Annotated in this window: 45 protein-coding genes (2 of these 45 cut by a window edge); 26 read left to right on the plus strand and 19 right to left on the minus strand. The window is 65.8% G+C overall.

The genetic code is table 11. From position 1 onward, the window contains the following. The 6 genes in view from G570_RS00655 to pal are tightly spaced (at most 23 nt apart) and all read left to right on the plus strand, a layout consistent with a single transcriptional unit that may run on beyond the window. Positions 1-33, plus strand: partial view of a YbgC/FadM family acyl-CoA thioesterase gene (locus G570_RS00655; protein ID WP_156930265.1) — the final stretch only. 426 nt of this gene lie to the left of the window's left edge; the window shows 33 of its 459 coding nt (coding positions 427-459); its start codon lies off the left edge, out of view; it ends in the stop codon at positions 31-33. Beyond that, positions 33-716, plus strand: a complete 684-nt coding sequence (gene tolQ, locus G570_RS00660) for a protein TolQ (protein WP_037498070.1) — start codon at positions 33-35, stop codon at positions 714-716. The genes G570_RS00655 and tolQ overlap by 1 nt, the downstream gene beginning before the upstream one ends. Continuing rightward, positions 716-1,159, plus strand: a complete 444-nt coding sequence (locus G570_RS00665) for an ExbD/TolR family protein (RefSeq protein ID WP_037498073.1) — start codon at positions 716-718, stop codon at positions 1,157-1,159. Before tolQ ends, G570_RS00665 begins: the two co-directional genes overlap by 1 nt. Next, positions 1,156-1,941 (plus strand): hypothetical protein, encoded by a 786-nt coding sequence (locus tag G570_RS00670; protein ID WP_037498075.1) that lies wholly within the window; start codon positions 1,156-1,158, stop codon positions 1,939-1,941. Before G570_RS00665 ends, G570_RS00670 begins: the two co-directional genes overlap by 4 nt. Positions 1,942-1,952: 11 nt before the next feature. Then, on the plus strand, positions 1,953-3,248 hold the full coding sequence (gene tolB / locus G570_RS00675; protein WP_245600229.1) for a Tol-Pal system beta propeller repeat protein TolB: 1,296 nt from the start codon (positions 1,953-1,955) through the stop codon (positions 3,246-3,248). A 23-nt stretch (positions 3,249-3,271) separates the two neighbouring features. After that, the gene (gene pal, locus G570_RS00680; RefSeq protein ID WP_156930266.1) at positions 3,272-3,790 is read left to right on the plus strand and encodes a peptidoglycan-associated lipoprotein Pal; all 519 of its coding nucleotides are present in this window, start codon (positions 3,272-3,274) and stop codon (positions 3,788-3,790) included. A 55-nt stretch (positions 3,791-3,845) separates the two neighbouring features. Here pal and G570_RS00685 read toward each other — a convergent pair whose 3' ends face one another. Together G570_RS00685 and panC are read right to left on the minus strand one after the other, a co-directional pair. Beyond that, on the minus strand, positions 3,846-4,148 hold the full coding sequence (locus tag G570_RS00685; RefSeq protein WP_037498080.1) for an SEL1-like repeat protein: 303 nt from the start codon (positions 4,146-4,148) through the stop codon (positions 3,846-3,848). Between the two features lie 78 nt (positions 4,149-4,226). Further along, positions 4,227-5,084, minus strand: coding sequence for a pantoate--beta-alanine ligase (gene panC, locus G570_RS00690; RefSeq protein WP_037498083.1), 858 nt, complete (start codon positions 5,082-5,084; stop codon positions 4,227-4,229). A gap of 83 nt (positions 5,085-5,167) precedes the next feature. On the opposite strand from panC, the gene G570_RS00695 reads away from it, so the two are divergent. From G570_RS00695 to G570_RS14020, 3 genes are all read left to right on the plus strand, one after another. Next, on the plus strand, positions 5,168-5,965 hold the full coding sequence (locus tag G570_RS00695) for a division plane positioning ATPase MipZ (protein WP_037498086.1): 798 nt from the start codon (positions 5,168-5,170) through the stop codon (positions 5,963-5,965). Positions 5,966-5,986: 21 nt separating this feature from the next. Beyond that, the gene (gene pgmG / locus G570_RS00700) at positions 5,987-7,369 is read left to right on the plus strand and encodes a phosphoglucomutase/phosphomannomutase PgmG (protein WP_037498092.1); all 1,383 of its coding nucleotides are present in this window, start codon (positions 5,987-5,989) and stop codon (positions 7,367-7,369) included. Positions 7,370-7,457: 88 nt separating this feature from the next. Further along, entirely contained in the window at positions 7,458-7,592 is a 135-nt protein-coding gene (locus G570_RS14020; RefSeq protein ID WP_281169490.1) for a hypothetical protein, read from the plus strand. Here the strand turns inward: G570_RS14020 and G570_RS00705 are convergent. Then, positions 7,589-8,587, minus strand: a complete 999-nt coding sequence (locus G570_RS00705; RefSeq protein WP_037498095.1) for a ligase-associated DNA damage response exonuclease — start codon at positions 8,585-8,587, stop codon at positions 7,589-7,591. The genes G570_RS14020 and G570_RS00705 overlap by 4 nt on opposite strands. A 56-nt stretch (positions 8,588-8,643) precedes the next feature. On the opposite strand from G570_RS00705, the gene G570_RS00710 reads away from it, so the two are divergent. After that, positions 8,644-11,052 carry a ligase-associated DNA damage response DEXH box helicase gene (locus G570_RS00710; RefSeq protein WP_037498098.1) on the plus strand — a complete coding sequence of 803 codons (2,409 nt, stop codon included), beginning with the start codon at positions 8,644-8,646 and terminating at the stop codon, positions 11,050-11,052. Between the two features lie 11 nt (positions 11,053-11,063). Here G570_RS00710 and G570_RS00715 read toward each other — a convergent pair whose 3' ends face one another. Next, the gene (locus tag G570_RS00715) at positions 11,064-12,566 is read right to left on the minus strand and encodes a M20/M25/M40 family metallo-hydrolase (protein ID WP_037498101.1); all 1,503 of its coding nucleotides are present in this window, start codon (positions 12,564-12,566) and stop codon (positions 11,064-11,066) included. Between the two features lie 100 nt (positions 12,567-12,666). Here G570_RS00715 and G570_RS00720 point away from each other — a divergent pair, with 100 nt between their 5' ends. From G570_RS00720 to pdeM, 3 genes are read left to right on the plus strand one after another with little or no spacing between them, the layout of a single operon-like run. Then, positions 12,667-12,963 carry a hypothetical protein gene (locus G570_RS00720; RefSeq protein ID WP_051504468.1) on the plus strand — a complete coding sequence of 99 codons (297 nt, stop codon included), beginning with the start codon at positions 12,667-12,669 and terminating at the stop codon, positions 12,961-12,963. Beyond that, positions 12,963-13,418 carry a hypothetical protein gene (locus G570_RS00725; RefSeq protein ID WP_037498103.1) on the plus strand — a complete coding sequence of 152 codons (456 nt, stop codon included), beginning with the start codon at positions 12,963-12,965 and terminating at the stop codon, positions 13,416-13,418. The genes G570_RS00720 and G570_RS00725 overlap by 1 nt, the downstream gene beginning before the upstream one ends. A gap of 28 nt (positions 13,419-13,446) precedes the next feature. Next, complete coding sequence (pdeM, locus tag G570_RS00730) at positions 13,447-14,109, plus strand: ligase-associated DNA damage response endonuclease PdeM (RefSeq protein WP_037498106.1); 663 nt, start codon at positions 13,447-13,449, stop codon at positions 14,107-14,109. Between the two features lie 34 nt (positions 14,110-14,143). Here the strand turns inward: pdeM and pabB are convergent, their stop codons facing one another. Beyond that, complete coding sequence (gene pabB / locus G570_RS00735; RefSeq protein WP_037498109.1) at positions 14,144-15,883, minus strand: aminodeoxychorismate synthase component I; 1,740 nt, start codon at positions 15,881-15,883, stop codon at positions 14,144-14,146. 56 nt (positions 15,884-15,939) lie between these two features. Between pabB and G570_RS00740 the strand changes: the two genes are divergently transcribed. The 7 genes from G570_RS00740 (at position 15,940) to G570_RS00770 (ending at position 21,101) form a co-directional block, all read left to right on the plus strand. Then, on the plus strand, positions 15,940-17,193 hold the full coding sequence (locus tag G570_RS00740) for a dipeptidase (RefSeq protein WP_037498112.1): 1,254 nt from the start codon (positions 15,940-15,942) through the stop codon (positions 17,191-17,193). A 9-nt stretch (positions 17,194-17,202) separates the two neighbouring features. After that, entirely contained in the window at positions 17,203-17,868 is a 666-nt protein-coding gene (locus tag G570_RS00745; protein ID WP_037498114.1) for an MBL fold metallo-hydrolase, read from the plus strand. 150 nt (positions 17,869-18,018) lie between these two features. Then, on the plus strand, positions 18,019-18,198 hold the full coding sequence (rpmF, locus tag G570_RS00750; protein ID WP_037498117.1) for a 50S ribosomal protein L32: 180 nt from the start codon (positions 18,019-18,021) through the stop codon (positions 18,196-18,198). 30 nt (positions 18,199-18,228) lie between these two features. Beyond that, positions 18,229-19,290, plus strand: coding sequence for a phosphate acyltransferase PlsX (gene plsX / locus G570_RS00755; protein WP_037498121.1), 1,062 nt, complete (start codon positions 18,229-18,231; stop codon positions 19,288-19,290). Beyond that, positions 19,287-20,246 (plus strand): beta-ketoacyl-ACP synthase III, encoded by a 960-nt coding sequence (locus tag G570_RS00760; RefSeq protein WP_037498124.1) that lies wholly within the window; start codon positions 19,287-19,289, stop codon positions 20,244-20,246. The genes plsX and G570_RS00760 overlap by 4 nt, the downstream gene beginning before the upstream one ends. Positions 20,247-20,355: 109 nt before the next feature. Then, a complete protein-coding gene (locus G570_RS00765; protein ID WP_051503897.1) occupies positions 20,356-20,682 on the plus strand; it encodes an integration host factor subunit alpha in 327 nt (108 codons plus the stop codon). 2 nt (positions 20,683-20,684) lie between these two features. Continuing rightward, positions 20,685-21,101 carry a MerR family transcriptional regulator gene (locus tag G570_RS00770; protein ID WP_037498127.1) on the plus strand — a complete coding sequence of 139 codons (417 nt, stop codon included), beginning with the start codon at positions 20,685-20,687 and terminating at the stop codon, positions 21,099-21,101. Here the strand turns inward: G570_RS00770 and G570_RS00775 are convergent. Continuing rightward, positions 21,098-21,592, minus strand: coding sequence for a SixA phosphatase family protein (locus G570_RS00775; protein ID WP_037498130.1), 495 nt, complete (start codon positions 21,590-21,592; stop codon positions 21,098-21,100). The genes G570_RS00770 and G570_RS00775 overlap by 4 nt on opposite strands. After that, positions 21,589-24,288 (minus strand): ATP-dependent DNA helicase, encoded by a 2,700-nt coding sequence (locus G570_RS00780; RefSeq protein WP_037498133.1) that lies wholly within the window; start codon positions 24,286-24,288, stop codon positions 21,589-21,591. The genes G570_RS00775 and G570_RS00780 overlap by 4 nt, the downstream gene beginning before the upstream one ends. A gap of 42 nt (positions 24,289-24,330) precedes the next feature. Between G570_RS00780 and G570_RS00785 the strand changes: the two genes are divergently transcribed. Then, the gene (locus G570_RS00785; RefSeq protein WP_037498135.1) at positions 24,331-25,911 is read left to right on the plus strand and encodes a lysine--tRNA ligase; all 1,581 of its coding nucleotides are present in this window, start codon (positions 24,331-24,333) and stop codon (positions 25,909-25,911) included. 4 nt (positions 25,912-25,915) lie between these two features. On the opposite strand, the gene G570_RS00790 is transcribed toward G570_RS00785, so the two are convergent. Genes G570_RS00790 through G570_RS00800 form a run of 3 tightly spaced genes read right to left on the minus strand, consistent with a single transcriptional unit; the run spans position 25,916 to position 27,512 of the window. Further along, the gene (locus G570_RS00790) at positions 25,916-26,362 is read right to left on the minus strand and encodes a hypothetical protein (protein WP_037498137.1); all 447 of its coding nucleotides are present in this window, start codon (positions 26,360-26,362) and stop codon (positions 25,916-25,918) included. Then, on the minus strand, positions 26,359-27,255 hold the full coding sequence (locus G570_RS00795; RefSeq protein WP_037498138.1) for an MbnB/TglH/ChrH family RiPP precursor modification enzyme: 897 nt from the start codon (positions 27,253-27,255) through the stop codon (positions 26,359-26,361). The genes G570_RS00790 and G570_RS00795 overlap by 4 nt, the downstream gene beginning before the upstream one ends. Positions 27,256-27,269: 14 nt before the next feature. After that, positions 27,270-27,512 carry a hypothetical protein gene (locus G570_RS00800; RefSeq protein WP_037498140.1) on the minus strand — a complete coding sequence of 81 codons (243 nt, stop codon included), beginning with the start codon at positions 27,510-27,512 and terminating at the stop codon, positions 27,270-27,272. 247 nt (positions 27,513-27,759) lie between these two features. On the opposite strand from G570_RS00800, the gene G570_RS00805 reads away from it, so the two are divergent. Together G570_RS00805 and G570_RS00810 are read left to right on the plus strand one after the other, a co-directional pair. Then, a complete protein-coding gene (locus G570_RS00805; RefSeq protein ID WP_037498144.1) occupies positions 27,760-28,959 on the plus strand; it encodes a pyrophosphate--fructose-6-phosphate 1-phosphotransferase in 1,200 nt (399 codons plus the stop codon). A gap of 124 nt (positions 28,960-29,083) precedes the next feature. After that, the gene (locus tag G570_RS00810) at positions 29,084-30,199 is read left to right on the plus strand and encodes a hypothetical protein (RefSeq protein WP_037498147.1); all 1,116 of its coding nucleotides are present in this window, start codon (positions 29,084-29,086) and stop codon (positions 30,197-30,199) included. Between the two features lie 410 nt (positions 30,200-30,609). Here the strand turns inward: G570_RS00810 and G570_RS00815 are convergent, their stop codons facing one another. From G570_RS00815 to G570_RS00825, 3 genes are all read right to left on the minus strand, one after another. Continuing rightward, positions 30,610-32,457 (minus strand): DUF885 domain-containing protein, encoded by a 1,848-nt coding sequence (locus tag G570_RS00815; protein WP_037503243.1) that lies wholly within the window; start codon positions 32,455-32,457, stop codon positions 30,610-30,612. A gap of 112 nt (positions 32,458-32,569) precedes the next feature. Further along, positions 32,570-33,436 (minus strand): RcnB family protein, encoded by an 867-nt coding sequence (locus G570_RS00820; RefSeq protein WP_037498150.1) that lies wholly within the window; start codon positions 33,434-33,436, stop codon positions 32,570-32,572. Positions 33,437-33,464: 28 nt separating this feature from the next. Next, a complete protein-coding gene (locus tag G570_RS00825; protein WP_037498152.1) occupies positions 33,465-34,022 on the minus strand; it encodes a (2Fe-2S)-binding protein in 558 nt (185 codons plus the stop codon). 64 nt (positions 34,023-34,086) lie between these two features. Here G570_RS00825 and G570_RS12965 point away from each other — a divergent pair, with 64 nt between their 5' ends. Together G570_RS12965 and G570_RS12970 are read left to right on the plus strand one after the other, a co-directional pair. Then, positions 34,087-34,875 (plus strand): alpha/beta fold hydrolase, encoded by a 789-nt coding sequence (locus tag G570_RS12965; protein WP_051503898.1) that lies wholly within the window; start codon positions 34,087-34,089, stop codon positions 34,873-34,875. 65 nt (positions 34,876-34,940) lie between these two features. Further along, a complete protein-coding gene (locus G570_RS12970; RefSeq protein WP_051503899.1) occupies positions 34,941-35,909 on the plus strand; it encodes a transglutaminase-like cysteine peptidase in 969 nt (322 codons plus the stop codon). Positions 35,910-35,915: 6 nt separating this feature from the next. Here the strand turns inward: G570_RS12970 and G570_RS00840 are convergent, their stop codons facing one another. The 5 genes from G570_RS00840 to G570_RS00860 all read right to left on the minus strand — a co-directional run bounded on the left by G570_RS00840 (position 35,916) and on the right by G570_RS00860 (position 52,531). Further along, positions 35,916-37,151: an HlyD family type I secretion periplasmic adaptor subunit gene (locus tag G570_RS00840; protein WP_037503253.1), complete on the minus strand. Its 1,236-nt coding sequence runs from the start codon at positions 37,149-37,151 to the stop codon at positions 35,916-35,918. Positions 37,152-37,181: 30 nt separating this feature from the next. Next, positions 37,182-38,189, minus strand: a complete 1,008-nt coding sequence (locus G570_RS00845; RefSeq protein WP_051503900.1) for a cell wall hydrolase — start codon at positions 38,187-38,189, stop codon at positions 37,182-37,184. Continuing rightward, positions 38,186-40,336 (minus strand): type I secretion system permease/ATPase, encoded by a 2,151-nt coding sequence (locus G570_RS00850; protein WP_051503901.1) that lies wholly within the window; start codon positions 40,334-40,336, stop codon positions 38,186-38,188. Before G570_RS00850 ends, G570_RS00845 begins: the two co-directional genes overlap by 4 nt. A gap of 32 nt (positions 40,337-40,368) precedes the next feature. Beyond that, a complete protein-coding gene (locus G570_RS00855) occupies positions 40,369-41,784 on the minus strand; it encodes a TolC family outer membrane protein (protein WP_037498153.1) in 1,416 nt (471 codons plus the stop codon). A gap of 64 nt (positions 41,785-41,848) precedes the next feature. After that, on the minus strand, positions 41,849-52,531 hold the full coding sequence (locus tag G570_RS00860) for a DUF5801 repeats-in-toxin domain-containing protein (protein ID WP_084607407.1): 10,683 nt from the start codon (positions 52,529-52,531) through the stop codon (positions 41,849-41,851). 595 nt (positions 52,532-53,126) lie between these two features. On the opposite strand from G570_RS00860, the gene G570_RS00865 reads away from it, so the two are divergent. Then, positions 53,127-55,427, plus strand: a complete 2,301-nt coding sequence (locus tag G570_RS00865; RefSeq protein WP_037498157.1) for a bifunctional salicylyl-CoA 5-hydroxylase/oxidoreductase — start codon at positions 53,127-53,129, stop codon at positions 55,425-55,427. Here G570_RS00865 and G570_RS00870 read toward each other — a convergent pair. Beyond that, on the minus strand, positions 55,424-57,671 hold the 3' portion of the coding sequence (locus G570_RS00870) for a glycoside hydrolase family 3 protein (RefSeq protein WP_037498158.1). 233 nt of this gene lie beyond the right edge of the window; 2,248 of the gene's 2,481 nt are visible here — the last part of the coding sequence; the start codon falls outside the window, past its right edge; the stop codon is at positions 55,424-55,426. The two genes, G570_RS00865 and G570_RS00870, sit on opposite strands and share 4 nt — an antisense overlap.

Here is a 57,671-nt window from a genome sequence, read left to right on the forward strand (position 1 = left end):
ACTTTCAAGGCACTCGAACGACAAGAGGATTAATGCCGCTTACCGCTTCCCCCGACCTCATGAGTCCGCTCAACCTGTTCATGCAGGCGGACATCGTCGTGAAAATCGTCATGCTCGGCCTGCTTGCCGCGAGCGTCTGGACCTGGGCGATCATCTTCACCCATTCGATCCGCCTTCGCAGCATCAACCGGCAGACCGACAAGTTCGAACAGGACTTCTGGTCGGCGCAGGACATCGACGCCTTCCACCGCCAGCGTGAGAACGACAAGCTGCCGATCGCGGTCGTCATGTCGGCGGCGATGGACGAATGGCGCCGCTCGACCAAGACCGCGCAGATCGACCGCGCGGGCACCCGCGAACGCCTTGCCAGCCGGATGAACGCGGCGGTGGCGGCAGAACTCGATCGCCTCGGCGACCGCCTCAACATCCTCGCCACCGTCGGGTCGGTCGCGCCCTTCGTCGGGCTGTTCGGCACGGTGTGGGGCATCATGCGCAGCTTCACCGCCATCGCCGGATCGAACAACACCAGCCTCGCCGTGGTCGCTCCGGGCATCGCCGAGGCGCTGTTCGCCACCGCCATCGGCCTGTTCGCCGCCATCCCGGCAGTCATCGCCTATAACCGCCTGACCCACGGCCTCGATCGGCTGGAAGCCAAGCTCGGCCGCTTCGCCGACCGCTTCCACGCAACGCTGAGCCGCGAGCTGGAAGTCGGCTGATGGGCGCCAGCCTTCCTTCCGGCAACCGCCGCGGGCGCGGGCGCCGCGCGCCGATGGCGGAAATCAACGTCACCCCGCTGGTCGACGTGATGCTGGTGCTGCTGATCATCTTCATGGTCACCGCGCCGCTGCTGGTCGCGGGCGTGCCGATCGACCTGCCCGAAAGCCGCGCCGGCGCGCTCGACCAGAAAAATGAGCCGGTCAACATCGCCATCGACGGCCAGGGCGTCATCACCGTCGACGACATCCCCGTCGGCGAGGCCGCCCTGCCGCAGAAGCTGGCGACCATCGCCGCGCAGCCGCAGCCGCCCGAAGGCCGCCGCATCTACCTGCGCGCCGACAAGGGACTCGACTATGGCCGGGTGATGAAGGTGATGGGCGAACTCAATCGCGCCGGCCTCAACCGCGTCGCGCTGGTCAGCGTGGGAGGCGAGGACCAGTGAAGCTCGATCGCGCCGAATGGACCGGCACGGGGGCAGCCTTGCTGTTCCACGTGGCGCTGATCGGTGCGATGTCGCTGAGCCTTGCCCACGTCGTAAGCACACCCGAACCGCCGTCGATGGAGGTCGATTTCGTCGACGAGGTCGGGCTGACGTCCGCCAGTCCCGAACCGCCCGCACCGGCCCCCGCGGCGCAGTCCCCGACGGTCGAGCCCGTGCCCGAGCCGGACGAGCCGACGGTCGCTCCCGCGCCGGCACCCGCGCCAACCCCCTTGGCCACAAAACCCCTGCCGCGCCCGGTACCGAAAACGATACAGCCGGCCGCAAGGCCCGCACCGGCCAGGCCCGCCCCTGCCAAGCCTGCACCTCGCGCGCCGCGCCTCGGCGACGATTTTCTTAAAGGAATTGCCGAGAGTCCCTCGACCAGCGCCAGGGCCGCGCCGGCAACCGTCAGCGCTTCGGCCATGGCCGGCATCCAGCAGGCAATCCGTCGCCAGGTCCAGCCGTGCGCCGATCGCCAGGTCAATCCCGGCCCGGGCGCCAGCCGCATCCGGGTCAAGATGAACCTGCAGCTGCTTCCCAACGGCCGCCTCAAGCGCCCGCCGGTGGTCGTTTCGACCTCGGGCGTCGATGGCGACAACGAACAATATGAGGAGCGGGTAAAGGACCTCGCGCTGGCGATCGTCGCCGGCTGCGCCCCGTTCCGCGGCCTGCCCGACGAGCTTTACCGGACCAGCAGCGGCAGCGGCTGGAATAACTTCAACCTGACCTACAACCTTCCCTGAGGAGAGGCATTGTGAAGCACAAGATCGCCGCCCTGTTCGTACTTCCCCTCGCGTCCGCCGCGCTCGGCCAGGACAGTGGCCAGCCGCTCGAAGTCGACGTCGTCGGCGGCACCAACGCGCCCGCTGCCATCGCCGTGCCTGCCATGCCCGGCGATCCGGGTCGGCAGGTCGCCGAAGTGGTCGCGTCCGACCTCCGCTCGACCGGCGCCTTCACGCCGATCGGGCCCAACGGCCTGCCCGGCTACGCTCCCGAGCAGGCCGCCGCCCCCGCTTATGGCGAATGGCGTTCGACCGGCGCCGCCAACCTCGTCAGCGGCTATCTCGAACCGCGCCCCGACGGTCGCATCACGGTCGGCTGTTACCTCCACGACATCGCCGCTGGTCGCCAGCTCGCCAGCGAAGCGGTCGCGGTCGCGCCCGACGACTGGCGCCGCGCCGCGCATCGCTGCGCCGACATGGTCTACGCGCGCCTGACCGGCAATCAGCCGTTCCTCGACACCAAGGTCGTCTATGTCGCGGAGACCGGGCCCAAGAATAACCGGCAAAAGCGCATCGCCATCATGGATAGCGACGGCAGTAACCATCGCTACCTAACCATCGGCCGGTCGACCGTCGTCACCCCGCGCTTTTCCCCGCGCGGCGACAAGCTGGTCTATGTCAGCTACATCGGCCGCAAGCCGCGCGTGCTGCTCCACGATGTCGCCAGCGGCAGCGAACGGCTGCTGATCCCCGGCGACCACATCACCTTCGCCCCGCGCTTTTCGCCCGACGGGCAGAGCGTCGTCTTCTCGATGGCCGAAGGCGGCAACACCGACCTGTATCGCGTGTCGACCAACCTCGGGCCGATCCAGCGGCTGACCAGCACGCCCGGCGCCGACACCTCGGCCAGCTTCTCGCCCGACGGACGCCGCATCGTCTTCGAAAGCGACCGCGGCGGCACGCAGCAGCTCTACGTGATGAACGCCGACGGCAGCGGCCAGCGCCGGATCACCTTCGGCGGCGGCCGCTATGCATCGCCGGCATGGAGCCCGCGCGGCGACCTCATCGCCTTCACCAAGATCGCTGGCCCGTTCCGCATCGGCGTGATGAACGCCGGCGGCGGGGGTGAGAAAATCCTTACCGACGGCTGGCAGGACGAACAGCCGAGCTGGGCCCCCAACGGCCAGTTCGTGATGTTCCACCGCCAGAGCCAAGGCGCCACCGGCGATGCCCGGCTTTACGCGGTTTCGATCAATGGCGGCCCGGCGCGGCGGCTTCCGACCCCGGTCGGCGGCTCCGATCCCAGCTGGTCGCCGCTCAACAATTGAACAGGGAATTTAGGAGTAGAAGCATGAACAAGATCGTCCTCGTCGGCATGACCGCCGTCGCCCTGACCCTCGGCGCCTGCACCAACAAGCGCGCCGCCCCCGAAACCCCTGCCGCGGTACAGACCCCTGCGACTGATCCCAATTCGACCGACCCCAATTCGCTGGAAGTGGTCGAACTGCCCGCGCTGCAGGCCGATCTCGTCGCCAAGGCGGGTTCGGACACCGTCTATTTCGGGACCGACGAATATGCGATCGACGCCGCCAGCCAGGCGACGCTGGCCGCGCAGGCGCGCTGGCTGCTGGCCAATCCCAATGTCCGGGCGTCGATCGAAGGCCATGCCGACGAACGCGGCACGCGCGAATATAACCAGGCGCTGGGCGAACGCCGCGCCAATGCGGCGCGCGATTATCTCGTGTCGCAGGGCGTGCCTTCGACGCGACTGGTGGTCACCAGCTGGGGCAAGGAACGCCCCGTCGCCGTCGGCAGCAATGAGGAAGCCTGGGCGCAGAACCGCCGCGCCGTGACGGTAATTATCCGCTAAAGCTGAGCCGGAGACCCGGCACGCTTCAGGCGTGTCGGGTTATCGGGCGCCCAGCTCAGGCAGCGTTCCGATGCAGCACCGTCGAGCTCAGCCAGGCCCGCGCCTGGCGCTGGGCTTCGGCGATTTCGCGCGCGGTCATGTCGAACGAGATTTCGGCGCGGCAGGCCTGGGCGCGGGTATCGCCCGACAGCGCGGCGAGGTTGAACCATTTGTGCGCTTCGACGAGGTCGACCGGCGCACCGCCGCGGCCCGTCGAATAGCTTACGCCAAGATCGTACAGCGCATCGATATTGCCACGCTCGGCATCCGCGAGGCGGCTGCGGAGGAGGAAGTCGGCACTCTTCTGACTGATCGCCATGATGAAATTCCCCTGTTCCTTCGTTGGAACGGAGAATTCGGCCCGAGACCCAAACAAATGGTTAACACGCCGGTGACCTTAATCGACTTCTGTGTCCAAAATGACACGAATATTGTCGATCAGCCTGATTTTCCCCAAAAAAGCGGCCGCGATCAGCCGCCCGCCGCTCCGCGCGCCGTCCAGCGGCTCGAGGGTCGCGCCGTCGACATACGTGAGATAGTCGACGGGACCAAAGCCCGCCTGTTTGACCGTGCGGATTGCCTGGTTGAGGGCGGTGCCAACCGCCTCGCCGCGTGCGATCCCGGCCGCGGCGGCATTTAATGATTGGGCAAGCGCAACCGCCGCCTTGCGCTCTTCGCTGCCGAGCAACGAATTGCGCGACGATAGCGCCAGCCCATCGTCGGCGCGGACGGTCGGCAGGCCGACGACGTTCACCGGCAGGCCAAGGTCGGCCGCCATCCGCCGCACCACCGCAAGCTGCTGCCAGTCCTTCTCCCCGAAGACCGCCACATCGGGCATCACCGCGATGAACAGCTTGGCCACCACCGTCGCCACGCCGTCGAAATGGCCCGGCCGGTGCGCGCCTTCCCAGCGGTCGCTGATGCCCTTGACGCTCACCGTGGTAGCATATCCGTCGGGGTAAAATTGCTCGGCGGTCGGCAGCCAGAGCAGGTCTGCCCCCGCGGCGACCAGCTTGACCGCGTCCTGCTCTTCCTCGCGCGGGTAGCGGGCCAGGTCGGCGGGGTCGTTGAACTGCGTCGGGTTGACGAAGATCGACACCACGACCCGGTCTGCCCGTCGCTTCGCTTCCGCCACCAGCGCCAGATGGCCTTCGTGCAGTGCGCCCATCGTCGGGACCAGCGCCACCGTTTCGCCCGCCGTGCGCATCGCCCGCAACGCCTTGGCCAGCCCTTCCCCATCACGAACGGTTTGCATGCGATTCCGCGCTCCGATACACCTGTCAGTGGGGCCGCGTTCTAGGGGCGCGGCGGGAGGTTAAACAAGGGGTAGTTCCGGCCATGGGCCATGTGCATTATATCGTCTTCGCCAACGAAAAGGGCGGCACCGGCAAATCGACGACCGCGGTCCACACTGCGATCGCGCTCGCCGCGTCGGGTCACAAGGTCGGCGTGCTCGACCTAGACCACCGCCAGCGCACGACGACGCGCTACCTCGAAAATCGCGACGCGACGATGAAGCGGCTCGACAAAGCCATCCCGCAGGCCAGCTACGAAGTCCTCGAAGACCAGACCGAAGAGGCGCTCGCCGCCGCCCTCGCCCGGCTTGAACAGAATGCCGATGTGATCGTGGTCGACACGCCAGGGCGCGACGACGCCATCGCCCGCGCCGCCATCCTGCGCGCCGACACGCTGGTCACGCCGATGAACGACAGCTTCGTCGACCTCGACCTCATCGGCCAGGTCCACCCCGACACGTTCAAGATCACCCGCCCCAGCTTCTATGCCGAGCTGATCTGGAACAGCCGCACCCAGCGCGCCAAAGCCACCGGCAAGAGCGTCGACTGGGTGGTGCTCAGGAACCGCCTGCAGCATATCCAGTCGCACAACCTCGTCCGTGTGGGCGCTGCGCTCGACGAGCTCGCCCGCCGCGTCGGCTTTCGCGTCATCCCCGGCCTTGGCGAACGCGTCATCTACCGCGAACTGTTCCCGAAGGGGCTAACCCTGCTCGACTTCCACGAAATCGGCGAAGTGGGTCTCGGCCACGTCGCCGCACGGCAAGAGCTTCGCGAGATGATCTCCAGCCTCGACATCCCGGGCGAAGCCGCCACCAACGAGCCGATAGCCGCCGCGGGCTGAACCCGCTAAGGCTCGTTCATCATGACCCATCAGTTCGATCGTAGCATCCTGCGCGAATATGACGTTCGCGGCGTCGTCGGAAAAACACTGGGCGAGGACGATGCGCGCGCGCTCGGCAGAAGCTATGCCGCGCTCGCGGCGTCCGAAGGCGCGACGAAGGTTGCCGTCGGCCGCGACGGCCGCACTCATTCACCGGCGATGGAAGCCGCACTGATCGACGGCCTGACCGCGGGCGGCCTCGATGTCGTGCGCGTCGGCATGGGGCCCTCGCCCCTGCTTTATTTCGCGGTGGCGACCCTGGACGTGCAAGGCGGCATCCAAGTCACCGGCAGCCACAATCCCGGCGACTATAACGGCTTCAAGATGTTGCTGAACGGCCGCTCGGTGTTCGGCGCGGAAATTCAGGACCTCGGCCGCCGTGCCGCCGCCGGAGACTGGAGCGAAGGACAGGGTAAGGTCAGCGACGCCGACGTCAGCGATGCCTACATCGATGCGCTTCTCAAGAATTTCGACGGTAACGCTTACCGGATCGGCTGGGATGCCGGGAACGGCGCTGCCGGGCCGATTCTGGAGCGACTTCTCGATAAGCTGCCGGGCGAGCACCATTCGCTCTACACCGAGGTAGACGGCACCTTCCCTAACCACCACCCCGACCCGACGGTCGAAAAGAACCTCGGCGACCTGAAGCGCCTCGTCGCCGAAAAGGGCCTCGACTTCGGCATCGCCTTCGACGGCGACGCCGACCGCATCGGCGCGGTCGACGGCGAAGGGCGCGTCATCTGGGGCGACCAGCTGGTCATGATCCTCGCCGGCCCGGTGCTGCAGGCGCTGCCCGGTTCGACCATCATCGCCGATGTGAAAGCCAGCCAGACCCTGTTCGACCGCATCGCCGAAATGGGCGGCCAGCCGCTGATGTGGAAGACCGGCCACAGCCTGATCAAGGCCAAGATGAAGGAAACCGGCTCTCCGCTGGCGGGCGAGATGAGCGGGCACATCTTCTACAAGCATGAATGGTACGGCTTCGACGACGCGCTCAACGCCGCCATCCGGCTGATCCGCGCGGTGTCGGCCAGCGGCAAATCGCTGACCCAATTGAAAAGCGAAATGCCGATCAGCGTCGCCACCCCCGAAATGCGCTTCCAGGTCGACGAGGCACGTAAGTTCGCCGCGGTTAAGGAAGTCGCTGCCCGGCTCGCTGCCGAGGGCGCCGCGGTCGACGCTACCGACGGCGTCCGCGTGAAGACCGACGATGGCTGGTGGCTGCTCCGCGCTTCCAACACGCAGGACGTCCTCGTGGCGCGGGCCGAAGCGAAGGACCAGGTTGGTCTCGACCGGCTGATGGCCGACATCGACCGCCAGCTCGCGCTGTCGGGCATCGAGCTTGGCGACGACGACACGCACTAGGCCTGTCTTATTTCGGCCACGCATCGTTCATGATCCGGACTCTATTGGCGGTGAGGAACAAGGCGTCTCACCGGGGTGGAGGCCGACGATGGACTGGATCATGGGCAAGAAGAATTGGTGGATCGGCGGCGCGCTGCTGGTCGGCGCGGCGATCGCGATCAGGAAGGCAATGGCGTTCGAGGTCGATTTCGATCCCTGGAACGACGCCAGCGACTACCTTTAGTCGTCTTCATCTTCATAGCCGACGAGGTTGAGTTCGCGGCTTTTGATCTGGTTGAGCATGCACCAGTGCATGAGCGCATCCTCGCGGCCGTGGGTGATCCACACTTCCTTCGGCGCGACCTCGCGGATGGTCTGGGTCAGTTCGTCCCAGTCCGAATGATCCGAGATGACCAGCGGCAGTTCGACATTGCGCTGCCGCGCACGCTGGCGGATGCGCATCCAGCCTGACGCCATCGCCGTCACCGGATCGGGCAGCCGCCGCGACCAGCGGTCGTTCAGCGCGCTCGGCGGGCTGATGATGATATGACCTTTCAGGTCGTCCTTCGCCGCGCCGGTCGCAGGGCGTAGTTCGCCCAGATTGACGCCCAACTCTTCATACAGGCGGCACAGCCGCTCCATCGCGCCATGGTAATAAATGGGCGCGTCATGCCCCCGGTCGCGCAATTCCCTGATCACCCGCTGCGCCTTGCCCAGCGCATAGGCGCCGACCAGCACGCAGCGTTCGGGTTCGGCATGGAGCCGGTGGAGCAGCCGGTCGATCTCGCTGCCCGTGCCGGGATGGCGGAACACCGGCAGGCCGAAGGTCGCCTCGGTGATAAAGATGTCGCACGGCGTCACGACGAAGGGTTCGCAGGTCGGATCGGGGCGGCGCTTGTAATCGCCCGACACCACCACCCGCTCGCCTTTGTAATCGAGCACGATCTGCGCGCTACCCAGCACATGGCCGGCAGGAACGAAGCTGACATCGACCTCGCCCAGCCGGATCGTCTCGCCATAAGCGACCGGCTGTTCGTTCTGCTGGCCATAGCGAACACCCATGATCGCCAGCGTTTCGGGCGTCGCCCACACCGCCTCATGCCCGCCGCGGGCATGGTCAGCATGGCCGTGCGTCACCAGCGCCCGCGCTTTCGGACGCGAGGGATCGACCCACGCGTCGGCGGGTTTGACGTAGATGCCTTCCGGAAAAGGCTCGATCCATGAACCGAGACGGGCCATTGCCAGTTGATAAGCCCGGGAACGGCGCTCAAGTTCCCTCGCCGATGGGAGTTTGATTGACCGACCTGCCCGCAGTCCTGACGAACTGGTTCGCAGCGCGCGGCTGGCATCCGCGCGTGCACCAGCTGGCGATGCTCGATGCGGCGCGGGCGGGCGAGCATGCGCTGCTGGTCGCCGCCACCGGGGCGGGCAAGACGCTGTCGGGCTTCCTGCCGACGCTGGTCGACCTCATCGAAAATCCGGCCGAGGGCCTCCACACCCTTTACGTCTCGCCATTGAAAGCGCTGGCGGTCGACGTGCAGCGCAACCTTCTCACCCCGATCGAAGAAATGGGCCTCGACATCCGCGTCGAAACCCGCAGCGGCGACACGCCATCCGACCGCAAGGCCCGCCAGCGCGCCCGCCCGCCGCAGATCCTGCTGACCACCCCGGAAAGCTTGAGCCTGCTCTTGAGCTACCCCGACAGCGCGACCTTGTTCGAAGGGTTGAAGACCGTCGTCGTCGACGAGATCCACGCTTTCGCCAAGGAGAAGCGCGGCGACCTGCTGGCCCTCGCGCTAGCCCGCTTGCAAAAGCTGGCGCCCGACCTCCGCCGCGTCGGCCTTTCCGCCACCATCTCGGACCCCGACGCCTACCGTAGCTGGCTCGCGCCCGATGCCGACATCGACGCGGTGCGAATGGTCGAGGGCGAGCGCGGGGCCGAGCCCGACCTGTCGATCCTCATCCCGGACGCCAAGATCCCGTGGGGCGGGCACAGCGGCCGTCACGCCGCGCGCTCGGTCATGGCCGAGGTCGAACAGCATCAGACGACGCTCATCTTCTCCAACACCCGCGGCCTCGCTGAGCTCATCTTCCAGGAGCTGTGGACCGCCAACGACAATGCGCTTCCGATCGGCATCCACCACGGCAGCCTGAGCCTCGAGGCCCGCCGCAAGGTCGAAGCGGCGATGGCGGCGGGCAAGCTGCGCGCTTTGGTCGCCACAGCCTCGCTCGACCTCGGCATCGACTGGGGCAATGTCGATCTCGTCGTTCAGATGGGGGCGCCCAAGGGCAGCTCGCGCTTGCTCCAGCGGATCGGCCGCGCCAACCACCGCCTCGACGAACCGTCCAAGGGCATGATCGTGCCGGGCAACCGCTTCGAATATCTCGAGGCCCGCGCAGCGCTGGACGCGGTCGACGCGGGCGAGCTCGACCCTGAAATCTTCCGCCCGGGCACGCTCGACGTGCTCGCCCAGCATATCATGGGCATCGCCTGCGCCGGTCCCTTCGACGAGGCCGAACTGCTCGACGAAGTGCGCAGCGCCGCGCCCTATGCGGGCCTCACCGATGAAGTCTGGCGGCTCGTCCTCGAATATATCTCGACAGGCGGCTACTCGCTGCGCGCCTACGACAAGTTCAAGCGACTGGTCGAATATGCCCCCGGCCAATGGCGCATCACCAAGCCAGCCGTGATCGCCCAGCACCGCCTCAACGCCGGGGTTATCGTCGACAATCCGATGATGGACGTGCGCTTCAAAAACGGGCGCATGCTGGGCCGGGTCGAGGAAGGCTTCGGCTCCACTTTGAGCGTCGGCGACCATATCTTCTTCGCCGGCCTCAGCCTCGAGGTGATCCAGTTCAAGGACACCGACATCCTCGTCCGCGCCTCGGCCAAGCAGGCCCGCCTTGTCACCTACGGCGGCCAGCGGATGAGCCTGTCGACCCACCTTGCCGACCGCGTCCGCGCCTATCTCGCCCGCCCCGACGACTGGCACCGCTTTCCCGACGATGTCCGCGAATGGCTGGAGGTGCAGCAGCGCCGCTCGATCCTGCCCCAGCCTGACGAGCTGCTGGTAGAAACCTTCCCGCGCGAAGGCGTGCATTACATGTGCATCTACAGCTTCGAAGGCTGGAATGCGCACCAGTCGCTCGGCATGCTGATCACCAAGCGGATGGAGAGCGCGGGGCTCAAACCGCTGGGCTTCGTCGCCAATGATTATGCGCTGGCGGTCTACAGCCTCGAGCCGGTCGACGATCCCCGCCCGCTCTTCTCGCCCGACATCCTCGAACATGAATTTGTCGACTGGGTCGAACAGTCGCACCTGCTGCGCCGCGCCTTCCGCGAAGTCGCCGTTATCGGCGGGCTCGTCGAGCGCCAGCATCCGGGCAAGCGCAAGACCGGCAAGCAGGTCAGCTTCTCGACCGACCTCATCTACGACGTGCTGCGCAAATATGAGCCCGCCCACCTGCTGCTCCAGGCCGCCTGGACTGACGCCCGCGCGCGCATGACCGAGCTGGGCCGCCTCGCCCGCCTCGTCGATCGCGCCGCCGCGACGATGGTCCATGTGAAGGCCGACCGCGTCACCCCGCTCGCCGTCCCGCTGATGGTCGTCATCGGCCGCGAAGCCGCGCCCGGCGGCACCGCCGACGAAGCCCTGCTGATCGAGGCCGAGGCGCTGGCCGAAGAAGCGATGCGGCCCGACTGACGCTGTAGGCTCTAGCGCTTCTTCGGCGCGACCTTGGCGAATTCGTAGAGGAAGTCGGCATAGACCCGCGCCTGCTCGGCGAAGCCCGCAACCTTGGGATTGCTGCTTTCGACCAGGAACCATTCGTTGGGGGCATGTGCCCCGCCGCCGCGTCCCGCGCCAAAGCCGGCCGCCGGCAGCTTGAGCGGCGCACCGGTGAACATCACCCCGGGCCAGCTCCCCGCCGACCGCGCCGACAATGTATTCTCGATCCCCGCAGCATTGAGCGTCGCGATGCTGGCGCGGATCAGCGCGCTGTCTTCCGCCACCTCGGTCGGGCTGTAACCGCCGCTGACATTGACTTCGATGTCGCCATAGCCGCGTTTGGCGAGGTGGGCCTTCAGCTTCGACACCGCTTCGTCGAACGTCATGTTGGGCACCAGCCTAAGGTCGAGCTTGGCCTCTGCCCGGCCCGGCAAAATGGTCTTGCCGCCCGGCCCCATATAGCCGCTGACCAGCCCCTGGATATTGACCGTCGGCCGCTGTGCCAGCCGGATCGAGCTGGTCAGGAAATCCTCGTCCTTGGCCCAAACCTTAAGGCCCAGCACCTTTTTGACGTCGGCTTCGTCGCCCGCCTTCACTTCCTCGGCGATGATCTGCTTTTCGCGGGCGGTGAGCGGGCGGACATTGTCGAAATAGCCGTCGATCGCGGGGGTGAAGCCATCCTCTTCGACCAGCGTGTTGAGCGCCTTCACCAAGCGCCATGCCGGGTTGTCGACGCTCGCCATCAGGCTCGAATGGATATCCTTGTTCGGCCCGCGACCCCATTTCGCGCCGCTGGAGATCAGCTGCACCTCGATCACGCCCTTGGCGCCCAGTTCGGTCGACACCGACCCCGTCGCCGATTGCGATGCCGACGGAATGAAGATGCCCGACGCCTTGGCCAGCGCCGCCTTCACCTCGGGTGCGGCGAGCGCCTGCGGGAAGTGGGGCGAGCCGATCTCCTCCTCGCCTTCCGCGACGAGCACGAGATTGACCGGCAGCTTGACCCCGGCCTGCTTGAAAGCGCGGATCGCGGCCAGGAACGCGGTTTCCGGCCCCTTCTGGTTGACCGCGCCGCGCCCGACGATCGCCTTGCCCTCGCCCGGCCGGTCGACCAGCTTTCCTTCCAGCGGCGGGCTCGACCATTCGGCCGGGTCATAATGCTTCACATCGTACATGAAATAGACCGCCAGCGTGACCGGCGCGCCGGCATCGAGCGTCGCGAACACCGATGGCACGCCGTCGGTCTTGATCACCTTGGCCTGCTGGAACCCCGCGTCGAGCGCGAGACGGCGCATATAATCCGCGCCCTCGGCGTGATTGACGCCCATGTTGGCGATGGTGGGAAGCGCGATCCACTGCCGCAGCCGCTCGATCGCGGCGGGCTCGTCGGCCTTGATCGCCTTGGCGACGGGGTCGGGCGAACGTGTAAGGGCGGTGCCCGACAGCAGCGAAAGAGCGATGAACGAAACGGCGCGTGCGGTGAAAGCCATGCGAGTCCCCCTGCTTGATGTGGCGGGCAACCTGCGCCGACATTCATCGCCGGTCCAGCCCGGATTCGACATGAGCGCGAGCATGCCGCACAAAGCCGCCATGCGTATCCTGCTTGTCCCGTTCGCCGCCCTGTCGCTGGGCGGATGTGTCTCCATCGCCAAGACCGCCGTCGATGTCGTCACCTTGCCGGTGAAGGCAGTCGGCGCAGGGGTCGATGCGGTCACCACCAGCCAGTCCGAAGCCGACGAAAAGCGCGGTCGCCAGCTGCGCAAGGCGGAGGAAGATTACGGCAAGCGGGTCCGCCTGTGGCAGGAAGCGTGCGACAAGCTGCGCGAAGCGGGCGAGCCCTGCCCGCCCAAGCCCGCCTATGTCCCGCCGCCGGAGCCAAAGGACTGATGCGCTATTTCCTCGACACCGAATATGACGGCTTCGGCGGCGCGCTGCTGAGCCTCGCATTGGTGCCAGAGGATGGGAGCGAGGAATTCTACGTCGTCATCGACCAGCCCGAGGTCCGCGACGAATGGGTCCAACGCCACGTCGTGCCTTTCCTCGACATGGTGCCCGAAGCCCTGAAAGGCCCCCGCCTGTCGCGCGAGGCCGCAGCCGACGCGCTCGCGACTTGGCTCGCCCATGACGAAGCGCCCGACATCATTGCCGACTGGCCCGAGGACCTCGCCCAGATTTCGATGCTGCTGGTCACCGGGCCCGGCCGGATGAAAAGCGTGCCGCCGCTGACGCTGCGCTTCGTTCCGCTCCACGGATTTTCGACCGCGGCCAACAGCGCGGTGCCGCACAATGCGCTGCACGATGCCCGGGCGCTGCGCGATCACATCATGAACCACTTGGAATAGCGTCGCTTTCCGGTTAGCGGCGGTTGTGATGGTTCCCTTTTCGTTCGCGAATCACGATTTTCTCGCCAGCCCCGACGGCGCGCTGTTCTGGCGCGCCGAGCGGGCGTTGCTGGTGGCCGACTTGCATCTGGAAAAGGCGAGCTGGTTTGCGCGGCTAGGCCAGATGCTGCCGCCCTACGATAGCATCGCCACATTGGAGGCCCTCACCCGCGACGTCGATCGCAGCGATGCCGTCCGCCTCTATTGCCTCGGCGACAGCTTCCACGACCGCTTCGGCTGCGACCGCCTGCCGGAGCGCGCGCGCACGCTACTGACCGCGCTCACCGACCGCATCGACTGGGTGTGGATCACCGGCAATCATGATGCTGGCTTCATCGACCATTGCGGCGGCCGCATTGTCGAGGAAGCGACTGTCGGCGGCATCGCGCTGCGCCACGAAGCCGTTGCGCAGGATCCGGCCCCGGAAATGTCGGGCCATTACCATCCCAAGCTGCGCCTTAGGATGAAGGGCCGCCACGTCTCGCGCCGCTGCTTCGTGATGAGCGACACCAAGCTCATCCTGCCCGCCTATGGCGCGCTGACCGGCGGCCTCGATGCCCACCACCCTGAAATCCTGAAGAAAGTCGGCGTGGGCGCATCGGCGCTGGTTCCCGTCACCGACCGCCTGCTCCGCTTCCCGATCGCCGCCTAGGCCAGCTTCGCCGGGTTCCCGGCTTGCCGCTCGCTCAGGCGAGCTTCGCCGGAATCAGACCGCGCACGATATTGCCCACGAAAAACCCGTCCTTGAGGTCGTCAGGGGTAACGGGCGCTTCAACGGCTTTCCCTTGCTCCAACAGGATTTCGCGCAGCACGCCGGGCATCAGCGACCCGCTCGGCGGGGTCAGCAGCTTGCCGTCCTTTTCGACGAACACATTGCTGCGGCTGCCCTCGGTGACATGGCCGTCAGGATCGACGAACAGCGCCTCATAGGCGCCGCTCTCGCTTCGCGCCTTGTCGTAGAAATGACGGTCGGTGGTCTTGTAGCGCAGGCGGAAATCGCCGGGATCGACCGGCAACGGAGCCAGCGCGACGCGGACCGGCGTTTCTTCGGGATCGTCGAACGGCTTGACCTGGATCGCCATCGCCCCGCCCTTGGCCAGCAGCAGCCGGACCATGCCGCGTTCCTTGCGGCCGAAGGTCGCCGCCTGCAATTCGTTCCGCGCCGCATGGCGGTCGAACCTGAAGTCCAGATCTTCCGCCGACCCCTTGAGCCGCGCGAGGTGGCGCTCCAGCTCGACGATGCCTTCGGAAGGGTCGAAGCGCATGGTTTCGATAAGGTCGAACTGCCGTTCTTCCCGACGCACAAAATCCCCCTTCAACAAACACTCGTCCCATTCATCGCGCGGCTTGCTGTCGACCACAAGCCCGGACCCGAGCCCCAATCGCGCGACTGTTGCTCCGTTGCGCCACGCAAGCGTCCTGATGAGCACGTTGAACGCGGCGTCACCCCCAGGCTCGATCCAGCCCATTGACCCGGTGTAGGCCCCGCGCGCCTCGCCCTCGAGCCGGCGTAACGCCTGCATCGCCGCGATTTTCGGCGCCCCGGTGACTGATCCGCACGGGAAAATGGTCTTGAGCACATCGACCGCGTCCAGCCCGTCGCGAAGGCGCGAGGTGATGCGGCTGACCATCTGGTGCACGGTCGGATAATGATCGACCCGGAACAGGTCGGGCACCGCGACACTGCCCGTCTCCGACACCCGCGCCAGATCGTTGCGCATCAAATCGACGATCATCAGATTTTCGGCGCGCTGCTTTTCGTCGGCGGCCAGCGCCTCGGCTTCGGCCCGGTCGGAATCCGCATCGGTAAGACGCGGCGCGGTGCCCTTCATCGGCAGCGCTTCGACCACGCCGTCGCGGATGGTGAAAAATTGTTCGGGCGAGCAGCTGACCAGCGCCAGCTCGTCGGTTCGCAGCACGCCGCCCCAACCCGCCAGCGACGAGCGCCGCAGCCTTTTGTACACAGCCAGCACATCGCCCGCGACCGCGACGTCGCAGCCGAAGGTCAAATTGGCCTGGTAGAAATCGCCCGCGAACAGATGCTCGCGCACCCGCTCGACCGCCGCGACATATTCTTCCGGCCCGATCCGCGGACGCGGCACGCCGACCATCGCCCCGTCGGGATCGCCCGGCAATTGGTCGATGGACGGGCTGACGAACCCGTCGAACAGCCCGAAGCAGAGCAGCGGACCACCGCTGTCCCGCGCCGAATATTTGAGGGCCGGGTCGAGCGCATAGCCCGCCTCATAGGACAGATACCCCGCGGCATGGGACCCCGACCGAACCCCGGCCCGGATTGCCTCGAGTGCAGGCAACACTTCAGCCTGTGTGCGGGCGACGATGATTTCCGACGCGCCCGAATAGAGGCGCGGCGCAGCGCCACCGGCCCGGGCATCGTCGAAGTAGATCCACATGGCATTGGCCATTGCCCTGTCGCATGGCCCTTCGTAAACCCTCGCCCAGTCCCGGATTGGAGAATACGATGCGCACTGCCCTGCTGATGGCCGCCCTGTTGATGTCGACCCCGGCGCTGGCGCAAGGCCAGCCGATCGACCCCGCGGTAAAGGCCCGCATCGACCGTATCCTCAAGAAAACGCCGCTGATCGACGGCCACAACGACATCGCCGAGCAGCTGTCCGAAAGCCACGAGTCCAGCGTCGCCAACCTCGCCAGCGGCACCGATAAATGGGCCAAGGACCCGCTGATGACCGACATGGCGCGCCTCCATGCTGGCCGGGTCGGGGGCCAGTTCTGGTCGGTCTATATCGACGGCACGATCACCGGCGACGAAGCGATCCGCAAGACCATCGAGCAGATCGACATCGTCGACCGCATGATCGCCGCTTATCCGGGAGACCTCGAACGGGCGCTTACCGCCGACGATATCGTCCGTATCCACAAGGCCGGCAAGGTCGCCTCGCTGATCGGGATCGAGGGAGGACGTCAGATCGGCGGCAGCTTCGCCGCGCTTCGCCAATTCTACCGTTTGGGCGCGCGTTACATGACGCTCACCCACAACCAGACCACCGAATGGGCCGACAGCGCGACCGACGATCCCAAATATGACGGCCTGTCGCCGTTCGGGGTGAAGGTGGTGCAGGAAATGAACCGCCTCGGCATGCTGGTCGACATCAGCCATGTCGCGCCGACGACGATGCGCGACGTGCTGGAAGTCAGCCGCGCGCCGGTCATCTTCTCGCACAGCTCGACTGGCCTCGTCGGCCATCCGCGCAACGTGCCCGACGACGTCCTGGCGCTGCTGCCGAAGAATGGCGGGGTGGTGATGATCAACTTCGTCCCCGACTTCATTTCCAAGGACGTCTGGGCGTGGAACGGGGAACGCAATGCCGAGCAGGCCAGGCTCAAGAACGTCAACCGCGCCAGCAGCAAGGCGGTCGAAGACGGCCTGAAGGCATGGGACCTGGCCCACCCGCGCCCGAAGACCGACGTCGCGACCGTCGCCGACCATATCGAACACGCCGTAAAGCTGGCAGGCCATGACCATGTCGGCCTCGGCGGCGACTTCGACGGCATTCCCTATACGCCGGACGGGCTGACCGGGGTCGAGACCTACCCGCTGCTCTTCGCCGAACTGATCCGCCGCGGGTGGACCGACGCCGACCTCGCCAAGCTGGCCGGCGGCAACGTGCTGCGCGCGCTTCGCGGCGCCGAGGCGACCGCGACCGCGATGCGCGACGTCGCCCCCGCGATGGACAAGCTGCCGCCCAAGCCATAACGCGCCGCCATGTCCGACCAGCCGCCCCTTCGCGCCGCCATCATCCCGGTCACCCCGCTGCAGCAGAATTGTACGTTGTTGTGGTGCACCAGGACCATGCGCGGCGCCTTCGTCGATCCGGGCGGCGACCTCGACAAGCTCAAGGCCGCGGCGGCCCAAGCGGGCGTGACGATCGAGAAGATCCTCATCACCCACGGCCATATCGACCATTGCGGGCAAGCCGGCATCCTGGCCGAGGAACTGGGCGTGCCGATCGAGGGTCCGCACGAAGAAGACCTGTTCTGGATCGCCCGGCTTGAAGACGACGGCCACCGCTACGGCATCAACGGCAAGCCGTTCAAATCGGACCGCTACCTCGTCGACGGCGACATTGTCACTGTCGGCGAGCTGACGTTCGACGTCCGCCACTGCCCCGGCCACACCCCGGGCCATGTCGTCTTCCACCACCCCGAATCGAAGCTGGCGATCGTCGGCGACGTGTTGTTCCAGGGGTCGATCGGCCGCACCGATTTTCCGCGCGGGGTGCACCAGGACCTCATCGATTCGATCGTCCAACGTCTGTGGCCGATGGGCGGCGACACGCGATTCGTCCCCGGCCACGGCCCGATGTCGACCTTCGCCCATGAACGTCAGACCAATCCGTTCGTCGCGGACAAGGTTCTGGGTACCAAGTGAATCGCTTGCGTCGGCGCGGATATTCGCTATAGGCCCCTCTCGTTCGCGACGATCCGGCCGCCGCCGCGGGGGTCCCGATAGGGAACCACGTTGAGCTGGGCGAGGAGAGTCGCCAATTTTTTTGACTAGCAGTTTGAAGGTAGAGCCGAGATGGCCGTCCCTAAGAGAAAAACTTCGCCCTCGAAGCGGAACATGCGTCGCAGCCACCACGCGCTGTCGCCGACCAACTTCCAGGAATGCCCGAACTGTGGCGAGCTGAAGCTCCCCCACAACCTGTGTTCGGCCTGCGGCCACTATAACGGCCGCGAGATCAGCCAGACCGAAGCCTAAGCGGCGGGCGCGAAGGAAGGGCACTCAGGCATGGCCGTGAGCCCCCGCATCGCAATCGACGCCATGGGTGGAGACATCGGCCCGGCGGCCCTCGTCGCCGGGATGGCCCGTGCGCGCCGTCAGGACAAATCGCTGCGCTTCGACCTGTTCGGGGACGAAGCGCTAATCGCGGCGGAGCTGGAAAAGCACCGCCCGCTGCTGGACGTCGTCACCGTCCACCACACGCCCGACCAGATCAAGGCTTCCGAAAAACCGAGCCAGGCGATCCGCCGCGCCAAGACCACGTCGATGGGCATGGCGATCAACGCCGTGAAGGACGGCCAGGCCCATGCCGCCCTGTCCGGTGGCAATACCGGCGCTCTGATGGCCATCGCCAAGCTGGCGCTGCGCACCATGCCCGGCATCGACCGGCCGGCGCTGGCCGCGCTGCTGCCGACCCTCGAACGCGATGTCGTCATGCTCGACCTCGGCGCCAACACCGAATGCGACGCGCAGAACCTCGTCCAGTTCGCCGTCATGGGCTCGGCCTATTCGCGCAGCGTATTCGGCCTCGACCGCCCGCGCGTGAAGCTGCTCAATATCGGCACCGAAGAGCTGAAGGGCACCGACGAATTGAAGGAAGCCGCCGCCATGCTGCGCGAGGCGAGCTACTTGCCGATGCTGTTCGACGGCTTCACCGAGGGCGACAAGCTGGCGCGCGGCGACGTTGACGTCGTCGTCTGCGACGGGTTTTCCGGCAACATCGCGCTGAAGACGGCCGAAGGTACCGCGCGCTTCATCACCGACCTGCTGCGCCGCGCCTTCACCTCGTCGCTGCGTTCGAAGGCCGGCTTCGCTCTGTCCAAGCCGGCGCTGAACTTGCTCAAGGTCCATCTCGACCCCAACAATCACAACGGCGCGGTCTTCCTCGGCCTCAACGGGCTGGTGGTGAAAAGCCACGGCAGCGCCAACTACAAGGGGGTCGCCAATGCCATCGGAGTCGCCGCGTCGATGGTAAGGAACGACATCACCCGCAAGATCGCCGAGGACCTCGACGATTTCCGCGCGCACGCCTTTGCGCCTGAAGCCGCGCTGGAAAATCCGGGCGAATGACCCTGCGTTCCGTCGTCAAGGGGACCGGTTCGGCCCTTCCCAAGCGCAGCGTGTCGAACGCGGAACTGGCCGCCCAGGTCGACACCAGCGACGAATGGATCGTCGAGCGTACCGGCATCCGCAACCGCTACATCGCCGACGACAGCGAAACGACTGCGACGCTGGCGGCCGATGCGGCGCGCAAGGCTCTGGACGCCGCCGGCATTGCCGCGGCCGACATCGACCTCATCGTGCTCGCCACCGCGACGCCCGACCAGACATTCCCGGCCACCGCGACCAAGGTGCAGGCGATGCTCGGCATCGACGACTGCATCGCCTTCGACGTGGCCGCGGTCTGCACCGGTTTCCTTTATGCCCTGTCCGTCGCCGATTCGATGCTGCGCAGCGGCAATGCCAAGCGCGCGATCGTCATCGGCGCGGAAACCTTCAGCCGCATCCTCGACTGGGAAGATCGCACCACCTGCGTCCTGTTCGGCGATGGCGCCGGCGCGATCGTGCTCCAGGCGGAAGAGGGCGAAGCAGGCATCCTGTCGACCAAGCTCCACGCCGACGGCCGCCACAACGGCCTGCTCTATGTCGACGGCGGTCCTTCGACCACGGGCACGGTGGGCAAGCTGCGCATGAAGGGCCGCGAAGTTTTCCGGCACGCCGTGGTCAACCTCGCCGACGTGCTGGGCGAAGTGCTTGCCGCGACCGGCCTTACCGCCGCCGACGTCGACTGGGTCGTGCCGCACCAGGCCAATGCCCGCATCCTCGATGCGACCGCCAGGAAGCTCGGTTTGCCGCCGGAAAAGGTAATCGTCACGGTCGACCGGCATGCCAACACGTCGGCAGCCTCGGTGCCGCTGGCGTTCGACGTCGCGGTCCGCGACGGCCGAATCAAGCGCGGCGACCTGCTCGTCTTGGAAGCGATGGGCGGTGGCTTTACGTGGGGCGCTGCAGCGATTCGCTATTGAAGCTTCTGTAAAAACGGGCAAAAGTCGGTTTGCCGACCGGCAATTTGTTCGTTAGCGTAATGTAGGGTGCCACGCGTATCGGCACCGATTTTGGGGGCGGAGAATTATCATGGCCGATGCGGGTATTGCCCGTTCGAATCCGGAACTGCTGTCGGGCACGCTGACCCGTGCCGACCTTTCCGACATTGTTCACAATCGTCTGGGCCTGTCGCGCGCCGAAAGCGCCAGCGTGGTCGAGCGGGTGCTGTTCCACATGTGCCACGCGCTCAGCGAAGGCCAGAACGTCAAAATTTCGGGCTTCGGCACCTTCATCCTGCGCGACAAGGGCGAACGGGTCGGCCGCAATCCCAAGACCGGCGTCGAAGTGCCGATCGCGCCGCGCCGCGTGATGACCTTCCGCGCCAGCCAGATCATGCGCGACCGGATCTGCGGGTAACGATGGCCGGCGAAAAGGCCCCGGACGCCTTTCGCACCATCGGCGAGCTGAGCGAGGAGCTCGGCGTCGCCCAGCACATCCTGCGCTACTGGGAAACCAAGTTCCCGCAGCTTAAGCCGCTCCAGCGCGCCGGCAACCGCCGCTATTACCGGCCCGACGATGTCGCGCTGGCGCGCCGCATCCACCGACTTCTCCACGAAGAAGGCTATACGGTGAAGGGCGTCCAGAAGCTGCTCAAGGAGAAGCGAGCGGACGACGTGTCCGTTGCTGCGACCCCGATCGAAGCGCCGCCCGCCATGCACATTCCGCAAGCCGTCGGCGGATTCGACGCGCCGGTGCCGTCAGAGCAGGGTGGCGGCGTCGATGTCTTCCGGCTGATGGCGCTGCGCGACCGGCTGGCCGCCGCGCTCGCCGACTAGGCCAATTCGCGCGGGCGGACGAACCGCTCGACCCTCGCACAGCCCGGCCGCACGTCTCGCCAGCTTGCGACGTCGAGGTTGAGCTTGGCGAGCGCCGCCGTCGGATAGCCTTCGCGCAATCGCCGAAATCCTTCGCCCGTATCGCCGCCGGCCAGGTTCATCGCCGCGCCGGCAATTGCGGGCATATGACCGATCAGCAGTAGGTGATGGAGGCGATCGTCGGTTTCGGCGATCAGGCCGATCACCCGGTCGGATCCGGCTTCGTAGATGCGCTGCTCGAATACCGGCTCGACGCGGAGCGCGAGCAGTTCCAGCGTCTGCCGCGTCCTGACGGACGGGCTACAGATGACAGCGTCGATGGGCTCACCGGCCAGTTCCGCGGCCATCCGCGCCGCTGCGGCGCGGCCGCGCTCGTTCAGCGGCCGGTCGAAATCCTCCTCACCCCCGCTCCAGTCGGACTTGGCGTGGCGCAGGAGGAGAAGCGTTTTCATCCATCGACCTTTTGTGGAGGACTCAACGCATTACTACGGGCGAAAGCTTCGACCCGCACGACTGCCTGATCAAGCGTCAATCGATGAACGGAGACGCTGTCGGGAAAAGCGGAGAGCAATCGCGAGGGAAAGGCGCTCGACAGCATCACGAACTGGCCGCGATCGCCCTGCCGCCGGATCAGGCGCCCGAACGCCTGTGCCAGGCGCGCCCGCACCACGCGGTCGTCATAGGCGCTGCCCCCGCCCGCCAGCTTGCGCGCGGCATGCAGCACCGTCGGCCGCGGCCAGGGCACGCGCTCCATCACCACCAGCCGCAACGATTCGCCCGGCACATCGACCCCGTCGCGCAGCGCGTCGGTGCCCAGCAAGCTGGCGTGCGGGTCGTCGCGGAAGATGTCGACCAGCGTGCCGGTGTCGATCGGATCGACATGCTGGGCCAGCAGCGGCAGCCCCTCGCGTGCCAGCCGGTCGGCAATCCGCGCATGGACCGCGCGCAGCCGCTGGATGGCGGTGAACAGCCCCAGCGTCCCGCCGCCCGCCGCCTCGATCAGCCGCGCATAGGCCCCAGCCAGCGCCGGGATGTCGCCGCGACCGATGTCGGTGACGATCAGCACTTCGCTGTTGGCGCCATAATCGAACGGGCTCGCTGCCTCGAAATGCCGGGCTGGCGCGGGCAAGTGCACCGCCCCGGTCCGCGCATCGGCCGCGTCCCAGCCCTCACTCCCGCGCAAGGTCGCGCTGGTCACCAGCACGCTGTGCGCCGGTTCCAGCACCGCCCGCGCCAGTGGCTTGGTGGGATCGAGCCAGTGGCGATGGATGCCGATGTCATATTCGCGGCCCTCGACCCGGTCGATCGCCAGCCAATCGACGAAATCGGGATCGGCCACCCCGCCGACCCGGCCCAGCAGCGCGATCCACGCGCCGAGCGTCTCGCGCCGCCAGGTCAGCCCGTTGATCGCCCCTTCGACTCGCGCCCGCGCCTGGCTGTCGAGCCAGTCCGGCGCATCCTCAAGGATCGCTTCCAGTCGTCGTCCCAGCGCGGCCAACGGCTTGGCCAACGCCTCGAACGCCGCCATCGCCTCGGCTGCCGCCTCGACCAGCCGCCCATCGGGTTCGGCCAGCTCGGTTTCCAGCCCGTACCCCGCATCCTGTGCATCGGCCCGCGCATAAACCGTGCCGCGCACCTCGCTCAGCAGCGTCTCGACCGGCCCGAAAGGATCATTCTCCGCCAGCCGCCTGATCCACCCGTCCGACGGAAGCGCCCGCGCCGCCTCGACCGCCGCGTCGAGCGCCATCGCGCCCTCTTCGTCGTAACTCATGACATCGAGCAGTCGCGCCGACAGCCCGCGCCGCCGGCCGCGCGACTTGCCCTCCGGCCCGACGATCCAGCGGCGGATCTCGATCGCCTCCTGACCGGTCAGCGCCGCGGCAAAGGTCGAATCCGCCGCGTCGAACAGATGATGGCCTTCGTCGAACACGATCCGCGTCGGTGCATCGGGCCGCCCGCGCGCGGCATTGACCATCACCAGCGCATGGTTGGCGATGACCAGGTCCGCCTCGCGCCCTGAGCGCTCGGCCCGTTCGATGAAGCATTTGCGGTAATGCGGGCACCCCGCATAGACGCATTCCCCGCGCCGATCGGTCAGTGCCGTCGCGCCCGCGCGCCGGAACAGGCTCGGCAGCCAGCCGGGCAGGTCGCCGCCGACCATGTCGCCGTCCTTGGAATACGCCGCCCAGCGTCCTACCAGCTGCGCCAGCACCGCCGCCCGTCCCGAAAACGCGCCCTGCATCGCGTCCTCGAGGTTGAGCAGGCAAAGGTAATTCTCGCGCCCCTTGCGGATCACCACCCGCCGCTTGCGCTCCTCCTCGTCGGGGAACAGCCGCTTGCCTTCCGCATCAAGCTGCCGCTGCAGTGCCTTGGTGAAGGTGGATACCCACACCGTCCCGCCCGCTCTCTCGGCCCACAGCGAGGCCGGCGCGAGATAGGCCAGCGTCTTGCCGATGCCCGTTCCCGCCTCGGCCAGCAGCATGTTCGGCTCGCCTTCCGCCCGGCGCGGATTGAAGACGCGAGCGATCTCGCCTGCCATCCGCCGCTGGCCTTCGCGCACCTCGCTGCCGCGCCCGGTCAGCGCCTCCAATTTGGCTTCGGCATCCTCAGGCGGGATCGTCACTGTCCGCGGCTTGGCGCGCTCGGCCTGCTCCTCCCATTGCGGCAGGCGCGAAAACAGCATCCGCTCGCCCCGCTCGGGCTTGGCCAGCCGCTGCCCGACGAACGGCGCCCAGCCCCAGCCCAACCGCCACAAGGTCGAATTGCTGGTCCACGCCCCCTCGCGCTCGGCCCAGTCCGGATCGGCCAGCGTTTCCAGCAGCGCCTCGGCAATTGCGATCAGCGTCCCCACCGCCTCGGCATCGCCCTGCAGGGGCGTCACCCCGCACGCCCGGGCCATCCCCGCCACCGTCGGCACCGCGAACCGCGCCGGGTGGACGAACGCGTAAAGCTCGAGCAGATCGAGCCCCGACACGTCGGGATAGCCCAAGCGCTGGCCAACCAGCGGCGCGTTCAAAATGACGTGCGGCGTTTCCGCCAGCCGCCCGATCGCTTCGCCGCGCGACGCCTCGCGCACCTCGCCCTTGGACGAGACCCAAATCCCGGCATGGGTTGCATGGAGCGACGGAAGAGGCAAAGGGGTGGGCACGACTCCCAAAGCAATGGCGAGCCCAGAACGAAAGGACAACCTTTGAGCGACGAGCTGATCCGTAACGCCGCCCTGACCAGCAAGGCATGGCCGTACGAGGAAGCGCGTAAACTGCTCAAGCGCTGGCCGGGCGGCAAGCCGAACGGCGAGCCGATGATCTTCGAAACCGGATATGGTCCGTCGGGCCTGCCGCATATCGGCACCTTCACAGAGGTCCTCCGCACCACTTGGGTCCGCCGCGCCTATGAGGAGTTGACCGGCGGCGCGCCGACAAGGCTTATCGCCTTCAGCGACGACATGGACGGCCTGCGCAAGGTGCCGGACAACGTCCCCAATCCGCAGCTGCTGCAGGCCAACCTCGGCAAGCCGCTGTCGCGCATCCCCAACCCGTTCCCCACCGACGACGAAAGCTTCGCCGCGCACAACAATGCGCTGCTGCGCAAATTCCTCGACCAGTACGGCTTCGACTATGAATTCGTCTCGGCGTCGAGCCGTTACAACAGTGGCGCGTTCGACGATGCGCTGAAGAATGTCCTACGCAATTACCAGGGCATCATGGACATCATGCTGCCGACCCTGCGCGAGGAACGGCGCCAGACCTATTCGCCGGTCCTGCCCATCTCCCCGACCAGCGGCGTCGTGCTGCAGGTCCCGGTCGAGGTCATCGACGCCGACGCCGGCACCATCGCCTTCACCAACGAAGACGGCACCCGCGTCGAACAGTCGGCGCTGGGTGGCCAGTCGAAGCTGCAGTGGAAGGTCGACTGGGCGATGCGATGGGTCGCGCTTGGCGTCGACTATGAAATGTACGGCAAGGACCTGACCGACAGCGGCGTCCAGTCGGGCAAGATCGCGCAGCTGCTGGGCGGCCGGAAGCCCGAAGGCCTGATCTACGAAATGTTCCTCGACGAAAAGGGCGAGAAGATTTCGAAGTCGAAGGGTAACGGCCTCAGCCTCGAAGAGTGGCTGACCTACGGCAGCGACAACAGCCTCGCCTTCTACCTCTATCGCGAGCCCAAGCGCGCCAAGAACCTCCACCTCGGCCTCGTGCCCAAGGCAGTCGACGAATATCACCAGTTCCGCGGCAACTACACGGCACAGGAAGTCGACAAGCGGCTCGGCAATCCGGCGCACCACATCCATGCTGGCGACATCCCGCCGGGCGAAATGCCGCTGACCTACGGCCTGCTCCTGAACCTCGTCTCGCTCCCCGGCGTGCATGACAAGGACATCGCCTGGAAATTCGTCCAGAAGTACGCGCCCGACACCTCACCCGAAAAGGACGCCGAGCTCGATACGCTGATCGGCCTCGCGGTCAATTACGCTCGGGACTTCGTCGTGCCCGGCCTGAAGCGCCGCGCGCCGATCGCGCACGAAGTGGACGCGCTCAAGGAACTCGACGCCGAACTCGCCAAGCTCGGTCCCGACACGCCCGGCGACGAAATCCAGAACGTCGTGTTCGAGGTCGGCAAGCACCACCCGTTCGAGAGCCTGCGCGACTGGTTCAAGACACTCTACCAAACCCTGCTCGGCTCCGAACAGGGCCCGCGCATGGGCAGCTTCATCGCCCTCTACGGCGTCGACAACACCCGCAAGCTGATCGCCGAAGCGCTGGCGGCCTGACCCGCTAACCGGCCAGCATCGGCGACGTGAGCCGCGCCTTGTCCGCCGTCAGCTCGCGCCGCGCCAGCGCGATGATCGCGTCCGCCGGCTCGGGCAAGCGCGCGCGATGCCGGTCGAGCCAGTCGATGAACCGCGTCGTCTCCTCCAGGAAGCGCACGTCATGGACGGGGTGCTCGGCCCAATAGGCGTCGAGCAGGTCCCGCAGCACCGGCTTCAACGCGCCGAGCGTCAGCGGCGCGATGCTGTTGAGCGCCGCGATCCGGGTCGCCCGGTACAGGGTGCAATTGGCGTCCATCCCCTTTTGCCACACGGCCTTCACCAACCGGTCCCGCTCACGCTTGTTCAGGTCATAGCCCGCCAATGCCGTGTCGGGGCGGTCCCGCACCGCCAGGCACAGGGTCGGCGAGGCGGCGAGGTCGGCGAAGGCGCGCTGGAACGCGGCCAGCGTCATATCCGCCGGCTCCACGCCTTACGTGCCCGGGCGATGACCCCGGCGATGCCCTCAAACCCGATCAAGGGCAGATAGCTGTCGTGAAATTCGAAGGTGATGCCGCGCAAATTGGGTGCGCGCGATACAAGATCGTCGAGCAATGCCCACACCGGCTCCGGCGGCGCGCCCGAATGGCTGTCGGCATACATGCCGCCCAGCTCCGACCCGTTGGCGATATGCACCTCGATCACCCGGGTAAGGTCGAGGTGGTCGAGAAAGCGATGCCCGCAGAAATGATGATTGACTGTGTTGCAGTAGAGATTGTGCAGGTCGAGCAGCAGTCCGCTGCCGCTCAGGTCGCAGAAGCGGTTGAGAAAGTCGGCCTCGCTCAGGTCGGAATCCTCGAACGCGACATAATAGGGGCTGTTCTCGAGCAGGAACGGTCGTCCGGTCTCTTCCCGCACATAGCTGGCGCGCTCCACCGCGAGGTCGAGCACGTCGAGATCGAACGGCGCCGTCAACGCCAGCCCGGCGGCGGCAGGCCCGTCCCCATCGGAAATGGCGACGAAGGCGAGATGCTCGCTGATCCAAGATGCGTCCCACCGCTCGGCCCACGCCGCCATTTGCGCGACATAGCCATGGTCGGTCGGAACCGCACTGGCGATCGACAGCCCGATATGGTGCGACACCGTCGGCAGCCGCGCATCGTCCAGCATGGCTACCCACGCCGCGACATCGGTGAATCGCTGTGCCCCGGAGCCGCCGCTTCTGCCGCGGTCGGTCCAGAACATGTCCGGCGTGACCGCGACATAGTCGACGGCCCCGGGGGCACAGACAAATGGGGCGATCGCCAGATTGGCCATGATGCCCACGCCGAGCCGCGGAGCATCACCGGCCGGGTCTGCGATCCCCATCGGTGGCGGGTCCGTTAGTGGCCCAGCCTCACGTTAATGACGGGATCGAACTGTTCGGTAATGTCGAACGGCTGACCGGACAAACAGGGTTGGCAGCCCCTCGGCAATTTCGCGATCGCCGAAAGATCAACACGCGACAAGGCTTTCAGCGCGTCGGCCAGTTTCGTCCCTTGCGGAACGGTGAACCGCAGCGCCCCTGTCGCCTTATTGAAGCCAATATAGCCATGACCAGTTTTAATGAGTGTTTCCGTTTCCATAGGGTTTCTCCCGCAGAGGACTCGGTAAGCAACAATATCTGCTTCTAACAGCAACGAGTCAAACCTGTTCTTGGACTCTGTGTTTATTGTTACGGAGTCGAATTTATCGGCTAGTTTGACCCGATAAACGCTAGATTATTAATTGGTTTCAGCGAAGAACCTATTAATTTACCTAGATCATAATCCACGATTCGGCCGCGCAATAAGCGCTAGCCACGCTTTGCCGCGCTTGGCAGGATGCAGCACCATGACCGTGAAAACCGTCGCCATGCTCACCGCGGGCGGGCTCGCGCCCTGCCTCAGCTCCGCCGTCGGCGGGTTGATCGAACGCTATACCGCCGTCGCGCCCGACGTGCGCATCATCGCCTATCGCAACGGCTATGCGGGGCTCTTGACCGGCGACTGGATCGAGGCGACGCCGCAGGTCCGCGCTGCCGCCGGCCGCCTCCACGCCTTCGGCGGCAGTCCGCTCGGCAACAGCCGGGTCAAGCTCACCAATGTCGAGGATTGCGTGAAGCGCGGCCTCGTCCAGCCGGGGCAGGACCCGCTCCACGTCGCCGCCGAACAATTGACGCGAGACGGCGTCGATGTGCTCCACACCATCGGCGGCGACGACACCAACGGCACCGCCGCCGACCTCGCCGCCTATCTCGCTACCAACGGCTACAGCCTCACCGTCGTCGGCCTGCCGAAGACGATCGACAATGACGTCATCCCCATCAAGCAATCGCTGGGCGCCTGGACCGCGGCGGAACAGGGCGCGGTCTATGCGCGCAACATCATCGCCGAACATTCGTCCAACCCGCGCATGCTGATCGTCCATGAAGTCATGGGTCGTCATTGCGGCTGGCTGACCGCCGCGACCGCCCGCGCGCACCACGACTGGGTCAAGACCGCGCCGTTCGCGGAGTGGGCGGAGAATGCCGCCGCGCAATGGGACGTGCACGGTGTCTATGTCCCCGAGGCCCCGGTCGATTTCGATGCCGAGGCGGAGCGGCTGCGCCCGCTGATGGACAGCCTCAACGGCGTCAACCTGTTCGTCAGCGAAGGCGCCGGCGTCCACGACATCGTCGCGGCGATGGAGGCGGCGGGCGAGGACGTGCCGCGCGACCCCTTCGGCCATGTCCAGCTCGACAAGATCAACCCCGGCCAATGGTTCGCCAGGAAGTTCGCGGCGAAGCTCGGCGCGGACAAGGTGCTGGTCCAGAAAAGCGGCTATTTCTCCCGATCCGCCCCCGCGAACGACGAAGACCTCGCCCTCATCCGCGCCTGCGTCGACACGGCAGTCGACAGCGCGCTTGCCGGCGTATCGGGCGTGGTCGGGGAAGATGAAGAGCGCGGCGACGCGCTACGCGCCATCGAATTCGACCGCATCAAGGGCGGGAAGAGGTTCGACGTGAAGACGGAGTGGTTTGTCGAGTTGCTGGGTGAGATTGGGCAGGGGTGAAGGGCAAGAAACTACCCATTCCGGAAATAAGCACGCGACTGCTAAGCGCCCGTAGTGGATATTCCACTTTCGATCCAAAGATGACATCCCTTAAGGCAGCGTATGAAGTCTTACAGGAGGGCTAATGCCGGAGTTTGTCCATGATTTTGTCGGGGCGCTAAATAGTATCGGCAACAGAGTGACGCTGGACACACGCGAAATCGAAGACGCGGGAATCTACGAAATACTGCAAACGCCAGGCGCTGCGCTCGGCAGTTGGTCGATCCTTGGCGACCTGCTCGAGCCAATTAGGGAATTCCGTTTCAAGGAACAGTTAGGGCAGGCACGAGAAGTCAAAACCGCATTGTCGGGGCTGTTTGGCAGGTTCGTTGCGCGGGCATACGCCGTGAAATATTTGGGATTGAATTACTTCGCGCACATTCATGCCCCTCCGATGTCCCTGGTCGGCGGACTTGGCGTGCTCCGCAAGACCCGCCCGGGGATCAAGGCGGACATGCCCGATTGGGTAGCGTGGGGCGTCGCAGGCGGCTTGGCCATCGTCGAGGCAAAGGGGTCGTACGATAAGGCCGGGCCAAGGGCACTTCGCGAACGGGCCTACAAGCAAGCTAAACGTGCCAGAATCATGCACGGCCGCAAGCTAGCCAACTTCAACCGCTACGCCGTCGTGACGCGGTGGGGGTGCAGCCTCCCGGCACCGGCGACTGACTCCATGATCTATGTCCGCGACCCGGTAACGAAAGGCCAAACCAGCCCTGAGGAAGACGCGGAGCTGGGCATTGGCATTGCTAGGCGGCACTTCGGGGCGTTGCTCATCCCGCTCGGCCAACGCGAATTGGGACAAGCGCTGTTCACGTTGGCCGAGGTGGGCCGGTCAAATACCGCCTCCGCCGGGGTGGCGCAACGGACAGCGCTGTCGCAATTGCACAAGGCCCCAAGGAGCGAGCTCAAGAGTGTCGCCCTGACCGGCGGCGACGACGGCTTAATCGGCGGCATCATCACCCGTGGTGGCCCACTCGCAATACCGAAGCTGAGTGAAGCCGACCGCAAAAGGCTTAGCCGACTAAACTTGAAGCCGTGCTTCGTCGGAGTGGACAAGCGAATGCTCGAAGCAGTGATCAAGGGAGATGCCAATCGGGTAAGGGAACTGCGCGGGCAGGCACAATTGACGGCCCCCGTTGGCGAAGACGCGGTGGCAAGCACAGATAGGGCCGGATCCTGGATCGCCCGGCTGGAGAGTTGAAACCTCCGGCTGCCACGAAAAGGGGTGGGCGACTACGAAGCTTTGAAGCGCTCCTCCTTTGCTGTTGCTGACGCTCAAAACTGCGCTCCGCAATGTGTCTGCTTTCGGCCAGAGCCTGCAATCCAGATTTGCCGCTTAAGACCGCTTTCCACCCATAGCGGACCGTCCGCTTTTCGCTGTCCTACAGCCCCGCCTATATGTCACCGTCGCCGACGGCTCTTTCACCCCGTCGATTTTCCCGAACGCGATGGCGCTGCAGCCGCCATTTCGCTCCAGCGCCTAAGTTCACGCAAACCGCCGAAAAAGACGCATTTCGTGAGCCGATAGCGAACTTACCACGCGAAAACGGCGCGGGAATAAATCCCGCGCCGCTTGCCTCGTCATTGCTTCGCTATGTTCGCGATGACGGCTTAGTTGGCCTTCTTCGCCGCGATCCACCGGTCAATTTTTTCCTCGAGGATCGCCAGCGGTAGCGCGCCGGTCATCAGTACCTCGGCGTGGAAGTCCTTGATGTCGAACTTGTCGCCCAGTTCCGCCTGCGCCTTCGCGCGCAAACGCTGGATGGTCATCGCGCCGGTCTTGTAGGCGACCGCCTGGCTGGGGATGGCGATATAGCGTTCGACTTCGGCGGTCGCGTCGGTCTTCCCCATGCTGCTATTGTCCAGCATATATTTGATCGCCTGTTCGCGGGTCCAACCCTTCGAATGGATGCCGGTGTCGACCACCAGCCGCATCGCGCGCAGCATCTCGTCGTCGAGCGTGCCCATCCGCTGGATCGGGTCCTTGTAGAAGCCCATGTCGTACCCCAGCGTTTCGGCATAAAGCGCCCAGCCTTCGACATAGGCGGTGTTGCCGCCGAAGCGCATGAAGGCCGGCAGCGCTTCATTTTCCTGCGCCAGGCTGATCTGGAAGTGATGCCCCGGCGCGCCTTCGTGGAGGTAGAGCGTCGTCATGCCCGGCGTCGTGCGCGACGGCAGGTCATAGGCGTTGAAGTAGAAGATGCCCGGCCGCGACCCGTCCGGCGCGCCCTGCTGGTAGCTGCCGCCCGCCTGGAATTTCTCGCGGAACGGCTCGTAGGGACGGATTTCCAGCTTGGTCTTGGGAATGGTCGAAAACAGCGCCGGCAGCTTGGCGTCGACCGCCTTGCCGATGTCGTAATAGCCCTGCGTCAGCGCCTCGCGGCTCTTCATCTTGAACTTCGGGTCGTTGCGCAGATAGTCGAAGAACTGGGCGCGGGTCCCCTTGAAGCCGACTTCCTTCTGCACCTTGTCCATCTCGCCGAGGATCCGCGCGACTTCGCTGAGGCCGGTCTGGTGGATCTGCTCGGGCGTCAAGTCGAGCGTGGTGGTCGAGCGGATGAGGCGGCGGTAGAGCATGTCGCCGCCGCGCATGTACATCAGGCCCTGGCCCTCGCGCGCGCTGGCCAGATAGTCGTTGGCCAGATAATCGCGGACCCGCTTCATCGCCGGGTAAAGGTCGTTGGCGATCTCGTCGCGATAGGCGGCGGTCAGGCGCGCCTTGTCGGCCTCGCCAATGTCCTTCGAAAGGCTACGGATCGGACCGTAGAATGGCGATTCCTCGACCGGCTGCTTCAGCTGGTTGTCGAACTGTTCGATCATGTTGCGGACAGTCAGCTTGGTTTCGACCACGCCCGCGGCCTGCCCCTGCTTCATCCGCTCGATCGCGGCGTCGAGATAGCGGGCATAGCCCTTGTGGCGCTTCAGCCCGTTTTCCAGTTCCTGGACGGTCTTGAACGGAATGCCGCCGTCGCCGCTCGACACGGTCGGGTAGAAGGTCTGGAAACCGGAGAAATGGTCCATCGGGCGGACCTTGCCGAGATTGAGATACTGCGGCTGCAGCCCTTCCAGCGTGTCCTTGGTGCTGAACTGGAAAACGTCATAGGCCAGCTGGTCGGTTTCGTTGAGCGCCGAGCGATCGATCTTGGCCAGTTCCGCCAGATCATGTTCGGCCGCTGCCTTTTCGCCGGCGAAATAGTCGTCGCTGATATAGTCGCCGAACTGGTCGGCGTTGCGCATGTCGCCGCGGAAAATGGCCGACAGGGGGTTGCGGCCGAGCTGCGCTTCGTCGCTTTCCTTGAACAGGCGGAACAGCGCGTCGTGCGCGCTCTCGGCCGGCGCGGCGGGTGCCGCTTCGACCGCGGCGGGCGTCGACACCGGTTCTGCCACCGGGGTCGTGGCGCAGGCGGACAGCGCAAGGGCGCAGGCGGAAACGGAAAGCAGCAAAAGCTTGTTGGTCATGTCACATCCCTGATCGTGGTCGCGCCCGCGGCGCACCTTCGCCGCACGGCAAAAGGGGCGCCGTGGTTTCCCGCAACGCCCCTTCGACCAATGACCGGTCAGCGTCTACAGTCTACCAGAAGAAGCTGTAGATCACGTCGACGACCTGGCCGGTGTAGATGTTCACCAGCAGCGCATCGTCATAGTAGCGGACCCAGCGATACGGACCGTAGGCCGGCGGCAGGCGGTACATCCACGGATCGTTCAGCCAGTAGTTCGACCCATAATAGCTCGGCCACAGATTGTAGCCGATGCTGAACCGGCGGTAGCCATAGCGGTACGGGTCGTAATAGGTGCCGATCCGGAACACGAAGCGGTTGCGGTCGCGGTAACGGCGCCAGTCGTACTGGTGGTTGTTGCGCCAGTCGCGGTTCCAGTCGTGATGACGATCATCGCGATGCGTTTCGACCTGGCGGCCGTCGCGGATGACGCGATCGCGCAGCCCTTCGAACCCGCCGCGGCGACCGTCGCGGGTCTCGACCCGCGGGTCCGGCGTGGTTGTGCGCGGCGCTTCGGCGGTCGGCAACGTCGGGCGGCCACGGGTGTTTACCCATTCCTGGCCGTTGGCGCGCTGGCGGTCGCCCCAGTTGAACGGCCCGCCGTCGCGCGACTGCGGATCGCGGGCAACCTCGGTTGCGCGGTCCGAGCGCATTTCGCGACCGCGTTGGCCAAAGGCGCGCTCGCGGGCGACATCGCTGCGCTGGCTGGCGCCCTGATCGCTCGCGGGACGCTCGACGCGCATTTCAGGGGCAGGACGATCGACACGCATTTCGGGGGCGCGCCGTTCGAATGCGCGCTCCTGGCGGGCTTCGCCGCGGCCTTCCGACCGTTCGACCGCGCGTTCGGCACGGCGGTCGCCGTCACGATCGCGGTCCTGTGCATGCGCCGCAGCCGGAATGACCGCGCTCGCCATCAGCAAGGGGATCAAAAATTTACGCATAACTTACTCCGAATGTTCGACTCGACCTTCAACCTGGCCGTTGATCCGCAGACTGGGGCTGGGAGGATGAGCCGTTGCTGAACCGTGACGAAGCGTCCGGTTCAGATTGCCCTGGCTTTTTCGGCGGTTGCGGCGGCGGCGCGGCCGCAGCGGCGGCAGCGCGGATCGCCTTCACGATCCGCGGCGTCGCCCCGCAACGGCAAACGTTGGGCAGGGCGGCGAGGTCATCAGCCGACGGATTGGGCGTCGCCTTCATCAATGCCGCCAGCGCCATGATGAAGCCCGGATCGCAGCGGCCGCACTGGCTGACCTGCTCGCTCGCCCACGCCTGTTGCAGCGGATGCGCGCGGCCCGACGACAGCCCTTCGATCGTGGTCACGTCCGCGCCTTCGGCGTCGGCGATGTTGAGCTGGCAGGAGCGCACCGCGCGGCCATCGACGATCACCGTGCAGCTGCCGCAGTCGCCGCTGTAGCAACCATATTTGGTGCCCGTCAGGTTGGACGCGTCCCTAAGGGCGAACAGCAACGGCGTTTCGGGATCGAGCGTGTAGCGGATCGCTTCGCCGTTGACGGTCATGCTGGTCATGGTCGGCGACGCTAGCGGGTGGCCAGCGCCTTGCAAAGCGTCCGGCGCACGCCATGATGGCACCATGGCAAGCATCGACACCAGCGCGGGACGGATCGGCTATCTGGAACAAGGCGGAGGCGATGCGACCCCGATCCTGTTCCTGCACGGCGTCGGGTCGGACAAAAGCGTATGGCAACCGCAGCTCGATCATTTCGGGCGATCGCGCCGGGCGATCGCCTTCGACTATCCGGGCTATGGCGAAAGCGACGTTCGCGAGGGGGCGACACGCGACGATTTCGCCGCTGCGATCCTGGCGGGGATGGACGCGCTCGGCATCGGACGGGCGCATGTGTGCGGCCTGTCGCTCGGCGGGGTGATCGCGATCGCGATGCACGCCGCGGCGGCGGACCGGATCGCCTCGCTCATTATCGCCGACAGCTTTGCCGTCCATCCGGACGGACAGGGCATCCACGACCGGTCCGTGGCGGCCAGCCAGGCCATGAGCATGGGCGATCTCGCCGCCGCGCGCGCACCGCTGCTGCTCGGCAAGGCGGCCAGCGATGAACTGAAGGCCGGCATCGTGGCGACGATGGCGGCAATCGACCCGGCCACCTATCGACTGGGCGCCGCGGCCGTGTGGCTGGCCGACCAGCGCGACCGGGCGGCACGAATCGCGGTGCCGACGCTCATCCTGTGCGGCGACGAGGACAGCATCACGCCCCCATCGCTTTCGGAGGAATTGGCGCGGTTGATCCCGCAATCTCGACTCGAAATCCTTAACGGTGCAGGCCATCTGGCCAACGCCGAACAGCCAAAAATCTTTAACGAAGCCATCGACCGGCATCTCTCCGAAGCGGACGAAATTCGTTAGGGTTACCGCCTTCTTAACCTAATGTTTTAGCGGGGTTTTTCCCTTGGCCTGCGAAATTGTCGGTCATGGAAAAGATCGCTCGCAAATCGGTCCTGAAATGGCTTGCGCTGGCCGGCATCGCCTGCCTGCCGACGATTGCCCAGGCCCAGGTAGTCAGCGCCGATTATCGCCCGTCGTCGAAGACCGAAGCGATCCTCGGCGGATCGAGCGCGCTGGCCGCGATCATGGCGCAGCAAGCTGGCCAGCCGGCGTCGCCCGCACAAGCCATGGTCGTGTCGGCCGCGCTGGCATCGCCCAACCCCTACTTCCAGCACGCGCCCTACGCGGCGACGCCGGTCGTTCGCCCGGCGGTCCTGCCGGTTCCCGCCGATCGCCCTGACATCTTCAACAGCGTCGCACTGCGCGTGAATCAGAGCCCGCTCGACCAGCGCTTCCGCCAAGCTTCCGGAGCCGCGCCGACGGGTGCCGCCGCAGCCTTCGCCGCATCGATCCGCGACCGCGGCGACATTGCGAAGGTCGAGGCGGTCAACGCCTATGTGAACGGCCATGTCCGCTTCGTCGACGACATCGTCCAGTTCCACGTCGCCGACCGCTGGCAATCGGTGGTCGAAACGCTGGCGCGCGGACGGGGCGACTGCGAAGACTTCGCGCTGGCAAAGCGGGCGATGCTTCGCGCTGCCGGCGTTGCCGAACGCGACCTCTATCTGGTCGTCCTAAAGGATCTCACCCGCCACGCCGACCATTCGGTCCTGGTGGTTCGCGCCAACGGCCGCTTCCTGGTGCTCGACAACGGCACCGACCGGATCGTCGATAGCGCCAGCGTGCAGGACTATAAGCCGATCCTGACCTTCACGCAGGGCAAGGTATGGACCCACGGTTATCGCCGCGACGCCTTGCCGACGGTCACCTATGCGTCGGCAGAGCCGCCGCAAAAGGTGGAATTGGCCGACGTGACGGTCGAACCTGCGTCGGGCGACAGCCTGCCGCCGGCGATCGCGTCGCTGCCTTTTTCGCTGGGCAGCGTCGGCCTTTAATCGATCCTAGCGTTCGCGAAGCGCGTCGCTGCGGACCTTCAACACCGGCTTCAGCAGATAGCTGAGGATGCTCTTGCGTCCGGTGATGATCTGCGTGTCGGTCATCATGCCCGGCGTGATCGGCAGGCGGCGTCCTGCGGCAGTGAGGTAGCTGCGGGTCGTTTCGACGATGACGTTGAAATAGGCTTCCTTCGTCGCTTCGTCATAGATGCTATCGGCCGAGACCTGGACGACCTTCCCGTCCAAACCGCCATAGGTCGAGAAGTCGTAGGCGGTGACCTTGACCAGCGCCTTGTCGCCAACCTTGATGAAGGCGATGTCGCTCGGCTTGACGCGGGTTTCGACGAGCAGCTTGTCGCCCATCGGCACCACTTCCATCACCTTTTGGCCAGCCTGGACGAAGCCGCCGATGGTCGTGACCTGAACGTCGTTGACGACGCCGTCGACCGGCGAGCGCAACTCCATGCCACGTGCGCCGCGCAAAGATTCCGCATTGACGGCCAGCTTCTGCTGGACCTGGCTGCGTTCGTTGAGCGCATCCTGGCGGAAGGTGAAGCTGGCTTCATTGGCCTGGCTCAACGCTTCGCTGACCGCGGCCATCGCCCGGCCCTGCTGTTCGCGGGCGGCGGCGATGCGGCCCTGCAGGTCGACCACTTCGCGCTGGGCATTGGCGAGTTCGGTCTGCGGGACGATGTTCTTGGCGGCGAGCGGCGCCAGGCGGTTCACATTGTCCTGCGCGAGGGTGAGGCTGCGCGACAGCGACGAAATGGTGGCGGCGGCCTCGGCGGCTTCGCGGCGGCGCTGTTCGGCTTGCGCCCGCAGCGCTGCGACGCGGCTCGACAGGGCTTCGCGGCGGACCTGGCTAAGGGTCGCTTCTTCGCCGCCTAGACCTGCCGAAGCTGCACCATTGCCTTCGGCGGCAAGCCGTGCCGACCGCGCTTCTAGCGCCTCGGTTTCGGCCAGCACCTGTCGGCTTTGCGGATTGTCGAGCTTGGCCAGCAACTGTCCACGCGCCACCCTCTGCCCCGAACGGACCATCAGTTCCGATACGGTCGCCGGTTCGGACGCCTGGATGACCTGCACCTTGCTCGAGGGAATGACCTTGCCCTGGCCGCGTGTCACCTCATCGACCTGGGCCAGCATCGCCCACAGGATGAACAGGCCGAAGCCAACGGCGACCGACACGATGATCAGGCGCGCGCCGGTCAGCGGTTCACGCCGGCGTCGGCCGGTGGTCGGCATGAAAGGGAGGTTCGACATAGCGTTCATGGCCTAAAGTCCCGCGACCTGCGTACCGGTGGCCGGCGCCGCCGCGACGGCCGCGGACCCGCGCTGGGTCGCTGCGACCGTCCGCGCCGCGGAGCCGGTTTCCGACGGCATCGGAATGTTGAGGGTCCAGCCCTTCGACGTGTCGAGCAGTCCGCCGACATCGTTCTGGGCGCGATTGAGCACGGTGCCGTCGGTGATCGGCCCGGCCGGAGCGGCAACCACCGTTTCGCCTTCGACGGTCACCACCGCAGGACGCAGCGGCGGACGGAGCGACAGCGGATCGTTGGGCTCGCCGACATAATGGCCGGTGAAGGCCGCGCTCGACCCCCAGGCACCGGGCCAGCGATAGAAGATGTGCGCGCCGATCTGGGTCAGCTTGGCCAGCTTGGGCGCCCAATAGGGCGCGACATAGTTGGCGTGATAATGGGTGGCGCCGCCGACCGACTGTTCGACGAATCCGTTGAGCGCGGCGCGGGCGATCGCTTCCGCTTCCTTCCACGCGCCGAGAGCCGGACGACGATAGAGCGAGCCGTCGCAGACGAAGCTGAACTGGCAGACCGGTTCGCGCGATCCCTGGTAGACGACGCCGCAAACCGACTTGGGAAAGGCGGGGTGGCGAAGGCGGTTGAGCACTACCTGCGCGACCGCGCGGCGGCCTTCCAGCGGTTCATTGCCGGCTTCGTAATAGACGGCTTGGGTGAGGCACAGCAACGCACGGCGATAGTCGGTGACGTCGGATGCCGGCAGGTCGAACGGACGGGCAGCCGCGATGGCGCCCTTCACGAACGGCATGTTGGCGTTGATCATCAGCGCATCGGCACCGGTCGCGCGGTTGGCGACCAGCTGCTCCCCGCTGGTCGCGTCGAGCAGCGCGGCGGCATCGGCCTTGGCGATCAGCGGCCGCGACGCATCTGCGGTGCCGAAATCGGGCAGGCTGGACCCGCCAGCCGCAACCACGACCAGCGCAGCGGCACCGAGGGTCGCCAGGCGACGCGGGGGAGGACAGGTCATTTCGACGCCGCCTTCTGCGCGGCAGCCGTGAGACTAGCCATGACCTGGTCGCGCGGACCGTCGGCGAGGACCTTGCCGCCGTCGATCACCACCAGCCGGTCGCAGATGCTAAGCATGTTGTGACGATGGGTGGACACGACCAGGGTCTGGTCCGGCGCAAGCGCGGTCTTCAGCTTGTCGATGAAATATTGTTCGGTCTGCGTGTCCATCGCACCGGTCGGTTCATCGAGGAACAGCAGCCGCGACGGACCGACAAGCGCGCGGGCCATCACCAGCAAAGAGCGCTGGCCGCCGGACAGCAGCGACCCGCGTTCGCCCACGGGCCGGTCGAAGCCCGCCGCGTCGCGCGACAGGAACAGGTCGGCGCCCGATTTGACGACCGCGCCAATCAGGTCTTCGTCGGTGGCACGTGCCGCGCCGAGCATCAGATTGTCGCGCACGGTGCCGGAGAAAAGCTCGGCATCCTGACCGACGAAGCGGAAGCTGTCGCGCAGTTGGTGCGGGTGGTACTGGCGGCTGTCGAGGCCGTCGACCAGCATTTCGCCGTCGGTCGGCGCATAGAGACCGCAGAGCATCCGGCCCAGCGTCGACTTGCCCGACGCGACCCGACCGATGATCGCGATCCGCTCGCCCGGCTTGATGCTGAGGTTGATGTCCGACAGGCTGTCGAGGCTGGCACCCGGATAGCGCATCGACGCGTTCTTCAGCTCGATATGGCCAGCGCGAATTTCGGGCACCACGCTGCGTGCGGCGACCTGCCGCTCGTCCGGCGCTTCCATCATCCGCTGCAGTGAATCGAGCGTCGTCATCGACTGGCGCGCACGGGTGACGAGGAAGGCGAACTGGCCGATCGGCGACATTGCGCGTCCGGCAAGCATGACGATCGCGATGATCGCGCCCATCGTGATTTCGCCGGCATTGAACATGTAGAAGCCGCCGACCACCAACCCGACGCTGATCGCCTGCTGCGAGATCGACGCCATGTTGACTGCGACCGACGTCAGCTTGCGCATCTTCTGCTGGGTGGCTGCCGACATCGCGGCATAGCGGCGCCAGCGGCCGAGCATCTGACCTTCGGCACGCGCCGACTTCAGCGTTTCGATGCCGCCGATCGATTCCACCAGCACCGAATGCTGCAGCGAGCTGTCGGCCTGCGCGTCGAGCGAGGCCTGGCTCATTCGACGCTGAAGCGTGAAGCCGATGATCAGCGTGGCGGCAATGCCGAACAGCGGCACCAGCACCAGCGGCCCGGCAAGAATGGTGATCAGCGCAAGGAACACCAGCATGAACCCGATATCGACCAGCAGCACGACCGAGGTCGACGCGAAGAAGTCGCGGATGCCTTCATATTCGCTGACGCGCTTGGCGAAGGCGCCGGTCGAACCCTGGCGGTCCGCCATCGGCAGGTTCATCACCTTTTCGAACAGCTTCTGGCTGTATTTGGCGTCGAGCTTCCGCCCGATTTCATCGACCAGCTGCGAGCGCGCAAGGCGAAGTATGTAGTCGAAGCCCAAGGCGAGGAGTACGCCAAGCGCCAGCACCCAAAGGGTCGGTACCGCCTTGTTCGGGATGACCCGGTCATAGACGTTCATCGTGAACAGCGGCACGGCCAGGGCCAGCAGGTTGACGATCAGCGCGGCGAGCAGGACGGGCCAGAACTGGCCGCGAACCTTCCACACTTCCGACCAGAACCAGTGAGTGCGCTTGGCCTTGTCCCACGGGCGCTCATTTTCGCGCTCGCGGGTCGGGTCGGCTTCAACCGCGACCGCTTCGCCGGTGAACAGGGCTTCAAGGTCGGATGCCGGGACCCACATCGGGTCGGGCGTTCCCGGTGAATAAATAAGAGCGTCACCGTCCTTCATCTCCAGAAGGACGATGGCCCGGTCTTCCTGCAGCTCGACGATCGCCGGCAGCTGCTCGATGCGCCAACCGGCGACACGGCGGCGCGAAACGGGGTCCCCGCGCATCCCGACCTGCTCGAGCGCCGGCTCGATCTGGTGGAAAGGCAGGGTCCCCGCCGCACTCAACGCCAACCCCGCACGGAGCAGGACCGGGGAAGACGGCCTGTCCGCGCGCCGCGCGAGGAAGGTTAGGCAGTCGAGGACAGGGTCAATCTCACGCGAAGGCGTAGAATCCATCCAGTTCATCGCGCTCAACGTCCTGTCCCCCGACCGACGCTTTAGTTACTTGCCGGTGCGGGCGGGCCCATCACCGGATACGGCATGCTGTTTTCCTGCTTGTCGGTGGCAGGAACGTCAGCCGAATGATATTTGCCGCGCTCGTCGCTCCAGGCGGCGGTCGGCATGTTGACGCCCATCGCCTCGATCAGCTTGTTGGCCGCGGCCAGCACCCGATACTGGGCATAGACCTTGGCGAGACGCGCGGTCTCGGCCTGGGCCTGAACGTTGTAGCGGGTGTTCTGCGCATCGAGCACGTCGAGCAGCGAACGACGGCCGACGTTGAACTGCTCGCGATAGGAAAGCAGCAGGTCGTCCGCGACGCGGCTCTGCGTTTCGAGCTCGCTGGCCAGACGGGTCTGGTTGGTCAGACGGCTCCACGCCGACCGCGCATCTTCTTCCGCACGGCGTTGCTGTTCGAACAGGCGGGCATGGGCTTCGTCGGCCCGCGCCTTTTGTTCGCGCACGTTGGCGGTGTTGGTGCCGCCGTCGAAGACTTTCCAGCGCATGACGACACGGGCGCCCAGATCGCTGGTGCGCCCCTGGAAGCCGTCGATGTCCTGGCCGTAGCGGGCGGTGCCTTCAAGGTTGAAGCGCGGTCCGAGCTGCGACTGGGCAACCTTGACCACTTCACGCGCCGCCGACAGATCGGCAGTCGCTTCCTGGACGCGCGGGTTGTTGTCGCGCGCGGCCGCTTCGGCTTCCGCCAAAGTCGCCGGCATCGCAGCCGACAGGTCGGGCGGCATGGCAACGCTGTCGATCGGCAGGCCGGTGAGGGTCTGGAATTCGATCGCCGCGGTGTCGAGGTCTTCACGCGCTTCGGTCACGCGGGCGCGGGCCGACTGCAGGCGTTCTTCCGCCTGCTGCTGGTCCGCGATCGAGATCGAACCGCGCGCAACGCCTTCGCGAAGGTCGCCGGCAAGGCGTTCGTGGAACGTTGCATTGTCCTGCGCGATCGCCACCAGACGCTGCTGCAGCAGATAGTCGATATAGGCGCGCGAGACGTTCAGCGCGACGAATTCGCTGCGTTCTTCGACGCGGGCGGCGGCGCCGTCGGTGCGCGCGGCCTGACGACGGATTTCCGCCGTGCGTTCGCCGAAATCGAACAGCAGCTGGTCGGCGATGGCGATGCCTTCGATCGGCTCAAGCCGCTGGTCGGCGATGCCGAGCGCGCGGCGGGTCGGGTTGCGCAGCTTGCGCAGGCCGGCCGAAAATTCGACCGAAATGCGCGGCAGCCACAGGCCTTCCGCCTGGCGCCGTTCTTCCATCGTGGCCTGCTTGTTGGCGACGGCCTGACGGATTTCCGGATTGGATTGGAGTGCCGATTGTACGGCGTCACGCAAATCGGCGCCCAAGGCCGGCGTACTGCAAAGCAGCACCGCCCCGGGAACGATAATCGTCCAGTGCTTCCTCTTCATGTCTTCCCCCTTCTGGTCAAACGCAAAGGCCGTCCCCGTCCACCAGGGACGGCCGTCACATGGTTCAGCCGTGTACTGTCGGCGGAACCGCGTCATGATGGAGCGCCAAAGCACTCACCTTCATCATCATGTCCGACTGGAGCATGAAAGCGGTCTGTGCCCCCATGTCCCAACCTTGGACAGGGCCAGCCGACAGGCTTGCCGCGTCCAGAGCGCCCGATTCGGCGTGGCTGCCGCCCGCCGCCGGAATGCCGGCCAACAGGCTGTCCACAGTCGGCGCGCCGCCATGTCCGAGGGCATCGGCAAGGATGGCCGAGACCGGACCCGGAACGTTGGCATTGTTGCCGAGACCGACGGCCTGAAGCGCCTCGACCGACGGCATCGCGATGGTCGGAGCTGCCTGCGCCGCCGCCGCAAAGTCGGCCGTGAACGCAGGTCCGCTATCGGCCAGCAGCGATTCGACGGTGCCGATCAGGCTGGCGTGGCTGCCCGACAGGTCGCCATGCGACAGCGACTGGACGTCGGCCGCAAAGCTGCTGGACAGGCTGGTCGAACCGATCGCCGACTGGTGCCCGATCGACAGGTCGATGGGGTTGCCGACGATGTCGTCGCTGACCGATTCCCGGCCCACGACCTGGTTGTGCAGGCCCGACATCGCAGTATCGATCGCCAGGTTTGCACTGGCGTCGGCATGCTCGATGCCCTGCGCCGCCGCCGGCAGCACCGCCAGGCCCGCCGCCGCGACAGCCGCTGCAAGGGCAAGGCTGTTGTCGTTGCCGGCCAGCCGCTGCTGTTCGGTGGTCGCCGCGCTGACCGAGAAGCTGGCATCGGCCAGCGATCCGGTCGACCCGTCGGCATTGGTGTAGGTGCCGGTGCCGGCAACCTGCACATCGCCGTCGGCGGTCGAGTAGCTGACGCCATTCGAGACCAGCGAGACCGCCGTGATGCCGGCTTCTGCCAGCGAGCGATATTCGCCGGCGTCGACGGTGCCGTTCGAGTTGGCATCCTGCCACACCCCGAACTTGGCATAGTCGGCATCGCCCGCATCGAGCGTCGCGCCATAGCTGGCGTTGAGCGCCTGGAGGTCGGTCAGGCCGTCATGGCCGAACACGAATTCCGAAGCCCCGTCGACAGTTCCGTTGCCGTTGGCGTCGCGCACCAGGATACCGTCGTCCGCAGCCGCCCATGCCGTCGACACAAGGCCGTTGCCATAGTCGTAATGGACGCCCGCATCCTGGCTGAGGAAGTGCACGCCATCGCCATTGAGGTCGAGCACCACCGGAGCCGCAGGGGCGAACGGCACCAGGCCGGTCGCGATGTGAACCGAGAACGCCCCGGCGGCAGTCGGATCGCCGTCGCCGTCGGTCAGCGCAACGGTGAACGATGGCGTGACGTTGAGGGTCGAGCTGGTGACACCAACGGAGACGAGGTCAACCTTACCCGGAGCCGCGCCGCTGCTATACATCTCGATGTCGGCAATAAATTTGCCCGCCGGCGCGCTGTAGGTCCAGTTGGTCGCCGCAGCACTGCTCGATCCATCGAAGACGCTGGTCGGGATGTGACCCGACGCGAACGTGCCATCGGTGAAGTGGACGACGTAAGTGATGTCGTCCCCCGCTCCGTAGTTGATGAAGTCATACACCGCATAGCTGATGTTCGGCAGGCCCGGATTTGCCGGAGGCACGAAGGCGCCCGCGCCGTCCGGATCGTCCAGCGCTTGCGGGCCGAAATCCCAATTGAAGAACTCGTTGGTTCCTTCGAAGTTGTTATTGTCGACACCCCAACCGGCCGTCGAGCCGTTCACACCCGCGGTGGTCAGGTTGGCACCAGCATTACCGGTCGCCAGCCAGCTCGCTTCGTTGAAGCCTGCGCCAGTCGTGTAGCCCGAAACGACGCAAAGGTTGCCACCACCGCCGGTCAGAACTTGATAGGTGGTCGGACCCGCGCCGAAGGAGCTGGATCCGCCGATCGGAACGTCGGTCACCGTGGGATCCAGCGGGGTGATCAGGTCGAACACATACTGTCCCGAACCGCCCGCCGTCGGATTGACCGTCACGGTGTAGACCGCGACATTGTCCGTCCCCGCTTCATAGGTGCCGTTGTTGTTAACGTCCTGATAGGCCGTCAGCACGTTGCCGACCTGGTTGGTCACCAGCGCATGGCCGCCCGATTTCAGGCCGGTGTTGTTGGCCGTGATCGTCATCAGCGAACCCGGACCGTCAGACCCCGGCGAGAAGTGCAGCGTACCGATCGCCGGCGTGGTGGCCGGGTTGTTGTCGGTCTGCTGGCTCTGCACCACACCCAGCGTCGGACCATCGTCCTGGAACTGGATCTGGCTGCCGATGTTGATCGACTGCGACGCGCTGTCGCCGTCATGGTCGGTAACCGTCACGACAGCCTGGATCGCCGTATTGGTGATCGACGACGATTCGTCGTTGCTGCCCGTGTTGGTGTGCTTGATCGACAGATATTCGACCATGCTGATGTGACCGGTGGAGTCGATTGACACCGCAAAGGCCGCCTTGCCGTCATCGGCGCCGCCGACCACACGGCCGACAACCAGCCCGCCTTCGACGTGGAGGACGATGTTGAAGCCGTCCGTCGTCTGGAGGCCCGAACTGACGCCGTCCGACGCGATCGCCAGGCTGAACGCGGTCGTGCCCGCGCCGTCGGCGCCGTAGGAGCTACCTGTCGAATTGACGACCGCCGAAGCGTTCGACGCATATTGATAGGCCATCCAAACGTCGACGCCCTTGTTGGCCACGCCGTTGAACACCGCGAGCGGACCCGCGACATCGTTGGCATCGCCCTGCAGGCCGGCGGTTTCGTCGACCGCCACGGCAGAGCCGGTGAGGTTGATCGCCGCCGTCGGCGTGTCGTCGTCGACGTTGACGAGAAGCGAGCCGGTGGCCGTGTCGCCATCATGGTCGGTGACCACATAGCTGATTGCGAACGAGACATTATTCTCGTCCCCGCCCGCCGGATGATCGATCGGTGCAACCTGGGTCACCGTATAGGCGCCGGTCGTGCCGTTGACCGTGAGGGTCAGAACGTGCGTCGCACCCTGCATCACCCACAGGTCGCCATTCGGCTGCAGCGAATAGCTGAAGCCAGCCGGTGCACCGGTGGTCGCATAGGCGACAGAGCCTGCACCGTCGGCGCCGTAGCTGTGCGCCAGCGTGCCGCTTGCGTTGACCGAGTTGGCATCGTCGCCGGTGCCGCCCGCATTACCGCCGCCCAGCGCGTCGTCGTCCAGCTGGACGGTCCCATTGCTCGACACCGTCGGTGTGTCGTCGTCGACGTTGACGAGAAGCGAGCCGGTCGCGGTGTCGCCGTCACGGTCCGTGACCACATAGCTGATCGCGAACGAGACGTTATTCTCGTCGCTTCCCGCCGGGTGATCGATCGGCGCGACCTGGGTCACCGTGTAGGCACCGGTCGTGCTGTTCACCGTCAGGGTCAGCACATGGACCGCGCCCTGCATCACCCACAGGTCACCGTTCGGCTGCAGCGAATAGCTGAAGCCAGCCGGTGCGCCGGTGGTGAGATAGGCCGTCGAGCCCGCGCCATCGGCGCCATAGCTGTGCGCCAGCGTGCCGCTTGCGTTGACCGAATTGGCGTCGTCGCCGGTGCCGTTCGCATTTCCGCCGGCCAGCGCGTCGTCGTCGAGCTGGACCGTCCCATTGCTCGCCACCGTCGGCGTGTCGTCATCGACCGTGATGACCAGGGCACTGGCCCCGGCCGCGACCGTGTCGCCGTCGTGATCGGACGCCTGGATGATCGAGCTCAGGTTGATGACAATGTCATTCTCGTTGAGACCCGATGCATGATCCAGCGGCGCGCTGAGCGTGAACAGGTAGCCGCCGGTGGTCGAGTCCAGCGTCAAGGTAAAGACCGTGGTCGCACCAGCCGACGCAGTCAGCGTGTAGACGCCGAGGTTGACGCCGATCTGATAGGTGAGCGCAACACCGCCCGAGGTCAGGCCAAGCGCGGTCAGCGACGAGGCGTTGACCAACTGGTAGACCAGCGGAGTGTCCGCACCGGCCGAGAACAGGCTGGAGACGTTGCCCGAAGCGGTGGTGGATTCGCCCGGCACGTCGCCCGTTCCGCCCGGAATGCCGCCCGGCAGACCGTCTTCGTCGACGGTCCCGGTCAGCTGCGTTGCAGTCGCCGTCGGCGTATCGTCGTCGACATTGACGGTGATCGAGCCGGTGGCCGTGTCGCCGTCATGGTCGGTGACCACATAGCTGATCGCGAACGAGACGTTGTTTTCTGCATTGCCGGTCGGATGATCGATCGGTGCGACCTGGGTAACCGTATAGGCGCCGGTCGTGCTGTTCACCGTCAGGGTCAGGACATGCGTCGCACCCTGCATCACCCACAGGTCGCCGTTCGGCTGCAGCGAATAGCTGAAGCCAGCCGGTGCACCGGTCGTGCTGTAGGCGATCGAGCCTGCACCATCGGCGCCGTAGCTGTGCGCCAGCGTGCCGGTCGCGTTGACCGAGTTGGCATCGTCGCCGGTGCCGCCCGCGTTGCCGCCGGCCAGCGCGTCGTCGTCCAGCTGGACGGTCCCGTTGCTCGACACCGTCGGCGTATCGTCGTCGACGTTGATGGTGATGGTGGCCGGGTCCGTATCGCCGTCGAGGTCGGTGACCTTGACGCCGATCGAGAAGACGAGATTGTTTTCGTCGCTACCCGCCGGATGATCGATCGCATGGTTCTGAACCACGTTGAACGCACCGGTGGTCTGGTTCAGCGTCACCGTCAGGACGACCGTTCCGCCTTGCAGCACCTGGACCGTCGTGGCGTTGACCACGTTGACCGTGAAGCCCGAAGGAAGCGTGTTAAGCCCCGAGAAGCTGTAGGTCAGCGCGCCGTCGCCGCCGGTTCCGACCAGCTGGCCCGGAAGGCCCTGCGCGTCGGGATCGTCGCCCGTGCCGCCGGCATTGCCACCGGACAGTGCATCGTCGTCCAGCAGGACCGGCGCCGGATCGGGCAGGTTCGGGGTGCTGTCGGCAATGGTGATGGTCAGCGTCGCCGACGCCGGATCGCCGTCACCGTCGACATAGCTGTATACGAAGCTGTCGGTCGCGCCGCCCGGCCCGCTGGTGCGGGTATAGGTGTAGCTGCCGTCGGCGTTCATGTGCAGCGTGCCGTACTGGCCGTTGACGTCGAAACCGCCGGCCGGGTTGGTGTCGGTGCTGCCGTTATAGCCAGACAGGCCCGAAACCGCACCGAAACCGTCGGCACCCGGGACATCGGCGTTTGCCGTGCCTTCGTTGGTGCCCGAACCGGTGATCACATTGCCCGACGCCTGGTCGGTCAGCGGATCCGTGATGTCGGTGTCGTTCTTGGCCAGCGGACCATCGTCGAGGAAGGTGATCTGGCCGCCGATGTCGACTGCACCCGAGGTAACGGGGTCGCCGTCGCCGTCGGTCGCCGTCACCGTCACGCCAATGATGTTCGAGCCGAAGCTGAGCGGATCATTGGGGTTCGGGTTGATCGGGTGATCAAGCGACAGATATTGTTCGACCGTGACCACACCGGTGCCCGAGTTGATCGCGATGGCGAACGCCGCCTGGCCGTTGAAGGTGCCGCCCTGGACGACACCGACGATGACGCCGCCCACCAGCTGAAGCTGGATCGGCGTGCCGTCGGTCAGCGTGAGACCGCTGTTGGCGTTGATGATCGACAGCGCATAGCTGATCGAACCCTGCAACGCCGGGCCGTCGGCACCGAACACCGCATTGGGGTTGACGATGGCCGAGCCGCTGTTGGCCTGGCCGATGGCGAGGCCGCCCGACAGATCGGGGTCGTCTCCCTTGACGATCGCACCGGTGTTGATGCCCGGGGTGCCCGAAGGCAGGCTTTCGTCGACCGTGACCGTCGCATTGGCATTGACCGTCGGGTTCACCGTGGGGCCGTCGTCGAGGAAGGTGATCTGGCCCGAAATGTCGATCGCACCCGAGGTGACGGCATCGCCGTCGCCGTCGGTCGCGGTGACCGTGACACCGACCGCGCCCTGAATGATGTGCAGAGCATCGTTCGGATCCGGGTTCACCGGATGGTCGAGCGACAGATATTGTTCGACCGTAACCACGCCCGTGGTCGGATTGATCGCGATGGCGAAGGCCGCCTGGCCGTTGAAGGTGCCGCCCTGGACGACGCCGACGATGACGCCATTGACCAGCTGAAGCTGGATCGGGGTCCCGTCAGTGAGGGTCAGGCCCGGATTGGCGCTGGTGATGGTCAGCGCGTAGCTTAGCCCGCCGCCCGCGGCCGCGCCGTCGGCGCCGAACACGGCATTGGCATCGACGACGGCGACGCCCGAATTGGCCTGGCCGATGGCGGTGCCGCCGGCGAGGTCGGGATCGTCACCCTTGACGATGGCGCCGGTGTCGATCGCCGGCGTGCCCGAAGGCAGGCTTTCGTCGACCGTAACGGTCGCGTTGGCGTGCAGCACCGGGTCGATGGTCGGGCCGTCGTCGAGGAAGGTGATCTGCCCCGAAATATCGACCGCGCCCGAGGTGACGGCATCGCCGTCGCCGTCGGTCGCCGTCACGATGACGCCGACCGTGCCTTCGCCGAGACCCAGCGGGTCGTTCGGATTCGGGTTCACCGGGTGATCGAGCGACAGATATTGTTCGACCGACACCACGCCCGTGGTCGGGTTGATGGCGATGGCAAATGCCGCCTGGCCGTCGAACGTGCCGCCCTGGACGACGCCGACGATGACGCCGCCTACCAGCTGAAGCTGGATCGGCGTGCCGTCGGTCAGCGTCAGGCCGCTGCTGGCGTTGGTGATGGTCAGCGCATAGCCGATACCGCCGCCCGCCGCTGCGCCGTCCGCGCCGAACATTGCATTGGCGTTGACGATGGCCGTGCCGCTGTTGGCCTGGCCGAGGGCGAGGCCACCGGCGAGGTCGGGGTCGTCGCCCTTGACGATCGCACCGGTGTTGATCGCCGGCGTGCCCGAAGGCAGGCTTTCGTCGACCGTTACCGTCGCGCGCTGGTTCACCGTCGGGTCGATGGTGGGACCATCATCGAGGAAGGTGATCTGGTGCGAAATGTCGACCGCACCCGACGTCACGCTGTCGCCGTCGCCGTCGGTCGCCGTGACCGAAACCGCGATGGTGTTATCGCCGAGGCCGAGCGGATCGTTCGGGTTCGGGTTGAGTGGGTGATCGAGCGATAGATATTGTTCGACCGTGACCACACCCGTGCTCGAGTTGATCGCGATGGCGAACGCCGCCTGGCCGTCGAAGGTGCCGCCCTGGACGACGCCGACGATGACGCCGTTGACCAGTTGCAGCTGGATCGGCGTACCGTCGGTCAGCGTCAGGCCGCTGTTGGCGTTGGTGATCGACAGGGAATAGCTGAGGCTACCCTTATCGGCCGCGCCATCGGCGCCGAATACCGCATTGGCATTGACGATGGCCGAACCGCTGTTGGCCTGGCCAAGCGCAAGACCGCCGGCGAGGTCGGGATCGTCGCCCTTGACGATCGCACCCGTGTCGATGCCCGGCACACCCGAGGGCAGGCTTTCGTCGACCGTGACCGTCGCATTGGCGTTGACCGCCGGATCGACCGTCGGGCCGTCGTCGAGGAAGGTGATCTGGCCGCCGATGTCGACCGCACCCGAGGTAACGGGATCGCCGTCGCCGTCGGTGGCCGTGACGGTCACGCCGACCGCGCCCTCGATGATGTGGAGCGCGTCGTTCGGATCCGGATTCACCGGGTGATCGAGCGACAGATATTGTTCGACCGAGACCACGCCCGTGGACGGGTCGATGGCGATGGCGAACGCCGCCTGGCCGTCGAATGCGCCGCCCTGGACGACGCCGACAATGACGCCGTTGACGAGCTGCAGCGAGATCGGCGTGCCGTCGGTCAGCGTCAGTCCCGGATTGGTGCTGGTGATCGTCAGCGCATAGCTGATGCCGCCACCGGCCGCCGGACCGTCGGCCCCGAAGGCAGCATTCGGCGTGACGATGGCCGTCCCGCTGTTGGCTTGGCCGATGGCAAGGCCACCCGCCAGGTCGGGGTCATCGCCCTTGACGATGGCGCCGGTGTCGATCGCCGGCGTGCCCGAGGGCAGGCTTTCGTCGACCGTGACGGTCGAATTGGCGTTGAGCGACGGATCGACCGATGGGCCGTCGTCGCGGAAGGTGATGAGGTTCGAAATGTCGATGTCGCCGGTCGACACGGTGTCGCCGTCGCCATCGGTCGCCGTTCCGACCACCGCCAGCGTGCCTTCACCAAGGCCGAGCGGATCGTTGGGGTCCGGATTCACCGGGTGATCGAGCGACAGATATTGTTCGACCGACACCACGCCGGTCACCGGGTCGATGGAAATGGCGAAGGCCGCCTGGCCATCGAAGGTGCCGCCTTGGACGACGCCAACCACGACGCCGTTGCCGAGTTCGACCAGGGTAATCGGCGAACCGTCGGTAAGCGTAAGGCCCGAAGTCGCATTGGTGACGTTGAGCGCATAGGCGATCCCGCCGCCCGCGGCCGGACCATCCGCGCCGAACGATGCGTTGAGATCGACGATCGCCGTCCCGCTGCTCGAATGGCCGATGGCGCCGCTGCCCGCGACGTTGGGATCGTCACCCTTGGTGACGCCCGGCGTGGCGATGGCGGCCGCGGCACTCGGGCCGGATTCATCGACGACGATCGCGGCTTCGCGGTTGAGCACAGGATCGATCGTCGGCGTATCGTCGTCGACGTTGACGTGCAGGGTGCCGGAAGCGCTGTCGCCGTCGACGTCGGTCACCTTGTAGGTGATGTTGAAGTCGACATTGTTTTCATCGCTGCCCGCCGCGTGGTCGATCGTCGCGACCTGGATCACCGTATAAGCACCCGTGGCGGTGTTCAGCGTCACGGTCAGGACATGGGTCGCGCCCTGCAGGACCCAGAGGTCGCCATTGGCCTGCAGCTGGTAGCTGAAGCCCGACGGCGCACCGCCGGTCTGGAAGGCATAGGTCAACGCACCGTCGCCGCCCGACGCGGCGAGCACGCCGCTGAGGTTGGCGGCGTCGGCATCGTCGCCGATCCCGCCGGGATTGCCGCCCGGCAGGGCGTCATCGTCAAGCTGCGCGGTAGCGTTTTCGCCCGTTACCGGGAGCGCGTCGGCGATGGTGATGGTCAGCGTAGCCGACGCATTGTCGCCGTCGCCGTCGGTCAGCGTGTAGGTGAAGACGTCCGACACGCCGCCCGGCGTGCCTTCGTTGCGGACATAGCTGTACGACCCGTCGGCCTTGATCGTCAGCACGCCATACTGGCCGTTGACCACAAGGTTGCCGCTGCCGTCGAAGCTGCTGTCGCTGCCGCCGGCGCCCGAAACGGCGCTGACGGTGGCGTTGTCGGCGCCGACATTGTCCTTGCCGTTGTCGCTGTCGCCGGCGTCGCCGGCCGATGCGTCGGTGATGACGTTGCCGGTCGCCGGACCGAACTGACCGGCCGCGATGCTGTCAGTATCGTTGACCGCGATCGGGGCGTCGTCGACGATGTTGACCTGAAGGGTCGCGGTCGCGGCATCGCCGTCGGGATCGGTGATCGTGACGACGAAATCGTCATGCGTCGAATTGCCCGACGTATTGTCGCCGAGGATGTAGTTGTAACCGATCGCGCCGGGCGCGATGCTGGTGATAACCATCGTGCCGAAGTCGCCAGAGATGACCTGGCCGACATTGGTGACGAGAACGCCGTTGATGGTGATCGAGCTGACGCCGTCGGGCGAATCGTACAGGATCGTGCCCGTCGTCGCTTCGCTGCCGTCGCTGTTGTTGCTGCCATTGCCGTCGGCTGCTTCGCCGGTCCCGGCCGGCTCGCCGCCGTTGCGGGTCGGAAGGCCGGCCTCACGGACTTCGTCAGTTGCATTGATCACCGGAATGCCATCGCCCGGATCGATCGAGATCGTCGGCTTGCGATCGGGCACGTCGACGCCCGGCTCGCGCACTTCCGGCGGCTTGTACTGCATTTCCGTCGGCGGGATTAGGTCGCCCAGCGGAACGCCCGGATCCAGCGGCGGAACCGGTACTTCGAAGTTGCCGCCCGACGACGGCGGCGGACCGCCACCTTCACCCGGACGCGGTTCCGAATCGATCAGCAGCGTGGCGAGGTTGGTGGGGGGAACCTCGACGCCGCCCAGAACGAGCTGCGGAACGAACACGGCGCCGTCGACGATCACCATCTGGGTGCCGTCCGGCAGGTTGATGACCAGGTTGCGGCCGACGACCATGATGTCGCTCAGCTGCACGCCTTCCGGCAGCACGACGACGCCGTCGGGACCCGGGACGACCTGCTGCGCATCGGCGCGGACCGCCTGCTGGGTCTTGCCGAATTCGATGATGAGGTCGGCGGTGTCCACGCGGCCATGCGCGTCCGCGAGCGTGTAGGTGAAGACGTCCTTTGAATTTTCGGGAACGTTGGCCTTCGGGACGTAGCGATAGTTGCCGTCGGCATCGATGGTCAGCTGGCCATGTTCGCCCGCGACCTGAAGCTTGCCGCCCGAAAGCGTGCTGTCGGTGCCGCCCGCGCCCGCGATCTTAGTGATGTGGGCGCCGTCCGCCATGTCCGAGCTCATCGGCCCGAACCGCGTGCCTTCGCCGCTGATGACGTTGCCGACCGCCGGATCGCGGCTGCCCGCCGTCAGCTGGTCGTTATCGTCCCGCGCGTCCGGAGCCTGCCCCTGCGCGATGCCGCCTGCCTGCGAATTGTCTTCGTACCGCATTTCCCACCTCATGCTTCACGAAACAGCGGCCGCGCCGCGATTTCATCCATGTCGGGGGGACGATCCGGTTAACCGGGAAAAAGGATCGATTGGTTAATTTCCCGGAACGCCCCCGCGCTCGTGAAGCAAGACAAACAACGCAATTGGGAATTTTTCAAGTCTGGCAGGATTTTACCTCCGTTTTGAAGAGTTTTCCTTACACTATATCTTAGAATACATTGGTTAACGTCCAGCCTGAATATCAGTATAGATTTGCCTAGACTATAATTTAGCCGACGTCTCATTAGCATTACATCGACATATTGCAGACAATACGTGCATAATTGAATTTGAATAGATTCACCGAATTGGCTCGAATTTAACCTCTGTTAATTTAATTAGCCGAGTTACCAAAAGGTTAACGAAGGGTAAATTTGGGTCGCGCCCGAATTCATCGCGGATTCCGGTGGTCCGGATGCCTGTGGAAAAAAATCCGCTCAGCTCGTCCCACTTTGGGAATCTTGGCCCCGGATCGACGCGCGACTCGGCCGCGACTCGCAGCGGCGCGCAATCGGACGTGAAACTTGCCGCCAGCCGCGCTAGCGTGTCGCCACCAAGGGGAGGTCGGATGAGAATTGCCTGCATCGGCGCAGGGCCTGCGGGGCTCTATTTCGCCATCTCGATGAAGCTGCGATGCCCCTCGCACGAGATCGTGGTGTTCGAGCGCAACGCGGAGGGCGTTACCTTTGGCTGGGGCGTGGTTTTCTCCGACCAGACGGTCGAGAACCTGATGGCCAACGACTTGGTATCCGGCCGCATCATTGCCGAAGAGTTTGCGCATTGGGACGATATCGACGTCCACATTCATGGCCAGACCGTTACCTCGCGCGGTCACGGCTTCATCGGGATCGGTCGCAAGCGGCTGCTCGAAATCCTGACCGCGCGTGCCCGTGAGCTGGGCGTCGAAATCAGGTTCGGAGAAGATTGCTCGCCTGCCCCCGAAGCCTGGGATGCGTTCGACTTGGTCATCGCTGCCGACGGCATCAACAGCCGTATCCGCGATGCCCATGCCGACCACTTCGGGGTCGATATCCAGGAGCGGGCGAACCGTTTCGTCTGGCTGGGCACGCCAAAGACGTTCGACGCGTTCACCTTCGCGTTCGAGAAGACGGAAGCCGGGTGGATCTGGGCCCACGCCTACCGCTTTGCCGACGACTGCTCGACCTTCATCGTCGAATGCAGCGAAGAGACCTGGATGAAGGCCGGCTTCGACCGCATGAGCCAGGCCGAAACCATATCCGCGTGCGAGCGAATTTTCGCCCGCTACCTCGACGGCCAGCCGTTGATCAGCAACGCTGCCCACCTTCGCGGATCGGCCGCATGGCTGAAGTTCCGGCGCATCATTTGCCAGCGCTGGGACTATGGGAAGTTCATCCTGCTTGGGGATGCCGCGCACACGGCGCATTTTTCGATCGGGTCGGGGACCAAGCTGGCGCTGGAAGACGCCATCAAACTGGCCGAAGTGCTCAGCCGCCCGGGCCTTGATCGTGCCGCCGCGCTTGGCGAGTATCAGGCCGAACGCAACCTTGAAGTGCTCAAGCTGCAGAACAGTGCGCGCAATTCCACCGAGTGGTTCGAAACGGTCGATCGCTACCTTGATTTCGAGCCTTGGCAGTTCGCTTATTCGCTGATGACCCGGTCACAGCGTATCGCACACGAAAATCTGCGCGAACGCGACGCCGATTGGCTCGCCCAGACCGAGGCGGCCTTCTGGCAGCGCGCAATCGGCGAGGCCCGGAACGCCTGGCCGATGTTCGCCCCGCTGACGTTGCGCGACATGGAAGTCGCCAACCGGATCGTCGTGTCACCGATGGCAACCTATTCGGCGATCGACGGCACGCCCGGCGACTTCCACCTCGTCCATTACGGTGCGCGGGCGCAAGGCGGCGCCGGGCTGCTGTTCACCGAGATGACCTGCGTATCCCCGCATGGACGGATCACGCCCGGCTGCACGGGGATGTATGCACCCGAACACGTAACGGGCTGGAGGCGGATCACGGATTTCGTTCACCGCTACAGCAAGGCAAACATCTGCCTGCAGCTCGGCCATTCGGGCGGCAAGGGATCGACCCAGCTGGGCTGGCAGCAGATGGACGCACCGCTGCCCGACGGCAACTGGCCCCTTATCGCCGCGTCGGACGTCGCCTGGAGTGCCGCCAACCAGCACCCCCGGCCGATGACCCGCAACGACATGGACGTGGTCCGCGACCAATTCGTGGCGTCGGTCCGCATGGCCATCGAGGCGGGCTTCGACATGATCGAACTGCACGCCGCACACGGTTACCTGTTGTCGAGCTTTATCACGCCCAAGCAGAACCGGCGAACCGATGAATATGGCGGCAGCCTCGAGAACCGCCTTCGTTTCCCGCTGGAGGTGTTCTCGGCGATGCGCGCGGCATGGCCCGCGGATCGGCCCATGTCGGTTCGCATTTCGGCGACCGACTGGGCGGGTGACGAGGGCATCACGCCAGCCGACGCCGTCCTGATAGCAGAGGTCTTCGCGCGCGCGGGCGCGGACTTGATCGATGTGTCGGCCGGGCAGACCTGGGCGGAGGCCCAGCCCACCTACGGCCGCCTGTTCCAGACCCCCTTCAGCGACAAGATCCGCAACGAGGCCAACCTCAAGACGATGGCGGTCGGCAACATCACCGAGCCTGACCAGGTCAACGCCATCCTGACCGCCGGCCGCGCTGACCTGGTTGCCTTGGGGCGGCCGCACCTCATCGACCCGATGTGGACGCTGCGCGCAGCGGCGCAAGCACAATATCGCGGCCAATATGTGCCGCCACCCTATCTCAACGGCATGGCCCAGCTAGCGCGACTGTTCGAACGCGAAGCGGAAATGAAGGCAGCCGACCTGCGCGCCTAGCGCGGCGGACAATCCAGCGGCTCGCCGACGGCCTCGATCGTCGCGCTGCGGACCGCGAAGGCCGTCCCGGATTCTGCTTCGATCTTGAGCGGAGTATCGACCGCGGTCACCGCCGCACCGGCATCGGCGAAGCAGCGCAGCGGCACCTTGACCGTCGCCAGCTTGCCCGCGGGCAGCCGGCGAAGGGCGTCGAGAAGGTTGAACGTCGCCGACCCGAACGAAATCTTGAGGGGCCCATTGCCGACGGACTGCGGCACAAGGTCCAGCCTGAGCGCAAACGCATTGTTGAGCTGGCGCGTGAAGTCGGCGGGCTTGCCGTTGATCACGACGGCCGCCGGCCCTGTCCAGGTAAACAAGCGTCCGTCTTCCTGGGCCGAGACGTCGACCGGCTTCATCGCGACCCGTCCGCCAAGGCTGGTACCAGTGGCGGAGGACACGATCGCACCCCCCGCTTGATCAGCCAGCGTAAGCGCCCACGGGCCCGCAGCACGGCCCGCGGCGATCAGGCGGTTGGTGTCGACGGTTGCGGCAACGTCGACGCCCGGGTCTTCAGACAGCGTACCGACCGATCCGGGCTTGGCGTAGCTGAGGCCATAGCCGCGTTCGAACAGCGGCTTGGAGACTGGCGAACGCGCATCGGCCGGCCATGCGAACGGCAGCCGGCCGGTAAAGTCGCGCTTCGTTGTCCCGCCGCGACGGGCAACCAGCACATCGGCGACGCCGGCACCTTGCGTGCCCGGCAACCAGGCGGCGACGAAGGCATCGGATGCGTTGATTTCGGGACTGGCGAACAGCGGGCGTCCCGACAGGAACAGCGTCACGACCGGGATGCCCGCGGCCTTGAGCTTGCGGATCATCGCCAGGTTGGTCGCGCCTTCGGGCTGGAAATCCAGCGTCGGCACGTCGCCGAGAAATTCGGCATAGGGCTTTTCTCCGATCACCACGACGGCCACATCGGGCTTGTCGGTGAAGCTGCCATCGGCCGATAGCGCGGCCTTGCCGCCGGCATCGGCGACCGCGGACGACAGCGCGGCGAAGATAGTCTGGCCATTGGGGAAATCGCCATTGGTGACGTCGGTGCCCTGCCAACTGATCGTCCAGCCGCCGGCCTGCATCGCCATATTGTCGGCGCCCGCCCCTGCCACCAGCACGCGCGCGCCCGGTTTGATCGGCAGCACCGAGCCTTGGTTCTTCAGCAGGACGAGCGACTTGGCGACCGCTTCGCGCGCGACCGCCAAATGCTGCGCCGCGCCGACTTGCGTGGGATCGAAGCGCGCAACCGGCGACCGGCCGAGCAGGCCCAGCTTCGCCTTGACGCGGAGGATGCGGCGCACGGCATCGTCCAGCCGCGCGGTAGGGATCGATCCCGCCTTCGCTTCGCGCACCAGGCTTTCGTAAAGTCCCTTCCAGCTATCGGGCGCCATGTAGAGGTCGAGGCCGGCAAGCAGCGCGTCCTTGCAGTCCGTGACGGTGCAACCCGGGATCTGGCCGTGACCGTTCCAATCGCCGACGATGAGGCCGTTGAAGCCCATGCGGCCTTTCAGCACATCGGTCAGCAACGTCCTGTTGCCGTGGTTCTTGACCCCGTTCCAGCTTGAAAAGCTGGCCATCACGGTCAGCGCGCCCGCATTGATCGCGGCCGGATAGCCTTGAGCATGCTTGGCGACGAGTTCGGCCTCACCGATCTTGGCGTCGCCTTGGTCCTTGCCCTGATCGGTGCCGCCGTCGGCGAGGAAATGCTTGGCTGTCGCCGCGACATGGTGGGGCGCCAGCCTCTTGCCCGGCACCAGGTTCCCCTGGAGTCCTCGCGTCATCGCGTCGCCATAGGCCGCGACCAGCTTGGGATCCGACGAATAGCCTTCGTAGCTGCGCCCCCAGCGAAGGTCCTGCGGGACGGCCAGCGTCGGCGCGAAGGTCCATTCGATGCCGCTGCCCGCGACTTCTGCCGCCGTCGCTTCGCCGATGCGCCGGATCAGCGCCGGATCATGCGCCGCGCCAAGGCCGATGTTGTGCGGGAAGATGGTGGCGCCCGGCAGGTTGCTGTGGCCATGCACCGCGTCGACGCCGAACAGGATTGGAATTTCCGCGCCTGCACCGCCCGGCTTGACCGAAGCAGCCCGAAACTCGCTGACCAGCCGGTGCCAGTCCGCAGCGCTCGACCGTTCGTTGCCATAGGGTCCGCTGTTGCCGCCGGCCAGGATCGACCCAAGCGGATAGGTGGCGAGATCGGCGGGCGTGATCGTG

The sequence above is a fragment of the Sphingomonas jaspsi DSM 18422 genome (assembly GCF_000585415.1).
Taxonomy (GTDB): domain Bacteria; phylum Pseudomonadota; class Alphaproteobacteria; order Sphingomonadales; family Sphingomonadaceae; genus Sphingomicrobium; species Sphingomicrobium jaspsi.

Bases quoted from the DNA above. Each gene is read 5' to 3' on its own strand.
- tolQ (WP_037498070.1), top strand. From the start codon at position 33: ATGCCGCTTACCGCTTCCCCCGACCTCATGAGTCCGCTCAACCTGTTC.
- G570_RS00665 (WP_037498073.1), top strand. From the start codon at position 716: ATGGGCGCCAGCCTTCCTTCCGGCAACCGCCGCGGGCGCGGGCGCCGC.
- pal (WP_156930266.1), top strand. From the start codon at position 3,272: ATGAACAAGATCGTCCTCGTCGGCATGACCGCCGTCGCCCTGACCCTC.
- G570_RS00685 (WP_037498080.1), bottom strand. From the start codon at position 4,148: ATGGCGATCAGTCAGAAGAGTGCCGACTTCCTCCTCCGCAGCCGCCTC.
- panC (WP_037498083.1), bottom strand. From the start codon at position 5,084: ATGCAAACCGTTCGTGATGGGGAAGGGCTGGCCAAGGCGTTGCGGGCG.
- G570_RS00695 (WP_037498086.1), top strand. From the start codon at position 5,168: ATGGGCCATGTGCATTATATCGTCTTCGCCAACGAAAAGGGCGGCACC.
- pgmG (WP_037498092.1), top strand. From the start codon at position 5,987: ATGACCCATCAGTTCGATCGTAGCATCCTGCGCGAATATGACGTTCGC.
- G570_RS14020 (WP_281169490.1), top strand. From the start codon at position 7,458: ATGGACTGGATCATGGGCAAGAAGAATTGGTGGATCGGCGGCGCGCTG.
- G570_RS00705 (WP_037498095.1), bottom strand. From the start codon at position 8,587: ATGGCCCGTCTCGGTTCATGGATCGAGCCTTTTCCGGAAGGCATCTAC.
- G570_RS00715 (WP_037498101.1), bottom strand. From the start codon at position 12,566: ATGGCTTTCACCGCACGCGCCGTTTCGTTCATCGCTCTTTCGCTGCTG.
- G570_RS00720 (WP_051504468.1), top strand. From the start codon at position 12,667: ATGCGTATCCTGCTTGTCCCGTTCGCCGCCCTGTCGCTGGGCGGATGT.
- G570_RS00725 (WP_037498103.1), top strand. From the start codon at position 12,963: ATGCGCTATTTCCTCGACACCGAATATGACGGCTTCGGCGGCGCGCTG.
- pdeM (WP_037498106.1), top strand. From the start codon at position 13,447: ATGGTTCCCTTTTCGTTCGCGAATCACGATTTTCTCGCCAGCCCCGAC.
- pabB (WP_037498109.1), bottom strand. From the start codon at position 15,883: ATGGCCAATGCCATGTGGATCTACTTCGACGATGCCCGGGCCGGTGGC.
- G570_RS00740 (WP_037498112.1), top strand. From the start codon at position 15,940: ATGCGCACTGCCCTGCTGATGGCCGCCCTGTTGATGTCGACCCCGGCG.
- G570_RS00745 (WP_037498114.1), top strand. From the start codon at position 17,203: ATGTCCGACCAGCCGCCCCTTCGCGCCGCCATCATCCCGGTCACCCCG.
- rpmF (WP_037498117.1), top strand. From the start codon at position 18,019: ATGGCCGTCCCTAAGAGAAAAACTTCGCCCTCGAAGCGGAACATGCGT.
- plsX (WP_037498121.1), top strand. From the start codon at position 18,229: ATGGCCGTGAGCCCCCGCATCGCAATCGACGCCATGGGTGGAGACATC.
- G570_RS00760 (WP_037498124.1), top strand. From the start codon at position 19,287: ATGACCCTGCGTTCCGTCGTCAAGGGGACCGGTTCGGCCCTTCCCAAG.
- G570_RS00765 (WP_051503897.1), top strand. From the start codon at position 20,356: ATGGCCGATGCGGGTATTGCCCGTTCGAATCCGGAACTGCTGTCGGGC.
- G570_RS00770 (WP_037498127.1), top strand. From the start codon at position 20,685: ATGGCCGGCGAAAAGGCCCCGGACGCCTTTCGCACCATCGGCGAGCTG.
- G570_RS00775 (WP_037498130.1), bottom strand. From the start codon at position 21,592: ATGAAAACGCTTCTCCTCCTGCGCCACGCCAAGTCCGACTGGAGCGGG.
- G570_RS00790 (WP_037498137.1), bottom strand. From the start codon at position 26,362: ATGACGCTGGCCGCGTTCCAGCGCGCCTTCGCCGACCTCGCCGCCTCG.
- G570_RS00795 (WP_037498138.1), bottom strand. From the start codon at position 27,255: ATGGGGATCGCAGACCCGGCCGGTGATGCTCCGCGGCTCGGCGTGGGC.
- G570_RS00800 (WP_037498140.1), bottom strand. From the start codon at position 27,512: ATGGAAACGGAAACACTCATTAAAACTGGTCATGGCTATATTGGCTTC.
- G570_RS00805 (WP_037498144.1), top strand. From the start codon at position 27,760: ATGACCGTGAAAACCGTCGCCATGCTCACCGCGGGCGGGCTCGCGCCC.
- G570_RS00810 (WP_037498147.1), top strand. From the start codon at position 29,084: ATGCCGGAGTTTGTCCATGATTTTGTCGGGGCGCTAAATAGTATCGGC.
- G570_RS00815 (WP_037503243.1), bottom strand. From the start codon at position 32,457: ATGACCAACAAGCTTTTGCTGCTTTCCGTTTCCGCCTGCGCCCTTGCG.
- G570_RS00820 (WP_037498150.1), bottom strand. From the start codon at position 33,436: ATGCGTAAATTTTTGATCCCCTTGCTGATGGCGAGCGCGGTCATTCCG.
- G570_RS00825 (WP_037498152.1), bottom strand. From the start codon at position 34,022: ATGACCAGCATGACCGTCAACGGCGAAGCGATCCGCTACACGCTCGAT.
- G570_RS12965 (WP_051503898.1), top strand. From the start codon at position 34,087: ATGGCAAGCATCGACACCAGCGCGGGACGGATCGGCTATCTGGAACAA.
- G570_RS12970 (WP_051503899.1), top strand. From the start codon at position 34,941: ATGGAAAAGATCGCTCGCAAATCGGTCCTGAAATGGCTTGCGCTGGCC.
- G570_RS00840 (WP_037503253.1), bottom strand. From the start codon at position 37,151: ATGCCGACCACCGGCCGACGCCGGCGTGAACCGCTGACCGGCGCGCGC.
- G570_RS00845 (WP_051503900.1), bottom strand. From the start codon at position 38,189: ATGACCTGTCCTCCCCCGCGTCGCCTGGCGACCCTCGGTGCCGCTGCG.
- G570_RS00850 (WP_051503901.1), bottom strand. From the start codon at position 40,336: ATGAACTGGATGGATTCTACGCCTTCGCGTGAGATTGACCCTGTCCTC.
- G570_RS00855 (WP_037498153.1), bottom strand. From the start codon at position 41,784: ATGAAGAGGAAGCACTGGACGATTATCGTTCCCGGGGCGGTGCTGCTT.
- G570_RS00860 (WP_084607407.1), bottom strand. From the start codon at position 52,531: ATGAGGTGGGAAATGCGGTACGAAGACAATTCGCAGGCAGGCGGCATC.
- G570_RS00865 (WP_037498157.1), top strand. From the start codon at position 53,127: ATGAGAATTGCCTGCATCGGCGCAGGGCCTGCGGGGCTCTATTTCGCC.